The following is a 57671-nucleotide window of genomic DNA, read 5'->3' on the forward strand; positions in this document are numbered from 1 at the left end:
GCTGCGGCCACGATAGTTTAGGGGTAGCCCTACGCAAAAATAGCTCGATGCCAGGGATTTTAATACAAACAAAACCCGCTAGCTCACATCACTGCTAGCGGGTTTTCGTTTATGCTGAATTTAGTATTGTATAAATCGCTATAACTTATGACCCAAGAACTTTGGGATTTAAGAAAGTCCATTCTTGATGGACGTTATGACGACGCTTTAGTAATTGTTGATGAGCTAGAGTTGATGAGTCGAAAGAGTTATATCCGAAATATTAGGAGTTTCCTCATCAGGCTCATTATTCCTTTGATTAAAAATCAAGTTGAACAGACATTAACTAATTCCTGGGTAGCTTCTATTAAAGGCTGGATTTTATAAATTCAAGATTTAAATTTACAGGATAATAAGACTTCTCATTATGTGAAGCAATGTGAATGGGAGGATTTGCTCGATGCTGCTTATGATGCGGCAATCGATCCTGCATCTGCTGAAATTTTTGATGGTTTGTATACACCTAAGCGATTGCAAGGAATGCTAGAAAAACTACTGATTATGTCCGTAGCAAAAGATTTTTTAAATTTGACTTATACGAATTCTCAAAAGTCTTTGCCTGGTGCTATTGATGAGATATTGATTGATTTACCTGGTGGGAAAGAGTGGGAAGAAGGTAAGTAAAATTGATTATGTGAGGGATTTATAGTAAATTTATGACATTACCCACTATCACCCAGGACATAAAAAACTATCAACTCACATCTTGCACCTAACCGAATAAACCCGTAAAAGGTAAATAAAGAGCGCAAAATATAACAATACAAGGAGAATGTTATCCAAGGAAAGTATAGTTAATAATATAGCTTAAATAAACGGTAATACTACGTACATAGCTTCAAACACGAGAAAATGCTCAGATGACGCAGAAAGCGTCATCTAAGAGTGCGATCATAAATGTTGGATTTGCCTAATGTTTTGTGCAATTAACCAATCGCTGTCTGGACGACAAACCAACCGAGCTTAGATCAGTATATTCACTCAATAAATGAGAAAGTTTTAAGTGCCCTGTTGATTTTAAGTCAAATCCCAAAATACGAAGGACACCACCAAAGTCTGCTAGATAAAACCACCTATCTTTATTTACACACTTGCTAGCAGATTCAATAATGATGTTGCGAATTTAGGGTTGACTCATATACTATTGTGTGCCGAACGCTACCAAATTAAAGCACTGTTGATGCTTATAGTGTGTCCATGAGTCTGCACACCCTAACCCCGGATTTCTCACTATATTTCTCAAAGCCTTATAAAATCTAGATTTAGGCGTTTCACAGCGGATCAAAACTCTTACCCATCAAAAAAGTCCGAAATATACTCTGGGCAAAGGTTCTGGTGAATGTGATCGCGACCTTCGGTTTTGAAGCCAACTATGGCAGATGACTCCCATGCTTAGGTTATAGGGTTATTGCCCTCTCCCTGTCGTCCCGTGCCCCCCTCTCCTCGTGGTGCAGACATGATTTGCTTTTGCTGTTCTTGTAGCCAGATTTCAAAGAGTTCATTTAGCAAACGCACTTTCATGAATTCATCTAGTTGTGCGGGGATAAATTTTTCCAGCCGTAAAATCACGAACCAGTCAGCGATGCGCGTAGGGGGCAATATCTGACCTGGTTGACTGCTAGAAAGCATTTGCACCATTACCGGATGTAGTGCATTCAGTTCAATCGGACCCACTAAGCCACCAGTTTGGGCTTCTGGTCCAAGTGAGTATTCCCGCGCCAAATCAGCAAAAGAGTTTTCTTTTGCCTGAATCCGAAAATAAAGTTCTTGGGCAATTCCCACATCTTGGGTTCTGAGTAGAGAATAAATTACTTTATCCAGTTTTGCCTTGGACTGAAAAAAGTAGGATTCCAGTTTATTACCCCAAGTGGCTTGCTTGAATTTTTCAATTTTAAGCTTACGAGTGATAATAACTTCTAGTTGTTCAGGAGTCACACCTTGATGTGCCATCCAAGCCTGAATGTCTTCTTCATTTTTGAATTGTTTTTCGGCGTAAAACTGCTGTTTAGCTTGGGCTACTTCCTCAGGTGTACATATTGCTAGGTTCGCGGAGCGTGAGCTTTGATTTATCGCTTCATCAAGGATCAATTCCCGCTGCAACTGTGGCAGCATTTGGTAACTTGCCAGTAAGGAAATCAGTTCACTAGCTGTGATTGTACGATTACCGATTTGGATCGCTTCAGTCATTAGCTTTCAGGCATCTTAAGAATATCTGGTTTGTCAAACAAGCTGTAACATAGCCCATTCACTGGGAGCTTTTGTCTTAGTCCCACCGAGTCAGGTATGTTAACCTTACTTTTGCAATAATTAAATAGTGATTTGCTAACATACTTTAAAATATACAGTTTATATAAGTTTTTATCAAAGATTCTACGTACATACGACCAGATGTGAAGACGTTCAACTTGCATGACAACGCCTGAATGACGGTTTTGTAGATACTTTAAAGAATGCTCAAAGACGATGTCTGGTGACAAGCCACGCTTGCCTTGCACATCTAGAAATTCTCGTCGTCTGTTAACAGTTATCAGAGATAGAAAAAGGCAGCATTGGGTGTGCTGCCTTTTTCCATGAGAGATTTATGTATCCTTTAACCAAAAATTCTAACCTCTACAACAACTTTAAATAGTTCAAAAGATCCGCCATTTCTTGGGCACTAGGCTGGAATTTGGGCATTGGCGGTGTTTCACCACTGATTACTTGGTGAATCAGTCCATATTGAGATTTGTGCTTTGAAACAGCTTGCAAACTGGGGCCTACTCGGCCGTCTGCTTCCAAGCCATGACAACCAGCACAGTTAATTTGAAAAATAGCGTGTCCTTGAACTGGGTTTCCTGTTAGGGACAGAACACTCTTGACGTATGGATCGGAGGCTTGAACCAACTGAACACCAAAAAAGCCCAAAGGGACTGCTAGCAGTATGGCCAGCGTCAATAAAACGATGCGCTGAATCAAAATTTCAGGTTTGGTAATCTGGTTATCCAAAAGGTTTGCGGTGAAAGTTTAGGTGTGCTAAAAAGTTTTTATTTCCTACACATAGCTTAAAAGTTCTTGATTGTGTCTGCAACCACAGAAGATAATTTTCTTGTGGGCAGTCATCCTCCAAAAAGGCTGTAGAGCGCAGGATTCATACCAAATTTGGTAAAATCAAAAACAGGAAACGAATATTTAATAATTACGAAGAGGAGATTTACGGTGGTTGAACCCCTGCTATCAGGTATTGTCCTTGGTCTAGTTTTCGTCACTCTCGCCGGACTGTTTTACGCTGCCTATAAGCAATACAAGCGACCCAACCGGTTGGGGGGGTGAGAACGTGTTGAGTTATGAGTGCTGAGTTATGAGTGCTGAGTTATGAGTGGGGGAGATAAGGGGGACAAAGAGGACAAGATACAATTTTCTCCCCCTGCTTCCCCACTCACCCTCTTGTCTCATTCCAAAATTCTGTAGAAAGTAAGTGATGTGTTGCCATAAACTTTGTTGCGACAAATTTCCCAAGCGGAAATCTCTGGCGGTGTCCAACCTTGTGAGCCGTGTTCAACTGCGATTTCGCCGCTAGAATCTAAAAGCTGATAGTGAGCGATCGCTTCTAAAACTGGCTGATACAATCCACTGGCATAAGGTGGATCAAAGTAGATTCTGTCAAATTGCTTGCCTGATAAAGTCTTTAACTGCTGAATAATATCTCCCCACAATACCCGAAATTCTTGCTCGGCATCAGCTACTTGCTGCCAATTTTGTTGAATAGTGGCACAGGCTCGGCTTGATTGTTCAATTCCTACTACTAAGCTGGCTCCTCTACACAAAGCCTCTGCACCCATTGAACCAGTACCGGCGCACAAATCCAGCCAGCGACAACCTACTATTTCTCCCTGCCAAATATTAAAAACTGCTTGTCTGACTCGCGCACTGGTGGGTCTAGTTTCTTTTCCTGGTAAAGTTTTTAGCTGGCGATTGCCGTAAATTCTCAGACTCATAATCGATTAGTCGTTAGTTATTGGTCATTAGCCATTTTCATTTATTAACAAATGAAAAAAGACAAATAACAAAAGACAAATGACGAAAATAGTATTAGGCAGGAATTTTTTCGCGGACTTGAGCAACAAAATTAGACAGGATTTGCAATCCGATATTAGAGGATTTTTCGGGGTGAAATTGGACTGCAATCAGGTTTTCGTGGGCGATCGCAGCTGTGACGGTTTGAGTCCCGTGGGTGACAGTTGCTGCACGGATTTGCTCTTCTATGGGGTCAACATAGTAGGAATGGACAAAATATACCCAAGGATCGGACGGTAAATGCTCCCACAAAATACTTTTTGGCTGAGTCACTTCCAGTTGATTCCAACCCATGTGAGGAATAGTGATGTCAGGTTCTGGACGAAACCGCCGCACTTTTCCTTTAATAATTCCTAGTCCTGGTTGGGTACCTTCTGCACTTGATTCAAAGAGAATTTGCAATCCTAAACAAATTCCCAAAAAAGGTTTACCAGATGCGATCGCTTCTTTAATAGGTTGTTCCAAACCACGCGATCGCAAGTGTTGCACTGCTGGATCAAATGCTCCCACTCCCGGTAGGACTATTGCATCTGCCTGCTCTAATTCCTTTGGAGAATAAGTAACATTAGGAGTTGCCCCAGCTTTTTCTAAGCCTTTGCAGACTGAGTGCAAATTTCCCATCTCATAGTCTACGACCGCAATAACTGGCATTTACCTGCTCCTTGTAAATTTATTATGGAGGGTTTTTCTATTCTAAATAATATTTCTATTCTAAATAATATTTGTTATGAATAAAAGAATTCTATTAACTTCCTTTGACACTTGCTAAACGATAAACTGTCGAATTCTTCTGATGAATTTATTACTAGAAGCTACAAAACTTGAGTTGATACCCCATGACTTAACTTTTTTGCGCCAGTTACCGGTAGATGTGCAACTTGCCAGTCATCAGGTAATTGAAAAAATCAATGCAATCCAACCTGATTAGATCATCTGTTGTGGCATGGCTGCAAGCCGTACATGATTAAGTGTGCAAGCAGGTGCAAGCTGTAAAGAAATTATTTTGCAGACAGAAGTCGATTTAGAGAAATTAGTGGTGGGAGCATTGGCAATTCAGATTAGCCATGATTGCGGTAAATTTGTTTGTGAACACGAGTGGGGATGCACTAGAAGGTAGTTTACTATTCAGTATTGGACTACTTAAGTCAATCAATTTTGGATAATGGAATTGACGGTAGCGTAGTGTAAAAGCTGCGGCATGGCAACTCTTAGAGAGGCTGCGCCAACGCTTAGAGCGAGTCCACGAGCGGATGATTGGATTTGTTTTGCCTACGCTTAGACGGGACATGAACCAAAAAAATCTAAAATCTAAGATTGGCACGAACAAAGCCAACTCACGGCACGTTGTATCTTTGTCCACGTTCCGGTTCTCAATCAAGAAAATTTGATGGAAATTCTTGCAGATTTCTTATTAATTATTAACAAATTGGCACTTTTATAAACTTATTAATGTCTGTGATATTGGAAAAAATATCTAAGTGTATGTTGCCATTGCTACTGATTTTGCCAATTGCTCAATCAATTCCTGCTACACCACCACTTGAAGAAGTCCTGCAACCACAAGAAGTGCGTCCTTTACCAGGCAAGTTGGATACAGTACCAACGTTTAACAGCAATAGTCCAGAATTGGTGTTGAAAGAAGGAATTTTACTCTCCACTTTTCCACCAGATGGCAAAAAAGTGCCAACAGCGCATCTGAATTTTCCCTTTCGGGGACGATTTGATATTTTTGCCCATCATGTTACTAAGGCTGAACCACCAGAGAATTTGCGTTCGCTGTATCTGGGAATAATTTTGCATAACCCTGGTTCTGAACTAGTGAAGATAAATATTTGGCAGGCGGCGAGTTATTTGAGTCAACCGGATGCACCATTTATTCAGTTACCATCCTTTACCCAAAATCTTTTAGGTACAATTTTTGCGGGGCCAGGCGATCGCGTCATGTCTGATGTTTTAAGGGGACGGCGACAAGAGATTTTTCCTGCCCAAATTGAGATTCCACCAGGGCAAAGTCGAATGTTACTCAATCTGCCAATTCCTGTGCAGGGACTGACACCACCCGTGAATGGTCGGTCTACATTGATCCGATTGCAAAGTAATGGCACTGTCTATGCAGCTAGCCTAGCCATGTTTGCACGGGTGAATCCCGATGGCAGTGAGCGATCGCCTACTTTAAAAGAGTGGCAGAATTTACTAGATAATGGTGATTTGGCTGGGCCACGGGATAAAACTGCTACTCCCTTAGAGGAAACTGACAAACCAAGAATTTATGGGCGTGTTGCTGGAGTGGCTGGTGGTTCACGATGGAGAGCCTTATTAGTAGATAATCCTAAAGCTGGGTATCTGACTATTCCCCAGCCTGGTCAAGTGTTTTCCTACGCTCTGAGTACCCTGCATGGTGGTACGTTAGGAACTGGTCAAATTCAAAGTGCACCCATGCTGGTGCGTTATCCTGACACCGCATATCGCGCTCATGGCAACTATGGAATTCAATATAATCTAAAGTTGCCGTTATATAACAATACTCAAAGTTCTCAAACTGTTAGTGTGTCGATGCAAACGCCACTAAAAGAAGAACAGTTAGGAAAACCAGGGTTACGCTTTTTGAATACACCAGCCCGTGAAGTATTCTTCCGAGGCACAGTTCGGGTACGTTACAAAAATGACCTTGGTCAGCTGCAAACGGAGTATGTACATTTGGTGCAAAAGAGAGGTCAACCAGGAGAACCGTTAGTTTTATTAAATATGAAAGCTGGCGATCGCTCCTTAGTAGAAGTAGATTTTCTCTATCCACCGGATGCGACACCACCGCAAGTATTAACAGTGTCAACTCAAGCTGCACCTCGGTAATGATTCATAAGTAATGGGTAAGAGCTTTTCTCCAATTACCTATTACCAAAAAATATTAGTCAGATCATTCACAAAGTCTTACTGTTTACCAACTTGGCGCGGCTCGAAGGCACAACAAGGCGGTCAATGTTGCTCCATGAATTAACATTCTTCATATTGATAAGACTTTTCATCCAAAGTTTGTGTATTTAGGGTGAATACTTATTCCGCTCCATGCGTTGCAATATAAATAGCAGACTATAGCAGGCAATAAAAGGACAGCATGGCAAGCGATCAAAAAATCAATCAAGAAACTGAGTTAAATTCGCTCCAGCTCCTTATTGGAACCCTGATTTTACTGGTAGAGGATGAGCCAGATATTGCAGATTTGCTCATCTTCATTTTAGAAGCAGCTGGTGCAGAGGTGATGGCTTTAACCGATGCAGAAGAAGCCCTTGCCTTGGTAGAATCGCTTCATCCCGATATTCTGGTGTGCAATGTGAAGTTGCCTGATCATGATGGAAATTGGTTAATTGAGCAAATTCGAGTGCATTCTTGCCTATCCCTAAGACAGTTGCCTGCGATCGCCATCACTTCTTATACACGGGAAGTCTCAAGTCATAAGGCTTTGAATGCTGGTTTTAATCGATTTCTAGTCAAGCTTGAGAGTCCAGAGTCAATCGTAGGTGAGATTGTTCACCTGCTATCTACCGATCTTTAGATATAAATACTCGGTCTTGATCCATTCGTGAGAGGTTAAGACAAGATTACTTTTGTCAATTAGTAACTCTAAGTAGGTGGGCGTTAAAAAATACAACTAGATTAAGAAATGTAAATTGCTTCAAAGGTTATATTCAAAGCGTTTATGGTGCTTTATATAAGTTTACGTAGTTTGGTTTAATTGTGCCTATCTACTTATTTAAAATGTGTTGATAAATGGGATATTAAATTAACGTGAGCTCGACGGGTTGAAGAAGGTACAAAAAATATCTCAAAGTAAAAACCTGCAAAAATACTACTGAGTAAAGCTAGCTTTTCTCTATATAAGGAAACCCTATGATTTTTCGCAGTACAGAACCGAATATCTCCATCCCTGAACAGCCCTTAACGGAAATTGTCTTGCAACGAGTGATAGAATTCACTGACAAACCAGCGATGATTGACGGGCTAACTGGTCGAACGATAACTTATAGAGAACTAGCAGACTCAATTAGCAAAGTAGCTGCTGGTTTTGCTGCGAGGGGTTTTTCTAAGGGGGATGTAGTTGCTATTTATAGTCCTAACTGTCTAGAATATCCCATCGCATTTGGGGCGATCGCTAGTTTAGGTGGAGTTAGCACCACGGCAAATCCATCTTTTACAGCTAGCGAACTTGCATATCAATTAAATGATGCTGGTGCTAAATATTTGCTGACAGTACCAGAACTGCTAGAACGCGGATTAGAGGCCGCTAGTCAGTCAAAAGTTGAATCAGTATTTGTGTTTGGTAACGCTGCGGGTGCAATCCCATTTTCTGTACTTTTAGAACATTGTGACTCAGTACCAAAAGTACAAATTAATCCAAAAGAAGACGCGGTTGCTTTGCCCTATTCTAGTGGCACAACTGGTTTGCCTAAAGGAGTCACACTGACACACTATAATCTAGCAGCCAACGTGTACCAACTTTCAAACCGCGAGTTGATAAGTTCAGCAGACACAATTATTGGCATTCTGCCATTCTTTCATAGCTACGGACTGCAAATTTTCTTAAACTATAGCCTTTATTGTGGTGCTACCGTAGTTGTGATGCCGCAATTTGATTTAGAGACTTTTTTGAGACTAGTGCAGAAGTATAAAATTACTCGCGCTCATTTAGTACCTCCGATAGTCTTAGCCTTAGCAAAACAACCAATAGTAGATAAATACGACCTTTCTAGCTTAAAGATAATTACCAGTGGAGCAGCTCCACTGGGTAATGAAGTGACTTTGGAATGCGAACAGCGTTTAAATTGTGTCGTCAAGCAAGCCTACGGTTTGACAGAAACCAGCCCAATAACGCATATCAACCCTGACGAACGTGAAAAAATCAAATCCGGTTCTGTTGGTCCCTGCATGAGAAATACTGAATGTCAAATTGTAGATATTGAAACAGAGAAACCCTTGGGTTTCCACGAGCAAGGGGAGCTATGGATTCGCGGTCCGCAAGTGATGAAAGGGTATTTAAATAACCCTGAAGCGACTGCAAAAGTAATTGATGCCGATGGTTGGTTTCGCACTGGTGATATAGCTTATGTAGATGAAGATGGTTATTTTTACATAGTTAACCGGATTAAAGAGTTAATTAAATACAACGGATATCCAATTGCGCCAGCAGAACTAGAGGCTGTATTGTTATCCCATCCAGCGATCGCTAATGCTGCTGTAATCCCCAGTCCCCATCCAAGTACGGGTGAAGTTCCCAAGGGTTTTGTTGTCCTCAAAAGCGAAGCTACTCTTGGGGAAATTATGGAATTTGTAGCAGGACTTGTCGCACCACATAAAAGAATTCGTCGGTTGGAAATTGTCGATAAAATCCCCAAATCAGCTTCTGGTAAAATTTTGCGTCGGCTTTTAGTGCAACGAGAAATAGCAAATATAGCAGAAAACTTACCAGAACCTCTTCTCAAAGTAAATGGGTTGCAGAAAAATTAGCTACTATTGCACGCTCGCGTGCTATTCCCGTTTCTATTTACAGACCACCCTTTATTTCCGGTCATAGTCAAACAGGTGCTTGGTATACAGATGATGTTATTTGTCGAATGATTAAAGGTTGCATCCAAATGGGAAGCATGGCTGGTATAACTGATATATTGGATTTATCTCCTGTTGATTATGTCAGCAAAAGCATTGTCTATTTATCAAGACAACGCGAAGCTCTTGGTAAATCTTTTCATTTAAACAATCCTCAACCTATTTCTTGGAATCAGCTAACTGATTTTATTCGTTCTTTAGGCTATCCCATTAAGCATATTTCTTATCAAAATTGGCAGTCACAGCTTAGTAACCAAGCTCGTTCGCAATCAAATCCTTTATATCCTCTTTTACCTTTCTTTCTCAAAAATTCTCCAGAGCATCAACAAGCTAGAGAACCAAAAATTAGCTGTCAAGCAACGCAGACCGCACTGGCAGAAAGTTCGATTATCTGTCCTCCAGTAGATACTAAATTGCTGAATACCTATTTTGACTACTTTATTAGTAGCGGTTTTTTGGATGCGAAATGATGAACATTACTAAAACACTTCTTTGTGCCTTTGGAATTTATCCTGTTGTGTTTAATGACAACGGCGATAATTCTTGAGTCTTGGCATTGGACAAAGTGCAGAGTAGCAGAAGGAATTAAGCGTTTCGGCGATCTTCCACTCTTCTAATCTCATCCAAAAACTTTAGCTGCTGGTATATACAGCTAATCTGCGGTAAATCCACACCTTTAGAATGCACTTTCCGTAATGGGTTCCCAAAAATTGCTTCTACTTCCAAAGGCCGTCTTTCGTCGTAGTCAATTTTCATGCTGGTACGATAAGGCTTCATCTTCACGGTGTAATCTAGCATTGTTTGAATGAAGCTATCAGGAATGATGCGTCCGCAACTAAAGGAACCTGCTGCAACTTCATACATCAACTGTTCAACTAATTTGCGGGTGTGGACATAGGACATTAATTCATCTGTTCTAGCGTTGAGAATTACAGACAGTCCATTATAGGGAATATTCCACACCAATTTTTTCCATCGCCCTAGTAGTAAGTCTTCAGTTAATTCCATTGAGATACCAGCACTCTTGAAGTCATCGGCAATTTGCCGCATCTTATCTGTAATCCCAGTAGGATCATAGCCAGAAGCATATCCTCCTAGTGTAATTTGTCCATAGTCGAGGTGGCGGATATGTCCTGCTTCGACTTTATTGGAACAGAGAAAACACAACCCACCAATAATGCTGACATTGCCAACTATTTTGGCAACTTCTTCTTCCACCGCCAATCCATTTTGCAATACCAACACTACCCCATCATCCCTGACGAGTGGCGGTAACATCTGCGGCAATAAATGGTTTTGTGTCGTCTTTAATGCTACCACCACCACATCGCATTGTGGCATTTTTTCTACATCATTGTAGGCATTAACTTGAGTCAGGGTGAAATCACCATCTTTTGACTCAATAACCAAACCAGATTTACTGACATATTCATAATCACTCTTCAGCAGAAAGTGGACATCTAAACCAGCTTTTTGCAGTTTGGCACCATAAAAGCCACCTAATGCACCAGTTCCTAGAATGGCGTAACTACGCTCGGACATTTTGGTAACAATGAGATTTTTCTATGATGATCATAAGGCGAATACGTCGCACACATACAGCCGAGGGTAATCTGGTCAAAAATTATTTGAAGAATTATATGAACCAGGGTTGCAGTTAGTTACCAAATCAAAAAAGAACATGTTGACTAATAGTTGATGTTCTTAATCTGTCAAGAATGGTCTTCATCTGGTTTTTGATACTGATATTTACCCAATAGGCGTTGGGAGCAAATAGCTAGCTGTACCCTCCTACAAACGACTCTGCCTTGGAAACCATATAACCCTAAGTGACTAGGGTGAGATGTTAGATATATTTGTTAACTTTATTGAAAACCCTTTGCTGGCTTTTTTTGCCCCTTACCCTTAGGCTTAGATTTATTAACTTCTCCTAAAGCTTCTTGAAATAAGTTGTGTAGATGTATAGGAACGCTAGCAATTTCTGGTAACTCTGGCTCAATAGGTTTGTTGAATTCTTGCAAAAGTGGGTCTAAGTCACTTTCAAGGCTAAATGGACGTTGCAGATATTTCTGCAACACCCTTTCTAACTGAGTTGGATACTGTTGCGCTAACCGATGCCAGATAAAGGCGTTAATACTTTTATCTTCGAGGTAATACCGAATTAATTTTTCAGCCCCTTCAATACTTTCCCAGTCCTCTGCTGATAAAATTGCTTGTATTTTACTATATGTTGGTAAAAATATTTGTCCCCAACGAGGATCAGAAAGAGCCGTTACCTGTTCTGCTTTTTTGAGTTCCGCAGGTAAATCAACTTTGGGCATAACCATTTTGCTATTGCCACTTTTGCTGTTAAACATCTGAGAAACTGCGTTTGAGTCAGCACCAAATTCTTGTGCTGCTGCTTTGATTTCCTCATCTGTGATGCCAGCTGCTTCTGCCACTTCAGCCAAGGACTTGGAAGTATCAATTCCTGCTGCTGCAAAGCTTTTTTCAGTGATTAATTCTTGGAATTGGGCTATTTTTTTATTAAGCTGGTATCCCGGCAGTGTGATTTCATCAGTGCCAAAAAAGTCTACAAACTGCTGATGATATTGTGCTACTGACTCCCAAGCCTCTTCTAGCAAGTCTGGAGCATCGCTGTAAAGATTACTTTTATAGTTTTCTTTGAAATTACCAATTGCTACAGCAAGTTTTGGTTTACCCAATTTACCCATCATTGTGTAGGGGCCAGAAAACATCCAGTAGCTGTCGGTAACGGGAGAAATGCGAGTTAGTAAGATTTCTCCTACTTTCAACCGAGATATTGCCTGTAGTGTTTGGGTATTGTTTGGCTTGACGATATAGCGTTTATCTGTCAACCAGTTCGTCAGCTCAAAGCCATCAGGTAGGATGTTAGTAATGGCAAATAAGCCAATAAAACTATGATGCCAGCTTTTGATCAGGTCGCGATCGCTCCCTTCTAAATCTGGATGGCTTTCGATAAACAACTCTAATGGTGACTTCTCACCGACTTTCCCTACTGTCAGAAAGCTATCGATGATTAAGTCCTGCTGCGTACTATCCCCACTTCCACGACGCAACTGTGCTGCTGCATAGGTTTCGAGTGCTTGTGCCAGTTCGCCTTCTGCATCAAGAACAAAATCAACTAAGGCTTGTTTTAATTGGTGCGATCGTTCTAATATGACATCCACAAGTTCATCTCTCGGTGCAACAGATGTAAATTATAGCTTTTGAGAGAATTGCTTGTTTGATAATTTAGCAACTTCCCTATGGAAACTGCCATATCTCCTCTAAAAGTTTTCAATAAGCACATTTTATCCCAAATTAGATGATCTGACGCTGCTGACTGCTACCCTGCAAAGTTTCTTTAGGAGATGTCTACTGTGTCAAGTTTAAATTGATCAGTAGACAAGACTTTAGTCCTGAGAAAATAAGGACTAATACCATTTCACTTTAATAATGATACAAATACGTTGGTAAGGGCATGGCAATGCCATGCCCCTACAAGAAATCTATCTGTATCAGGGTTTTCGTGAATTGGTATAAAATCCTGACTACAAACCATCAATCAAAACTAGTTTGACAAATCACTACTAGGTAGAAAGCCAAAAACCAGAATCTTGAGGATTCAAAAATGTGTTTTTAGAGAGCAAAATAAAAAGGCAAAAGAAAATCTTCTTTTGCCTTTTTACTTTTTACCTTTTAATAGAGACGCAAAATTTCAAGTCTCTATTCCTCGTCGAAATCATCTTCCTCGTCTTCTTCTTCTTCCTCGAAATCGTCCTCGTCTGCTACTTCATCGGCGATTAATTCATCGTCGTCATCTAAAATTGACCTTTCTGCACGTCTGCTACCAAAACCAGATTCTCCAAGAGTAGGAGAATCTAAATTATAGGTGCGAGCAGTACGGTCATCTAAAACCATATCCAGGGGATCATCAACTTCATCCAAGACACCATTGCTAATCTCAGCAGCATAATCATCGATCGCACCGGGTTCATCATAGGTATTGTACCCAGTACCAGCCGGAATCAATCGCCCGATAATCACGTTTTCCTTTAATCCACGTAGCCAGTCAGATTTACCTTCGATGGCTGCTTCGGTAAGTACACGTGTTGTCTCTTGGAAGGATGCAGCAGAAATAAAGCTGTCAGTGTTCAACGATGCTTTGGTGATACCCAATAATACTGGGGTATACTGTGCCCTAGCACCGCCTGTAATTGCCATAGCTTCGTTCACCTGCTCAACTTGGCGCAGTTCCACCAATTCGCCAGGAAGCATTGTAGTGTCACCACCATCATCAATCCGGACTTTGTTGGTCATCTGGCGAACAATCACTTCAATGTGCTTATCGGAAATATCAATCCCCTGAGACTGATACACCATTTGCACTTCATTCACCAAGAATGTCTGTACCTTCTGCAAAGCATAGCTAGCACAAGCATAAACTCCGTCTTCGGAACCCAGGCTAAAGAAGATTTCCAAAATTTCGTGCGGGTTGGATGGACCATCTGTCAACGGTTGTCCCGCTAACACAGTTGCTCCATCTGGCACAATCAAATTTTGTCCTGGTCCTAGAGGATAATCAGTGACCACGCCATTTGATTCTACGACCTTGATGGCGATCGCTTCATCACCATCGCCGTAAACTACCTTAACTTCACCCGCCCGCCGACATAAAATGCACGCTTCTTTCGGTTTACGAGCTTCAAGCAGTTCCTCAATCCGGGGCAAACCTTGAATGATATCTCCGGTTTTGGCGCGTTCAAACACCAACAACACCAAGTTATCACCCCGTTGTACCAAATCGCCGTCTTCTATCTGCAACACAGCACCAGGGCTGACTCGATAAGGGCGACCGATGCGGGTAGTAATAACGTAGTTTTTAGTACTCAGAGCTGATTCCCCACCAGATGCAGCAGCGGCACTTTTAATATCCACTACTTGCCCTGATTCTGGGGCAAAAGCTCCCGCAGCAACTTCTGTACCTTCTACTAGCAAGTCACCCACTTTTACCTTGGGCTGAGTACTAGTATTGGTTGTGAGCATATCGGTGTGGCGCAACACTAAACAGCGACGCACGTTTTCGCTTCCTTTTTGCACGCCCCGCACTATCCCCCCTTCTTTACACAAGATTTGGGTCCGTGCTACCACAGATCCAGGGGCGATGGTAAGCCCATCTTCTACTTCAAGTGTTGTCTCAGTGCTACCTTGGGTGGCATCAGCGGTAATATCTCGACGAATTACCAAGGACTCCAAAATCACCAGTTGTAAGCGCTGAACTTCTGGGTCTTCAGTATCCTGTACCAATTCAATATCTGCTGCTAGGGGCGAAGCATTGTGGTCTTGTTCCCCTTCTTGCTCAATTTCCAGCACTAACTGGGTTCGCAGCAGTTCCACACCTTCAACAGACTTGACGCGTTCCGAATCTTTGTAAGGTAGTCGCTGCACAGCCCGCAACTGAATCGAACGCCCAGTTTTTTGACTTACTGATGTAGTTGATGGCACGTCTGGATTATCCGGTACGGCAAACTCAACTACCGGACGACTTAACAGGGCAGGGCCTTCTGGTGTCTCCACATACTGGATATAGCGTAATTCTGTAGCGACACTGCCTTGAAATTCCTCGCCAGGTTGGATGAAGGTATTATCTCGCCCGATGACTGCTTCTGGATCATCCACCATTAGCAGTTCTCCTGGCTTAACCACCACTTCCCGCAGGATGTCGTTTTTCTGGGTGACTTCTACCACACCGCTGTTTTGGCAGAAAATATCTTTTACTACCTCGGTGCCAGCTTCCACAAATTGACCGTCTTCTACCAACAGCAAGGAGATGTCTTTATTAACTTCGTGACTTTCTTCGGGAATCCACAAAAGGGTACCGCCCTGCACAACTTCATAACCCAGCTTGGCTTTGCCTTTTTTCTGGACTTCTACACCGGCGAATTTCAGGAATCCACCAGTGGTTGTGCGATAGCGGTCATCAATTAACTCAGCTACCACTTGACCATTTTGTACTTTTGTGCTAGGTGTAGCCCGGAGGTTAAATATCTGGTTGTTGCCAGTGGAGACTAAGTAATTATTACGACCTTGGGAACTTTGGACTGTTACCGTTGCCTGGTCTAAGACTACAGAAGCGGTAATAATCTCAATTTCCCTAGTACTTTTACCTGGGGTAGCTTCCGGCAAGCGCACCACACCACCGTGTAAAGTGGTTAACTTGGTTTCTGCTAAAACTCCATTCGAGGCGATCGCATCACCATTTTTCACCACCAATTCTGCCCCAGGTGGCAAGTTGTAAACTTCCCCAGACAAAATCCAAATCAAACCACCCCGTGCGGCTGTGGTTGTGGTATTACCCTGACGGTCGGTTTTTTGTTCTGGAACTACTTCGGCAAATTGCACTTCCCCTGCCAAGTCAGAGGCTACATCTTTAACTGCTTTTTCTGTATTAGTCCTAGTTGTGCGTCCACCGAGAGCAACCTCTGCCAACAACTGTCCTTGTTTTACCTTATTTCCATCAAATACATATAGTGTTGAACCTTGAGTAAGATGAACCTCTTGGTTGTCTGGGGTAACATCACCTACTTTTGTTGGCTCCAAAAGCAGGATGCCATTAGCCTCAACATACAGGGCATCTTCCCCGTGGCGGGTACGATATGTTCTGGTTTTCAGTTTGCGGGGAAGCTTGACAGTCCCATCGATTTTAGAACGAACTTGTTGCGCCACTTCCCCAGTAAACACACCACCTGTGTGGAATGTCCGCATGGTTAACTGGGTACCAGGTTCGCCGATACTTTGGGCGGCAATAATCCCCACTGCTTCGCCCAAATCCACCATTTTGGCGTGGGCTAAACTCCAACCGTAGCAGTGTTGACACACTGAACGTGCAGCTTCACAAGTTAGGGGCGATCGCACCACAACTTCTCCCACCCCAGATTTTTCAATTTTCTTTGCCAAGTCCTCAGAAATTGGAGAATTGCGTGGTGCAATCACTTCTTTTGTGACTGGATGCACCACATCTTCGCCAATTACCCGTCCCATCAAACGAGTTGCTAGAGGAATCAAGGTTTTGGCACCTTCTGTCATTGGTCGAATGTTAAGTCCTCTGGTGGTGCCGCAGTCAAATTCCCGAATAATTACATCCTGCGATACATCCACCAATCGGCGGGTGAGATAACCAGAGTCAGCCGTCCGTAAGGCGGTATCCACTAATCCTTTTCTGGCACCGTAAGACGAAATAATGTATTCCGTCACAGTTAGTCCTTCACGGAAATTAGTTTTGATGGGCAAATCGATAATTTCCCCTTGAGGATCTGCCATCAGTCCCCGCATCCCCACCAATTGCCGGACTTGGGAAATGTTACCCCGTGCCCCGGAGAATGCCATCATGTATACGGAGTTTAGGGGATCAGTTTTCTTGAAGTGAACGACAACTTCATCTTTCAAGGCTTCACTGGTACCGTTCCAGGTATCGATTACCTTTTGGAAGCGTTCTACTTCGGTGATTTCTCCCCGTTGGTAACGGGTTTCTGTGGCGCGAATTTCTTCTTCGGCTGCTTCTAGCAGCAATCGCTTAGTTGGTGGCACCATCAAGTCATCTACACTGATGGAAACCCCTGCTTTGGTAGCGTAGCGAAATCCCAAATCTTTTAGTTTGTCCGCCATTACTGCGGTTCGCGCCGTACCATAATGCGTAAAGGCCCAAGAAATTAAATTTCTCAGTTGACCTTTGTCAACCACCCGATTGCGAAAAATCATTTTTTCGTTAGTCATTAGTCATTAGTCCTGAGTCATCAATAATTAATAATTCGTAATACTCGCCAGAGGCGAGAAGCAAGCTACGTAATTCGTAATTGAAGAATTAATTACGAATTACGAATTACGTTTAATGTGAATTAGGCGTTGAAATCCTTATGTTGCCGTCGATTTGGTTCAAGCTATGTTTTGGTTAGACCCAGAAATCCTTATGGAACATAGGGCGTTTCTAATTCACATCAGGCGTGAATTAGAAATTACGAATTAACTTGCTAGTGCTTCCTGAATGGCATTATTGTAAATAACGCGACCAGGAGTTGTGTATATATACTGCGAAAGTACATTGCCTTTAGCGTCTTGTCTGACTCGGCGGAACTTATAGAGTAATGTCCGGCTACCATCCTCATTTTCCGTCACTTTCAGGGGTTCTGTATCCGGTTGGTCTGATTCTATTTCACCGTCAAACCGCACATAGATATAGGCGTGCAAGTCAATTTGCTCTTGCTGGAAAGCCATAATCACATCCTCTAGCGAAGAAAAGTACTTTCCTACACCTTTTGTCGCACCGGGATTTTCTGCTGTTAAGTAATACGCTCCCAACACCATATCTTGGCTAGGCGTAATGATGGGTTTACCCGTGGCTGGTGACAAAATATTGTTAGAAGCCAACATCAACAACCGCGCTTCAGCCTGACTTTCTAACGACAGCGGGACGTGTACCGCCATTTGGTCGCCGTCAAAGTCGGCGTTAAATGCCGGACACACCAGAGGATGCAGTTGAATCGCTCTACCTTCTACCAAAATCGGTTCAAAAGACTGAATACCCAAGCGGTGCAACGTTGGTGCCCGATTTAGCATCACCGGGTGTCCTTCAATCACCTCTTCCAGCACATCCCAAACACTGGGGTCATTACGCGATATCAGCTTTTTCGCAGCTTTGATGTTATTCACCATACCGCTACGAATAAGGCGGTTAATCACAAATGGTTGAAATAGCTCAATTGCCATTTCTCTAGGCAAACCACACTGGTGAATTTTCAGCTTTGGCCCGACCACAATTACAGAACGTCCAGAGTAGTCAACCCGTTTACCTAACAAATTTTGTCGGAAACGTCCTTGCTTACCCTCAATAATGTCGGACAAAGATTTTAGGGGTCGGTTATTTGCCCCTACCACAGTGCGTCCCCGACGACCATTGTCAATCAAAGCATCCACTGCTTCTTGCAGCATCCGCTTTTCGTTTCGCACAATAATTTCTGGTGCCAAAATTTCTTGCAAGCGTGCTAAACGATTGTTGCGGTTAATTACCCGCCGATACAAATCATTTAAATCGCTGGTAGCAAACCGTCCACCATCTAGTTGCACCATTGGGCGCAAGTCGGGGGGAATCACGGGAATAACTGCCATTACCATCCACTCTGGTTTGGAACCAGTGGCGATGAAGTTGTCAATCACCCGCAATCGCTTAATTAGCTTGGCTCTCTTTTGTCCCTTGGCGTTGCCAATTTCCTCGCGTAGGCTTTCCGCTTCTTGCTCTAAATTGATATCGGCAAGCAAGCGCAACAGTGCTTCAGCACCAATACCTACCTCTACGCCTTGCAACTGAGAATCTTCGCTATAAATTTGGTCTTCTATTTCCAACCACTGGTCTTCACTCAGTAGTTGTTTGTAAGTTAAAGTTTCGGCATTACCTGGACTCAGGACAACATAAGAGTTGAAATAGACAATCTGCTCGACATCCCGCAAAGGCATATCCAATAGGATGGAAATATAGCTAGGAATGCCTTTGAGATACCAGACGTGAGCTACTGGTGCGGCGAGTTTAATATAGCCCATGCGGTGGCGACGCACCCGTGACTCGGTGACTTCTACCCCACAGCGCTCACAGACAATACCTCTGTGACGAACTCTTTTATACTTGCCACAATGGCATTCCCAATCTTTCGCGGGGCCAAAGATGCGCTCACAAAATAAGCCATCCATCTCTGGCTTGAGAGTTCGGTAGTTAATGGTCTCAGGCTTGGTAACTTCACCGACTACCTGACCATTGGGCAATGTTCTTTCGCCCCACTGCCGAATGCGTTCAGGGGAAGCCAAGCCGATTTTTACGTAGTCAAACTGATTAGTTTGGGCAGGTCTCATACTTAAATACTGAGTTCCGAGTTATGAGTATATTTAGTTTTTAGTTTGGAGTTAAGAGTTAGAAGTTAGGAATTGTTAACTCCTAACTTCTCACTCCTCACTCTCTATTCGTCATCTTCCAGCGATTCGCGGGAAAGAGATTCATAAGTGGGTCGAGGAGGTGTGCGACGGGCTGATTGGTCTGCCATCAAATCGACTTCCACATCTAGGGAACTGCCATCTGCTTGGGTTTCTACTTTGTGTACTGCAATGTCTAACCCCAATGATTGCAACTCGCGCATTAGCACCTTAAAGGATTCTGGGGTTCCAGGTCGAGGAATTGCCTTACCTTTAACGATCGCATTTAACGCTTCATTCCGTCCTTGCATATCGTCAGATTTAACTGTGAGCAATTCCTGTAAGGTGTAAGCTGCACCAAAGGCTTCCAATGCCCACACTTCCATTTCCCCAAACCGTTGACCACCTTGTTGGGCTTTACCACCCAAGGGTTGCTGAGTCACCAGTGAGTATGGGCCTGTGGAACGGGCGTGGATCTTATCATCCACCAAATGCACCAGCTTCAGCATGTAAGCCACACCGATAGTGATTGCTCGGTCAAAGGGTTCGCCTGTACGACCGTCATACACCATGATTTTGCCTGGATTATCTGGGTTATATACCCAGTCTTTGCCTGTTTCGTCTCGTGCTTCTTGCAATTTGCCATGCACAATTCGGCGGGATGACTCTTCACCGTACATTTCGTCAAAGGGAGTAATCTTAAATCGCACTCCCAAGGTCTGACCAGCCCAACCCAAGAGGCACTCAAATACTTGTCCGACGTTCATCCGACTGGGTACACCCAAGGGGTTAAGTACAATGTCTACTGGTGAACCATCGGGCAAATAAGGCATATCTTCCGCTGGCAATATCCGAGAAATAATCCCTTTATTCCCGTGGCGTCCTGCCATTTTGTCACCAACTTGGATCTTGCGCTTTTGGGCGACATATACCCGGACTACCATATTGGCTCCCGGTGGCAGTTCATCGCCTTGTTCACGGGTAAATAAACGCACATCAACTACGCGCCCTTTTTCACCGTTTGGGACTCGCAGGGAATTGTCCCGCACATCTCGCGCTTTTTCACCGAAAATGGCCCGCAACAGTTTTTCTTCTGGCGGTTGGTCAGATTCACCTTTAGGTGTGACTTTTCCTACCAAGATATCTCCTGCTTCTACCCATGCCCCAATGCGAATGATTCCCTGTTCATCCAACTGACGTAAGGCATCTTCGCCGACGTTGGGAATTTCTCTGGTGATTTCTTCTGGCCCCAGTTTCGTCTGTCTAGCTTCAATTTCATATTTTTCAATGTGAATTGAGGTGTAGACATCATCCTGCACTAGTCTTTCAGAAATTAAAATTGCGTCTTCGTAGTTGTAGCCTTCCCAAGGCATATAGGCAACTACAATATTTTGTCCTAGCGCCAATTCACCACCTTCGGTGGAGGAGCCATCAGCCAGCACCTGACCAGCAACAACCCGTTCACCAATGCGGACGAGAGGTTTCTGATTTAAACAGGTGTCTTGGTTGGAACGTTGGTACTTGGAAAGGGTGTACTTAATTTCGGAGGTTGCTGGTTTCGGACGCACACGAATTTCTGTGGCATCCACATAGGTGACATCGCCATCGGTGCGCGATACAACCACCATTCCGGAGTCTCTTGCTCCTTGCGCTTCCAAACCTGTACCTACCAGAGGGCGTTCTGGCTTGAGCAGGGGTACTGCTTGCCGTTGCATGTTCGACCCCATCAGCGCTCGGTTAGCGTCATCATGCTCCAAGAAGGGAATCATGCTAGTCGCTACCGACACAATCTGTACTGGAGATACTGCTACGTAGTCCACCTGTTCTGGTGTCGTGGTGGAAAATTCTTGGCGATAGCGGACTGGCACTTGCGGTCCAATAATGTGCCCGGTTTCATCTACAGGAATATCTCCCGGAGCAACCCGCAAGTCATCTTCTTCATCGGCTGTCATATAGGCTGGAGGCAGGTCAAATCTGACTCGCCCGTTTTCCACAGGTCTAAATGGCGTTTCTAAGAAGCCGTACAGGTTTACCCGCGCATGGGTTGCTAAGGAGCCAATCAATCCGGCGTTGGGACCTTCTGGTGTCTCAATCGGGCAAATACGTCCATAGTGACTAGGATGAATATCCCGCACAGCAAAACCAGCCCGTTCGCGGGTTAAACCACCAGGACCAAGGGCACTCAAACGGCGTTTATGGGTCAGTTCTGCTAAAGGATTGGTTTGATCCATGAACTGACTTAACTGGCTGGAACCAAAGAATTCTTTAATTGCTGCTACCAGTGGTTTCGGGTTCACCAAGGAAGCGGGGGTTAGCACTTCGGCATCCGATACGGTCATCCGTTCCCGAATGATTCTCTCTAGGCGGTTTAAGCCCACCCGCACTTGGTTTTGCAGCAATTCACCGACGCTTCTTACCCGCCGATTCCCTAAGTGGTCAATATCATCGATGTTACCAATATCGTATTCTAGGTTGATCAGGTAATCTACGGCTGCCAAGATATCGCCAGCAGTTAACACCCGCATTGTGTCTGGGACAGAAAGGCGCAATTTCTTGTTGAGCTTGTACCGTCCGACGCGACCAAGGTCATAACGTTTCGGGTCAAAGAATCGGGAGTCTAAGAGCTGTTGTCCACCTAAGACTGTGGGTGGTTCACCAGGACGCAGTTTCCGATATAACTCCATCAGGGCTTCTTCTTCAGAGAATTGCCCTTCTTTTTCGATGGTTTTTTGGAAATATTCTGGATGGCGTAAGGCGTCAAAGATTTCGTTGTCTGATAACCCTAAAGCTTTTAGGAGTACCTGCGCTGATAGTTTGCGGGTTTTGTCAATGCGTACCCACACCAAATCGTTACGGTCTGTTTCAAATTTTAGCCATGCTCCCCGGTTGGGAATTAAGCTAGCTGAATAAGTGCGTCGCCCGTTTTTGTCTATTTCTGATTTGTAATAAACCCCTGGCGATCGCACTATTTGGTTGACAATTACCCGCTCGGCTCCGTTAATAATAAACGTGCCGCGATCGGTCATCAAAGGCAAATCCCCAATAAATACCTCTTGCTCTTTGATTTCCCCTGTTTCTTTGTTAATCAGGCGTGTAGGGACATACATTTGAACGGCATAGGTACTGTCCCGCCGTTTGGCTTCTTCGACGCTGTACTTTGGCTCCTTGAGTTTGTAGTTATGACCCAAAAAGTGCAGTTCTAATTTGCCCGTATAATCTGTAATAGGACTAAAGGAGTTAAGTTCTTCTATCAGCCCTTCTTCCAAAAACCAGCGAAAGCTTGACCGCTGGATTTCAATCAAGTCGGGCAACAGAAAAGCGGGTTCCATATATGTTTCTTTAGTCATGCCTCTTCCTTTGTCAACCTGGTAACATTTTCCCTTGGACACTGCTGTTTGACGCTTCCCATTGCTAGCCAGTGTCCTTAGCTAGTTTGGGAACTTCTTTTTACACAGTTGCTATTTACAGGTGTGGGCAAACGCAGCGATTAAAGCTGGAATGAGCAATTTGCACAAGGTGTACCCTAATCGGGTACTCAGACGGCAAAAACTCACTATAGTCTTGATTTAAGAAGAATATACAGTTGAGATATTCCTGAGTTTTATCTACTTTCTTCATTTCCCCTCCAAAAAGCGCGTTAATTTGCTGACGCAGCTCTAAACGGTGTGTCTTAAATCACTCCGCTATTTATACTCTCAGTAATATCCTAGATATCCTAAGACTGAGGGAATGATCCGTACCTTGTCGGCTTTGAATCAGAATCACTTCATTTTGCTGAATTGTACTCACAAGGCAATTTTGTTTAACGATTTTGAATATGTTCAATACACACCAAGCTGATGTTGTGCAAAAGTTTAGCTCAACCTGGGTTGGCACGGTTAGTCATGTGTGGAGAGCATCCGCTTGTAGAGATTTGGAGCATGGCCAAGCCGATAACAGCACGGAAAATTAGGATCAGAAATTTTAGCTTCCTTCCTTTATCATTATGGCGCAAGCAAAATGTTTTTGAGGCAATAATATTATCATATTTTTGTCCCCCTAGAGTTTTATTTTTTTTAGCACAACTGAATAAAAGAGATTAAAGCCCACTTTCTATTGACAGACCGAATAATTTACAGGCATTCTGGGTGGTTTGATGGGCGATTGCCTCTACCGTTTCCTGACGCAGTTTAGCTACTTGCTCGGCTACATAAAGCACGTAGGCAGGCTCGTTGCGCCTCTCGCCCCGTTTAGGAACTGGGGCTAGAAATGGGCAGTCTGTTTCAATCAGTAGGCGATCGCTACTCACCATCGCAGCTGAGGATTGGATCGCTTTGGCGTTTTTGAACGTTACCGTCCCGCTAAAGCTGATGTAAAAGCCTAAATCGAGAAACCATTGAGTTTCTTCTGGCGTTCCTCCCCAGCAATGCATGACGCCCCGCACTCTTTCTCCCTTAAGTTTCTGCCACTTTTGTAGCACTTCTCTGGTTTGGGCCGCAGCGTCACGGCAGTGGATAATCACTGGTAAGTTGAGTTCAGATGCGATCGCTAACTGCGACTCAAACACCATGAGCTGATGCTCATAGTTATCAGCTTTGTAGAAATCCAGCCCCATTTCCCCAATTGCTACCACATTCGAGTCAGAACTCGCTAAAGTTTTGATTTTATCGGCTGTCTTGCTATTCCATTTATCAGCATCTAAAGGATGTAATCCCACGGCAAAGCTGATTTCGGGAAACTCTTGGACTATAGATTGAATACTGGAAAACTCCTCCGGGTGAACACAGGAATGTACTAAACGCACTACACCTGCTTCTTGCCACCGCGATCGCACTGTTGCTAAATCTGGCTGAAAACTATCAAAGTTAAGATGAACGTGCGTGTCTATCAGTTGCATTCTTTGTCCTTTATTGTTTGTCCTTGGTCATTTGTAAGAGAAGTTTTGTACCCTTCAGGATGCCAAAGCCATATGCTCGCGGATTCATTGACGCCGCCTTTGGTAGAGAACAGGCGGCACTATCCTCGTCAGCCGACGCTTAGACTTTTCTCTTTGTTTTCTGACCAATGACTAAGGACAAATGACCAATGACTACTCAACTATTTGTGTGAGGGGTTTTAGTCTGTGAGCCAATCTTGACTTTTTCCTTGCCCCATTGTTAGGGTGAAGGACACCCCGTTTGATCGCTTTATCGATTTTACCGTAAGCCTCCGATAACCGATCCTGTGCTTCTTGTTTTAATTCTGGGGTAGGATTAGCTGTATAGGCAGCTACAGCATTCAAGTATTTCTTCATCAGTGTCTTTACTGCTGATTTGTAAGCTTTATTACGCAGTCGGTTACGTTCTGCGATTTCGGCACGCTTGAGAGCAGACTTTGTATTCGCCACAGTCAATTCCAAAAATACTATTATTTATGTACACATACTACTAGACTTACTAATATAGCATCCAAATTGCCAATGTTATAATTTCCTAAAAAAATTATGCTATTGGGCATGGGGCATGGATGAATAATCAATAGTTCTTTCCCTGCTTCCTGATCTCCCCAGTCCCCAATTCAGTATGTCGTCAATTTAGGAAATGCGTTAAAATAAGGTACATAAAATTAAATAGTCACCCTAACTCACCACAACCTGGTTAAGCAATGTGATTGCCAATGAATATAATAATCTGTCCATAAAGCGGATGTATTGTTAGAGGCAAAGAATTGTAAAGAGCTAAATTCCAGGGATTTCCAGGTATAGAACCGACATATGGTGTCTGTACACACGTTGACTACTAAAAAGTTAGGAAAATAAGTAAAAATTATACTCAGACCCTACCCCCTGTAAATCCGGGGGCTTTGATGTGCAAACACACCACCTGCACCCCGCAAGGAGTGAGGGGAAGGGCATAAAGGTAACGGGAAATGGCACGCCTGCTTCCTGCCGCAAGCCTGCCAAGGTTTGTCGGACTGAGCAATTGAATTGCCTTCTCAAGCAAACCAAGTGCTGGCAGCCTTGAGAGTATCAAAAAAATCCAGGTTAAGCTAGAGAAGAGAATTAGAGTCAGCTTGCACACCCCAGTGGGTCAAGAGCAATACTAAATCTCAGGTGGCAATATTATAATTTTGGCATTGTCCTTACTCCATGCTGCGAATCATTACTCAGCAGGCAGACGTCAGAGCAGAACTACAACGGATCTGCGATCGCACCCATGACGAACAGGTGCTTCACAAAGAAGCAACGGTGCGGGAAGTTTTGCAAGCAGTGAAGCGCCAAGGCGACAAAGCTGTATTGCATTACACAGCCGAATTCGACAAACAAACCCTGAAAGCAGAAGAACTCCGAGTTACAGGCTCAGAACTAGATGCAGCCTATCAGCAGGTGTCAAAGGAGTTGCTTGATGCAATTCGGCTAGCTTACCGCCAAATTGAAGCGTTTCATCGTCAGCGAGTACCCAAAAGCTGGGTACACTTCGGCGAGGATGAAATAGTGCTGGGCAAACGCTACACCCCCGTAGACCGAGCCGGGTTGTATGTGCCTGGTGGTCGCGCCGCCTATCCCAGTACAGTGCTGATGAATGCAATTCCGGCTCATGTTGCTGCTGTACCCCACGTGGTGATGGTAACACCACCAGGTTCAGGGGGTGCTATTAACCCAGCAGTCTTAGTAGCTGCCCAAGAAGCAGGAGTACAAGAAATTTATCGTATTGGAGGCGCACAAGCGATCGCTGCTTTAGCCTATGGCACAGAAACGATTCCGAAAGTGAATGTAATTACTGGGCCTGGTAACATTTATGTCACCTTAGCGAAAAAACTTGTCTACGGCATCGTCGGCATTGATTCCTTGGCAGGTCCTAGCGAAGTGCTGATAATTGCCGATGAAACTGCAAATCCGGTGCATGTAGCTGCTGACTTGCTGGCCCAAGCCGAACACGATCCAATGGCGGCAGCAATTTTGCTAACCACAGATGCTGCTTTGGCAAAAAACGTGCAATTAGCCTTAGAAAGACAGCTAGTGGATCACCCACGGCGAATAGACACAGAAAAGGCGATCGCTCATTATGGGTTGATTGTTCTTGTGGAATCGCTCCAAGCAGCAGCAGAACTCTCAAATGAATTTGCCCCCGAACATCTAGAATTAGAAGTTAAAGACCCTTGGGCACTATTACCACAGATTCGCCACGCTGGGGCAATCTTTTTAGGTTACTCCACACCAGAAGCTGTAGGAGACTATTTGGCAGGCCCTAATCACACCTTGCCAACTTCTGGCGCTGCCCGCTATGCCTCGGCATTAGGGGTTGAAACTTTCCTGAAACATTCCAGTATTATTCAATACTCCCAAGCCGCGCTGCAAAATGTGGCTAGTGCCATTAATGTGCTAGCAACGGCAGAGGGTTTACCTTCCCATGCTGATTCAGTCCGACGCCGAATTCAGCAAGAATAGTGATTAGGAATGGTTAATTTTTTCCTAATCCTGTTGGCAAAAGTCACTCGATAGGTTCCAAATAAAAGTTTGGACAGCAATGTCTGACGACAAGCCCTCCGGGTGACGCTTGTTCCGACGCTCGTTCCGACGCTGCGCTATCGCTACCGCTGCGCTAACGGCAGTCGCTCATGGGGGAAACCCCCTGTTCCCGCGCTGGCTCATCGCTACGCGTCTACGCACGCCACTTGCTACCTTGCTTTAAGCCTTTTGGCGGGGGCGTCTACAAGTTGGGCATTGCCCACCTAATCCAGTGGCTTATTAAGGAAGGAGTTACCTGCATAGTAAGCCAGTGAATAGTTCAGAGGAGAGTTACCCTCCCCAAAGAACTAGCGAAAATATTCTCTACGCTAGTTGCTACAATGCACTAACGTCAAAGTGGGTTAAACCAACCTATGACGCAGCCTCGAATATATAAACTAAGTAGGCAGATGGGAAATTAATTTAGTGTAGCTGGCAACAAGTTTTGCTAGATACTTATGTAAGGGGTCTACTTTTTAGGAGACGAGAGCGGTGCTAAAGAATATTTTGGTAGCTCTGGACGGTTCGGAAATTGCAGAACGAGTAATTCAAACTTTAGATAATTTGGCGTTGTCAAAAGATGCCAAGGTTATTCTGTGTCATGTGTTTCCCACGCCAGAGTCAGAGATGGAACTACCCGCTGATCGTCCTCAGCCAGAGTCCCCAACATTTTCTTATTTTCATATTGAAAAACAATTGCAATCGTATCAGGAAAAGTTATCAGTCACTTGTGAGTTAGAACTGGTAACTGGTGATCCTGCCGAAGAGATTATTCGCCTTGCTAATATTCACAAAACTGACTTGATTATAATTGGCAGTCGTGGGTTGATTGGGATGAAGCGAATTGTCCAAGGTTCTGTTAGCAGTCAAGTTGTGGAAGAGGCTAATTGTTCTGTGTTGGTGGTAAAGCCAAGGTAAAAATTTGCAAGGGGAAGCAATGACTATAACCACCCCAAAACTAACCTTTGAAGAATACCTGAAATATGATGATGGCACTAATACCCGTTACGAATTGGTGAATGGAGAACTAATTCCCATGAGTCTAGGAAGTGGACAACATGGAGCGGTAACAGAATTTATTAATGTTTGCTTTCGAGCAGAAATTCTCTGGCTTGCTATCTGCCGAAGATTAAAAATAATTTAAGGGTTGAGAAAATATAAATGGTCGCCGGGTTGTGATCGCAAATCTTCCACAGTCCCCTGAATTTGTAACTTGCCTTGATTTAGTACCACGATCCAATCAGCACGGTTGATTACTCTAGGACGGTGGCTAATCAAGATCGTGGTTTTACCTTGGCGCTGTAACAACAGTTGATCTAAAACTTGAGCTTCACTAACTGGATCGAGTCCAGCAGTTGATTCATCTAAAATCAGGATTGGTGGATCGTTAACGATGGCTCTTGCTAGAGCCAGTCTTTGCCGTTGTCCTCCAGAAATATTTGACCCAAATTCACCTAATACAGTTTGATATTTTTCAGGTAGTTTACTAATAAAATCGTCTGCCTCAGCAATTTGGCAAGCGGCGACAATTTGCTCGAAGGTGAGGTGAGGAGAACCTAAGCGGAAGTTTTCAATAATTGAGCGACTCCAAAAATGAGCATCTTGAGGAACGAGAGCAACTTGTTGCCGCAAACAATCAAGGGCTAAGTCCTCCAGATTATAAATCCCAATGCGAATATTGCCAGAATTAGGTGTATATAATCCAGCAATCAGTTTAGCGAGAGAACTTTTTCCACAGCCGGATGTACCAATTAGGGCAACAACTTTACCGCCAGGAATCAGAAGGGAAAAATCTTCCAGTAGCTCTAGCCTGCCGGCGTAGTGAAAGTTTAGATTTGTGCAAATAATATTTGCATCGCTAGGAATTTTAGCAAAGGGTTTGTTAGCATCGCTTTGAGTTTCTGATGTGGAATCGATAACTTCTGTTAAGCGTTGGGTGGCAGTTTTGGCACGCATGAATTCATCTATAAATCCAAGCACAGCACCGATGAATGCCAAAAAATTTCCATTCATCCCGTTAAATGCCAGCAGTTGACCAATACTGAGTTCCTTACTAATAACTAGGATGCTGCCGAAACCAATTAAACTAACGCTGCCAATAGCATAAACTAACCCAGAAAAGATGTTGTTAATAATTCCAATCTGAATTGTGCTAAATGTTTTGTTTGCTAACCGACCAAATCTGTTCTGAAATTCTTCCCAAAATTGAGGAGCAGCAGTAGTAGTTTTGAGTGTCAGCGCCCCTTTAAAGCTTTCAACAAGAATGCCCTGGTTTTCTGCGTCTAAGACCAATATACTTCTGATTTTTTGTTGAAGTGTGGGTAGGAAGACAACCGTAGATGAACTCATGACAATCGCAATAACGAAGGCAAGCAAGGTGAGTTTCCAGCTATAGAACACCATGAAACACAAAGAAATCGTTCCGATAAACAATTGGGTAGGCAGACTGATAACTGTTTGAGAAATTAGCTGATTAATTTGTTCAATATCTTGCAATCTGCTAACAATCTCGCCACTGCGACGTGATTCATAATAAGCCAGAGGTAACCGCAGAATTTTCCTAGCAAATTCTAGAACTAGCCCTAACTCAATCCGTTGGGCAAAATGGGCAATCAGGTTAGATTGAACTAGTTGCAGACTACTTGACACCAAATTCATTACTATAACCGCAATAATCACACCACCAAGAAGCTTGGTATCACCTCGAACTAGTACATCATCCGTTAGAATTTGAAGCAGGAAAGGAGACGTTAATGAAAGCAGACCGATAACTATAGAGCAGAGAAAAGCCTCGAATATTATGTCTCCATAAGGCAATGCACGCTGCATAAAGCGCCAAAGACCCTTGACTTTATCATCCGGTTGAGCATAAAAGCGAACCGAATCTGGCTCTAGTAAAAGCATTACTTGATCTGACCAAGCCTCCGTTAATTCTTTTCTAGAGACATAACGGATGTTATAGGCTGGGTCGGCAATTATATATTTTTTGCCTTTCTGACCATACAAAACAACCCAGTGGTAGCCTTTCCAGTGAATGATTGCTGGCAGTGGTGCTTGGTTCATTCGGTCTAATATTTCTTTTGATGCCCTGACCGAACGCGCATTGAAACCAAGTGCCTCGGCTCCCCGCCTCAATCCCAACAATGTTGTTCCAAGTTGCCCGGTGCCTACCGCTTCCCGGATGCGATTTAGTGTAAAGTTACGCCGATAATGTTTGGCAATGGAAGCAAGACAAGCAGCTCCACAATCTTCTTCACTATGTTGTGTAACAACTTGGTATTTCATTTTATACTCCAGTACCCAATAACATTGTGAAAAAACTCAAAAAAAAATAGCAGGGTTTCGTCCCTGCGTGATTAAAAATTTGACCAACAGTTTGGTTTTACTATCACTACTAATCAAAACAAATCAAAATTTAGTAGGGAGAATAGGAAGTCAAATGATATTCCCTTTGGAATTTCTACTTTACTGGTAGTTTTCACAACTTTTGTATTTGATGTTGATTGAACTGTTTGTTTCTTTACTCCTGGTTTCCCAGTTGCTTTCTTAACTTGAATAACATTATAATTATGAGAAACCTGCTTAAAAACTATCGAGGTTTTACCACCACACAGGCTTGCTTCTTCAGTTTTAGTCAGGGACATAAACATTGGGGAGATTTGAGTACTCTTCATAATTTTAGTTAACCTAAGCTGCTAATATTGATAGAAACCCTAAAACGAAGCCAAATAGCCAAAACCCTGAATATAAAAGTGTTTTAGATTTTACTGTGCCGAGAGTGATTAAACATGGATCTGGTCAATTTCTCAAGTAGTAATGTTTGTTTCCCTACTTGACTACTCGATGTGAGCAGTATTTTTAGCAAAGCGCATCAACAGTTGTTAGTAGGCAACTGTTGATAGACTTTGTTAACTTTGTTCAGCAAAAGGATCTGGTAAGAATAAACGTAATGCTAGAATAACTGCGAGCCGCAACAAAGCTAATAGCTTGCCAAAAATGAAACTAGCCTGTTGAAGCAGGTTAGTTTCTTTAAGACACTTTACCTCAGTAAAAACGCGATTAATCGTGTCTTTACGTTTATTCTTTTCCTTCTATGACTTTGCTGGTAATACGAGTTGGTTCACAGCTGTTTGGGTGAGGTCGCCCTTAACGTCACCAGTATTAATATTAACAGCGGTTTGAATTATTGTTTCGATCGGCGCAAACTTAATAATAGAAACAGGTGTGGTGGTTTTGGGAGGGGTGGTTTTTGGGGGTGTCTTAACAGGATGAGGCTTCTTATTACCACCAGACAAACTCGCTTCTTCTTGGGCCGTTAATGTAGTGAACAACATGCTTTCCATAATCTTAACTTCTCGCTTGATTGTTGGGATTAACGCCACTTCAAAGTAACAAATATAAAGACAAAAAGTATATTTAGTTACTGTTTGGTGTCGTTAGAAGTATCTTATACGACTCTTGCTCAAAAGGTCAAGCGACTAATTTTGTAATAAATATCTATTACACCTCTTCAAAAAAAGAATACATAGATATTTTTATACATATATGGATAATGATAAAAAGCTTTTAATTATCTATCAAAAAATCGCAGACGTAAATAACCTACCTACCATATATATGTTCATAATATAGCGCTCTTAAAACTTAATTTTTTCATAAATATTATAAGTTAATTTTATTACGTATTACTACTTAGAAAAATACGAAAATGCCCAGAATAAGGATGTAAAAAAGCAGATAAACAATAATGTTATACAAGCTATACTTAAACAAAATTCTCAAACTAAAAAATTGGGATTCTGCGCTTCTGAGATAAGTATTTTTACATAAAAAATTTATTAGTAAATAATTTTATACATAAAATAATTGAATAAATATAATTTCTTTTAATATAAATACGCTTCAGTTTGCTTAATTATTGATTAATGAAAAAAGCTTTAAAAAAGCTTGATCTAATATAACTTGTTAATAAATAAATAAAGAAATGATAAATTTTTAGAGAAAATTTATAAAGATTTGGTGTTTTAACTAAAATGCGCTAATTATTATTTAGACTTAACTGTATAGAAACCTTGTATTTACATACTAACTATATCCAAGTAAGGCACTTATCAGTAATAAAAGTAAAAGCCGTTGCTTTCGCCCTCCAGCGCGAAAACGCCAAAATTATGGGAGTTTTGCCAAAAATATGATTGAAACGGAAGAGAGCTTTTATTTTTTGGATATCCCTAAATCTTGGTCGTCACGCTAAGGCTAGGTAGATTTTTTTGCTAGATTATTTACACAAGCAAAATGTTTTTTAGCATCTATGTTTATTGACCCCCAACCAGACTTTATCCGCCTAGTCGAAAACGACGAATATCTTCCGCCAATCAGCATATGGACAAGGTTGGGAGGGATATTTTTAATTGGAAGTATTGGCGCTGCCTTCAGCCTTGCTAGTGTTTTTAAATACAACATAATAGTGAAAGCTGACGCTACCGTCCGCCCAACCGGAGAAATACGGGTAGTGCAAGCATCAGCTGAGGGAACAATCAGAAGCATCAAGGTGAAGGAAAATCAGGTTGTAAAAAAAGGAGATGCGATCGCAGTGATCGATAACTTCCAATTAGAAAGTAAAAAAGACGAAATACTCGGAAATATCCAGCAAAATCAGTTACAGCGATCGCAGATCAATGGACAACTAAAAGCCCTAGAAACTCAAGTCACTGCTGAGTCGAATGCAATGCAACAGGCGATCACATCTGCAAAAGCAGACCTGAGTCGCAACCAACGGGACTATCGAGACAGGGGAATTACAAGTCAGACAGAAGTGGACGAAGCAGAAGCCTCTGTGGCGTTAGCTAGGGATAAACTGAACCGATATAAGGGGCTAGCTAACACTGGAGCGATCCCTGCTGCCGAAATTAAGGAAAAAGAACAAGATTTTAAAGCTGCACTTGCTAGATTGGAACGTAGCAAAATTGGACTCAATCCCAGTGATGCGACTGTGGCGATCGCCCAAGAACGCATTGCCCAAGAGTTGACAAAGGGTAAATCTACCCTAGCGGCATTGAACAAAGACAGACAAGAAATCATCAGGCGTCAAATAGAAATCCAAAACCAAACTAGCAACGCTCAACAAGAACTTAAACGAGTCTTCACGGAACTGCAAAAAACTGTAATTCGAACCTCAGAGGCAGGTACTATTCTGAGACTGGAATTAAGAAATACTGGGCAAGTTGTGAAGGCTGGGGATGTGATCGCTCAAATTGCCCCTAGTAATGCTCCTCTGGTGATCAAAGCCCGTGTTGCCGCTTCTGATATTACCAAGGTAAAAGTATGTAAAGTTGTACAAGTCACAAAATGTACCCAAGGGAAAGTCCAAATGCGGCTTTCTGCCTATCCGTACCCCGATTATGGCATACTGAATGGTGCTGTTAGAGGTATTACTGCCGATGCGATTATACCTCAATCTAACAGTAATATTCCTGCTGCACCTTACTACGAGATCACAATCCAGCCTGATAGATTTGATCTGATTAAGGGCAATCAATCTTATGCTATTCAACCTGGTATGGAAGTTACAGCCGACATTATTTCTAAAGAAGAGACTGTTCTGACATTTATTTTGAGAAAAGCAAGGCTGCTGACAGATTTGTAGGCTGATTGAGAATAGGCATAGAGACACATACAAGGAAAATCCTCTTTGTCTCCACGTTGAATCGATTCAACGTCTTTGAGTTGCCAAAAACTGACACAAGCTTAACAAACTCAGGGTTTGACCCAAATTCAAGGGTAAAATTGAAATTATTTTTAAGCGGGACTGAATCCCAGCGATGCTAATGTGGCGATCGCCCAAGAACGCATTGCCCAAGAATTTTTCTCTAGAATAACCTAGAGTAAGGCTTTGCCTACGCTTATTTAACATGAGTTAGACGACTCATGTAATAACCGCCTAATTAACTTAATAAAGAAACCTTTTAATTAGTCCAATTCTGTTTGAAGTATGCGGTTTAACTAATCAGAAACTCAATATAGAATATTCTATTGCTGTCAACGACTATCTGAAAGGGACTCTCGACTACTATATTGCAGCACCTCAAAATTTATTAGTCATCGAAGCCAAACAATCAGATTTAGTTAGAGGATTTACTCAACTCGCTGTTGAATTAATAGCACTTGACCGATAGACTAAATCCACATCTGAACTTCTATATGGAGCCGTTACGACTGGTGAAGACTGGCGTTTTGGACTTTATCATCGTGCGAATCGTTAGGTGACTCAAGACCAAAAACGCTATCAAGTTCCAAAAGATTTATCGGTGCTTATAAAAATTATTGCAGGTATTATTTCTGGTTCTTGAGAAAACTGGGGATTGGGGACTGGGGAGTAAGAATTTTAGATTTTAGACTTCGCCTACGCTCAGTCGAACGATTTTGGATTAAAGAATTGAAGTTTAATCTAAAAGACGCTCTCTACGAGACGCTCTTGCTAGCAAGATCCCCGAACGCAAGAGCGTCCCTACGGGAAGGGGTAGGCGGACTCTCTAAGAGTTGCCATGCCGCAGGCTTTACGCTGCGCTATCATCAATTCCATTATCCAAAATTGAATTGCCCCATACCCAATCCCTTCACGTCCAGTCAATTCAACGCCCTTGAGTTGCCAAAAACTGACGCAAGCTTAACAAACTCAGGGTTTGACCCAAATTCAAGGGCAAAATTGAAATTCCTTCCAAGCGGGATTGTACCCAACCTTCTCCCCAGTACCATTCGTGAAACCCGTCAATGCCCCCACTCAGTAGCAAACGGAGACAGTTAGATTTTACAACGTCTACTTGATGATGAATCGAGACTGGCCCAGTCCAGGTAGTAAACTGGAATCCGGGAAGCAGTTCCTCTGGCATTCCTGGCGCAAAGCGTTGCCCTAAGAGCCATTTTTCTAGTTGCACCGGATGCAGCAGACTGTCACGAATTGTATCTGTTGGTGCTTCTATTTCGATCCGCAGTTGGCTTTGTTGAAAATTACCCAGCATTTTTATAGGATTACCTAAAGGTGAGACATCGCTATTTCTAATATTGCAAATACAATCACTAATTATTATGGTGTCACTTTTCTACGAGCAGAGAACTTAGAATAGAAAAAGTGAACTGTTAAGAAATGTAAGGTTTTTCATGGCGGATCAGTTAATTCGTGCAACAGCAGCCGAAGGTGGGATTCGTGCCGTAGGTGTGATTACCACACGTTTAACAGAAGAAGCACGGGGGCGACATAAGCTTTCCTATGTGGCAACGGCAGCACTGGGTCGGACTATGGCGGCGGGCTTGTTGATGGCTTCTAGCATGAAGCGAACTGGGTCGAGGGTCAATGTTCGGGTGAAGGGCGATGGGCCTTTGGGTGGCATATTGGTAGATGCACGTTTAGATGGAACAGTACGCGGGTATGTGGGAAATCCATCTGTGGAATTACCTCCTAATGCTAAAGGTAAGCTAGACGTTGGTGGTGCGGTGGGTGGCGGCTACCTCTACGTTGTCCGGGATATCGGTTATGGTTACCCTTACTCTAGTACTGTAGAACTAGTTTCTGGCGAAATTGGCGATGATGTGGCTCATTATCTGGTGAATTCCGAACAAACACCTTCAGCTTTAGTTTTAGGTGTCTTCGTGGGAGCAAGTGGAGTAACGGCTGCTGGAGGATTACTGCTACAAGTGTTACCCAAAGCCGCCAGAGACGAAGCCTTAGTAAAAACCTTGGAATCACGGGTAGCTAGTCTAGCAGGATTTACACCATTGTTGCAAGCTGGGAAGACTTTGACTGAAATCCTCAGCGACCTGCTAGGAGACATGGGGCTGGCAATCTTTCCTGAAAGACAAATGCTGCGCTTCCACTGTGGTTGTTCTTTTGATCGTGTTTTGGGGGCACTAAAGATTTTGGGAGAAGCTGAACTGCAAGATATGATTATTAAAGATAATGGTGCTGAAGCAACTTGCGACTTTTGCGGCAACGTTTACCAGGCAAATAGTGATCAGTTAGCTCAACTAATTGCCGATTTGCAAGCTGAATCTACTGTTTCAGGATAAAGTATAAAACAGCACTAATTTTTCAGGTTGTTAATGGTATTCTGTGGAGAGAGATAATCAAAAAGTAGCTTTTTAATCGCGAGAAAGTTACTATGGCAACAATGGAATTATCGACCTAAAACAGAGCGCTATTCAATTATTTTGGTGTGAGAAATGACAGAGCGGGATATTCCAGACAGTTGGTCAACAGGCAAAGCAAGAGAGCCAGATCAAAACACAAGATTATCCCGAACAGAACAATTCGGTGAAACTCAACCATTTGATGCCCCAGCTACTGATTCTAGCTCCAAGTCAGTGAAGCGGCGAAAAAGTGCCCAACTCAGTAGAAGTCCTGGGAAATGGCCACGCTGGATGAAAAGCTGGGTGTGGTGGCCAGTACTACTAATGTTAATTACCGGCGGTGTAGGATTCTTGGCAATGGCAATGCTGCTGAAGTTGCCAGCTGCTCCTAATTGCCCATCGATTTTTTGGCCCCTAGCTAGTGCTTCTGTGCGGATACACTGCGCTCAGTTAGCGGCTTCTAAACAGACAGTGAATGACCTACTGCAAGCGATCGCTCTGGTGAAGCAACTACCACAAAATCACCCGTTGCATGGAGAAATTGATCGTTTCATCCAAGAATGGTCGCGGGATATTTTGAAGCTAGCTGATCAAAGTTTCCAAACAGGGAATTTAGAGGAAGCGATCACTACTGCTGAGAAAATACCCGAAGACGTAGCAGCTTATAAATTAGTCGATGAGCAAATTGGCAAATGGCAATCAATTTGGTCAAAAGCAGAAGCCACATACAACGGTGCGATCACCGAAGTCCGGGAACGACGCTGGCAATCAGCATTCATGCTGTCCGCCAAAATGCTGCGCGTAGATAATCAATATTGGGCAACTACTAAATACGACCAATTGAATCGCCTGATTGCCAGAGCACGGGAAGATGGCGATAAGTTAGGAAAAGCTGAAAACTTAGCTTCTAGTAAAGTAGTTGATAATTTATTAGAAGCGATCAAGATAGCTGAGTCGATTGGGCAGGAAAGTTACCTTTACCAAAAAGCTCAGGAAGCGATTCCGGCATTTGGACGCAAAATGCTGGAGTTGGCACAGGCAAAACTAGACAAGCAGGATGCGGATGAAGCACTGAATATTGCCAGACAAATTCCAGAGAGTGCGAAACTACAGGGCGAAACAGATGACTTTATTGCCTTGGCTGATGCGAAAAGGAGTGCTTGGATCGGTAATGTTTCTGGTTTAGAGGCTGCGATCGCCCAAGCACAACAAATTGATCCTTCCAGACCAGTATATAACCAAGCACAGCAACTGATTGCTCGTTGGCAGTTGGAAATTGAAGATGTTGCCCATCTAGAAAAAGCGAGAATATTAGCTAGCCAGGGAACAGTCCCTAATTTAACAGCAGCGATCGCCCAAGTGCAGCTGATCCCTGGTAGTAACCCCCGCGCCACAGAAGCTAGGCAAGAGATAGGTCGCTGGAGTGCCCAAGTTGAGACAATTGAAGACCAACCTTACTTAGAACGGGCCGAACAGATAGCAATATTCGACGATATCAACTCCTTGCAAGCTGCGATCGCCCAAGCCAGCGAAATTCGTAGAGGTCGTGCATTATATCCAGAAGCACAGAAAAAAATTCGTACTTGGGTAGGAAAGATTCAGCGAATTCAAGACCAACCCTACTTGGATCAAGCACAAGAACTAGCTCAGAGTGGAAATCTCACTGCTGCCATTAGCGCCGCTCAACAAATTGCCTCGTCAGGAAGGGCGCTTTCTAGGGAAGCACAAGCTGCGATAAATGACTGGGAAGGGCAAATCCGCACCAGAGAAAATTGGAAAAAAGCCCAGGAAGTGGGGGCGGCTGGCACGCCAGAAGCCTTGGTTGAAGCAATACGGTTGGCAGATCGGGTTTCAAACAATAGCATCTTACGCATGGATGCAAATCTGGCTATTGATCAGTGGAGTCAGCAATTGTTAGAAATAGCACGCTCTCAAGGTCAGTCTGATATTGCCAAAGGCATTGAGATTGCCAAATCCATTCCCCGTGGTAGTGCTGCTTACAGTGCAGCGCAAGAGCAAATTAAGACTTGGCAGGAATTTCTCAATCCTCAACCTTCACCTCAGCCTCAGCCTGAGTCTCTACCATTTCCTCCATCAACTACTACTAATGGGCAATAATATCCTTATTAACGATTCAGTTAAAACCTTTTAATTCAGCATTTTCAAAGTACATATCAGGGATGCTAGGGTATAGGGAGAAACTTCTCTCAATGTGTCTCAACTTACAACTTTTTCAAGTATATAAACCACGGGTTAAGGTAGCATAGCTAGCTGTGCTACCCTACAAAAATTTATTCCCCGATCGCTTCTCCCCATTCCTTAATTACAGAAAATAGTGATGAGTAATCATCATCAGCAAATGACATTTTCACGGCTGTTTGCAAGATTTGCCGCACACCTTTAATACTGCTGAGATCCAAACTCTGAGATTTCGCTTCAGAGATAAACAATTCTGTATCTTTGAGCAAGTGTTTTGTGGGGAAATTCGGATCAGCATAATTGCCATCCAACATCCGTTGTAGCTTTTTGTCAAAAGTAGGTGCGTAGAGTGAACTGTCGCGCAATATTTGCATAAACACATCCACATCGACACCCTGACGCTGGACAAAAGCTAGACTCAGAGCAAAGCTAGTTGTTAGGGAAGCTATTAATTGATTTAGTGCCAATTTGAGCGCCGCCGCAGATCCCACAGGGCCTATAAGTAAAGGTTCTGTCCCAAAATTTTGGAGTAACTTTAAATGGCGTTGATATTGTTCTGCCTCTGCCCCTACCATAACACTCAACTTGCCAGCTTTTGCTTCCGGGATACTCCCTAATACGGGTGCTTCTAAATATTCACCACCACCCGCAACAACTGCATCTCTAATTTCCTGGCTTTCTGTGGGAGTAATTGTTCCCATTTGGATGATAGTGCGCCCTTCCAGAGTTTGCCAAGCAGTGTCAGAAAGCAGCACATTATAAATCGCTGGGGCATTAGTAAGCATGAGGATTATGCACTCAGCAGCACGAATGGCGTGGCGGGGATGTGTGACAATTTCAGCCCCAGCTGCTTGTAGTGGCGCTAATTTTTCTGGGGTACGATTGTAGGCAACTAGCTGTATATCTGCGGCTAATAATCTTTGAGCCATTGGTAGTCCCATCAGTCCAGTTCCCAGAAATGCCACCTTCATTTTTCACGTTCCTTTAATACAGCGTCATAGCCCATCGTGGACATCGCGTTTGCATTGTTTGATTCAAATTAGTTGGGAAGTAGTTACTTGAGACTTAAGATACAATCCCAAATCCCAGTTTCCTACTTCCCACTCACTATTCTCTAACTCTGGCAATCAACCACCAGCGGCAAAAGTCACCATAATTATCACTGAAAGTAAAATACCAGGGGTAAGTAGTGTTGCTAACATTAGCAGGTCATGAGTGGACATAATTATTACTTTGTTAGTGTGTTTAACTTTACAGTAATCACTGTTATGCTAGTCTAAATCAGACTGATAATGCATTCTTAAATAGATTTTTACTTTTCTTTCTTTACGTTTACTGTGGCAAGGTCAATCCTTTTAGTGGTTGAGAAATTTCTGTGTTGTCTAGACCTTTGCTCTGAACTAGGACTCCAAAGCCGCCTAGTCCTGTGGGATCTATAAGCTGGTGTAGTGCGTCCCGCCGCTGTAGTAACTGTGAGAGGGGTTGCTGTTGATCACAAAGGGTAGCAATGCGATCGCCTAACCCCAACGCCATCAAAAATAATCCTTGCTGGATAAAACCAACATTCTTTAAATTGCACTTCTCACCCCAGCGTTCCAAAGCAGTAAAGTCAACGTGGGCAGTGATATCTTGTCGCCCAATATTAATATAGGGGTTGTCATGGAAACGGTGATGATAATAACACTGTAGCGTTCCTTGCGATCGCCTGGGATTGTAGTAACGACTGGCGGGGTAGCCATAATCAATTGTTAACACATAGCCACGCTGCAAGCGGTCTGCTACTATACTCAACCAGTCTAGAGCAGCTAAATTAATTTCACTGCGGTAACCATCTGGATATACACTTTGGGCAAAGTCGATTTCCACTAAGTCTAAATATTCAGCCAGTTGGGGCGTTGAAAGTTCTCCTGTGACTTCTACAAATGATGGGTATGGGGCATTGGTTTGTTTCTCATTCTTGTCTGTTGTCACATAAATTTCTTGCAGTTCTCCTGTCTTCAGGATGAATTGATGCACGGGGAACGCATCTACTAACTCATTAGAAAAAAAGCAGCCAGCGATCGCCTCAGATGGTATATCCTCTAAATTGCACCAACGCACGGGCAAATCTTGCAAGCGTTGCTGCTGTTCTTGTCTTAAAGTTGGGGACTTCTCAATAATGATGTATTCCAGTGCAGTAAAAAAATCTGGGTAGCGTAGCTGATAATATTTGAGGATATGCAATGCTAGCAGTCCTTGCCCTGCTCCCATTTCTACCAGAGAAAACGGTACAGGTTTTCCTAAAATCTCCCACATCTGCAAAAATTGTTCTGCTAGTAACTCGCCAAAGTCAGCACAGAGGTTAGGAGAGGTGAAAAAATCACCACCCTCAAAGCCAATTTTGACTGCATCACTAGAATAGTAGCCATGTTCAGGATGGTATAATACTATGTCCATGAATTGGGCAAAAGTAATTCGTTGCTGGGGACTAGTGGTAATGTGATTTGCGATCGCTGCACACAGCAAAGGATTGGAATTCATAAAATTTGAGGTTTGAGATTAGGGTGTTGAGAAAATAAATGCTTGCTAGCAGCACAATCAATTTAACCGAAGTGTCAAAATTGAAACGTGTCGTTTAGTGCAGCGATTTGTTAGTGAGGAAGTTTACTTTTATATAAAATAAATACGCTATTATGCTCGCTATCTTGACTTTCGGTAATTTCAAATAAGCCAGACGTCTTCAAAACACCTTTTAGTGTCTTAATTCCGTACTTCTTAGGCGTACACTCAAAGTCTTGACTCTTAATAAATTCTCCTGCTCTTGCCAGCAAAGTCATATCACCTATTTTGTCTGTGTTTGTTTCGGCTAAACGCAGTAGTTTTACAATTTTTGTATTCTCCCATGTTGTCTCAGAGGGATTGTTCAGATTTATATACTCAACGCCAGAAGAAATAATATCTGCCTTTAATTGCTTGTATAAAAATTCGATTTTTGGGTTAGATTCGGCGTAATTTTCTCGAAGGAAAACAAGCACACTAAATACAAAAAGTGTTATTTGCTTATAAAATAAAATTGCCTCTTGATACTGCGATTCTAGGTAAGTAATGCAAGTTCTACATCCTTCTTCAGTGCTTAATATATTCAAACCTTCCGACTCACCAAAGTGATGAACGAGTTTGTTCCGCTCGGCAACCATCTCTCTTAATCTCTCGACAAAGTAATCAGTGTTATAATCCGCGGACTCAATAAAGGCCTTTATTAGATTCCCTAGAGTCTTTGACTTAGTTGCTTTTCTGAACTTCCAAAAGTTATCGATACCCTTCGTACTAGCATCTGAGTGTATAAAAGGAAGAAGTACTTTCAAGCCTTTCTCGATTTGCTGAAACATCAATATATTTCGTCCTATTTTTATTAGGACTTCATCGACTAACTCACGATACTCACTTTTCATTATCAAGGAGAAACTAACGAGTAATCATTAAGTAATTGTCCCCTACTTGCGGGATAAGATACTTATGTTAATTACAAGCTACTAGAGAAAAAGTTTATATCTCAAGTTCTCTAGATTAATTTTTGAGAAAAAGCTTTACTCGGTAATAAAATCAGAGGTTATTTATAAAGTAAAAATAAAATTACTGTAGGTTGTGCTGGGCGCATATTTCAATATGATTTGTCACGAAAAACATAATTAAAGCGTCTAACACACCGCTAGATAACATGGTGCGTTAGGCTAAAGCCGTAACACACCCTAACTTTTGATTTACTTTATAAATAGTTATCTTAGGTGTTGATTTTCATTCCTGCGATCGCAATCCACAGCCCAATTAATCGCATCCAAGGTAATTTACTACCTAGACACTCACTAACGATACCAGCACGCCATTAGGATCGCGGACACGAGCAATAGTTTGTCCCCCAGGCTGGGTTTTAGGAGCATCTAGTGTTTTTGCACCTGCCCCGATTGCTCTCATATAAGCGCTGCCAACATCAGGTGTGATAAATGATATCTGGATTAATGCCGATGGTTGTGTGGCGTCGTTGGGATGGAAGCCGTTAGGAAATAATTTATGTGCCTCGCTACTGGAGGAGAAAGCTAGTGTGGTGTTTCCGGTTTCGATTTCAGCCCAGATAGATTGCCCCTTATCCTGGAGAGTGCGACGAATTAGACCAAAGGCTTTTTCGTAAAACTCAACGGTTTTAACTACATCGTCTACCCAGATGAGCGTGTAACCAAATTTCACAGTTTTTTCTCCTTCTTAGAAAAATTAGTGCTGGCGAGGATCTTGCTACTTCACTGTATGCGATTTGAATACACAGTAGCTTAATCCAGAATGTTACGATCTGTTGCTATTTGTGCCCTTGTTTGCATCATTTCCATATCTGATGGCGACTTAATAATCAGGCCCTTAACAGTGATGTGCTACTAGCAATCCCCATAGTTCTCTAAGTATCAAAATTGGTACAACCAAGTTGGCGCGAATCTGCAAATTGCGGAGAAAATCTTGATGATAAGGCTCGATTGACTTTAATTCAATATCAGCGATCGCCTTTACCCATTCTACCAATCAGCTAATATGGTTAAAAACCTTCATGCTTGCGCCATTAGTATTCAAAAAGGCAGCAATGGTTTTTACGATTTCATGTTCCATTGCTCTATCTTGTTTGTTTTACTGCAAATTTCCAGGTGCAGTAGATATCAATTTGAGTTTATCACTCTCGCCTTACTGAATTAATGCTAATTTTTCTGAGTCTGCAAACATTAGGGAAAAGGTACGGTAAGCTGACAATCTCCTACTGCCACGAAATAAGCTATTAATAAAGCGTTGTTCGGTGTCTGTAGGCAGTTGTTTGTGTTTAGCAATAACGTAATTTCCTAACCCATAACGAGGTAAATTCAGTTGATTGATTACTTCTACTACCGATTCCGAGTAAAGACGAGAATAAAAGTCAGTGTCAGTACCTTCTAGAGGAAACTTGAGACTCTGAGGGATGGGCTGGGGAAAATAAGAACGTCTCTTATCAGAAAATTCTAAATATTTACGCCCTGTTTCATCTGTGTGGGCATAATTATCTTTAATAAAAGAGCGAGTGCGTCGCACCATGTAGCGCTTCATCAATTCTCGCCAGTCATCAGGGTGTTCGCTTTTCTCAAAGGCAGCTAAAGAACGTACTGAACATTGATGCTTTCTAATAAACTCTAATTCTCCTACAGAACTGCCACCAAGTTCATTAATTAAAGCTTCTGGTCTTAATCCCAAATCTTCGTCTTCTGGCACAAATAGCCGCAGTTGGGCAGAAAGGTCAAGATAACTCTTATTGTAAGGAGTAGCAGATAATAAAATACATTTACTTTTGTTAGCTGCAATATATTCTGTAATTGCTCGATAACGTTTACCTTCGCGGTTACGTAAGTTATGACTTTCATCAATTAACACAACTCGGTAACGTCGGAGTTTTGGTAATTTATTTTCTACTTGACTAATTGGCATAACTTCGGCAAGTAAGCGATAGTTATTTACATATTATTGCCACATTGGCACCAAGTTTTTCGGGCAAATAATCAGTGTTTCTAAAAAACAATCTTCTTGTAATATCTTGGCAAGGGCGGTTCCAACTAAAGTTTTGCCCAAACCAACCACATCGCCCACTAACACGCCACCACGCCTAGTTACATGACGTGCTGCTAGCTGTACAGCGGCTTTTTGGAAATCAAATAAGTTATTAAATTCGCGGGGGATGCGAAATTCTGAAAGTCCAGCGATCGCTTCATGGGATAAGTGGTAGGCTATCTTTAAATAGATGTAGTAAGGTGAAATTAAATCTTGCCTCGCCCAACTCTGATCAATAATTTCTGCCATTTCTTGGGAAATATCTACACAACCGTAATCTTGCCAGCGATCGCTAAACCACTTTTGCAGCTTATTGCAAGCATCATGATCTAAAATATCAACATTCAACTCCCCTTGTTTCGCCAGTCCTGGAAGGGTTAAATTACTGCTACCCAAGAATCCCATTGTGGGAGTATTGGGATCATGGCGATGCACAAGATATAACTTGGCGTGGAGAGGATGACGGAGAAACAGTTTAATTATTAGTTTCTGAGTTTTTAGCTGATGACTTAACCGCCGCAACCCCGCTTCATCCTGATTAGTCGGCGCACCGATAGTCAACTGCTTGCGAAATTCCGCCGCCATGCGTTTTTTCAACCGCACGATCGCACTATTATCAATCCGTCCATCACCACTACTAAGGGTAAATGCCGCATGAACTTCATCACTAGGCAAACTTTGCATCCCTATTAGCAAACGGCAACAAGCATTTTCACTACCAACATACTGTTCAATTAAATCATCAATTCTTCGCCAACCTCTGAGGTTGAAGTAGCCAACGCAAAAATCTGCCCGATAAGAGACTTTAAGAGTTTCTCGCAAAATCGGTAGCAGTTGTAAGTCGATGTTGTCAAATATCCGGGGCATTACTCAAAACTGTATAAATATTTCGTACTTATGTTATATGAGTAAAAAATTTTTCCAGCCAGATTAGTGAAGAGTGCAAGACAAGAGACGCGATAAATCGCCGTCTGTACAAAAATCAGTCCTTTGTAGAGACGGCGATTTATCGCGTCTTCAAAAATTACGATTTATCGCGTCTTCAAAAATTATAAAAAAAAGAGCAGTTGCACTGTAATACAACTGCTCTAAAAAACTACTTGGATAGATATTTTCTACCTATCTACAGACCCCATGATTATGTCAACACTGCCGAGAATCACCACGATATCTGCAACCTTCATTCCGCGCAGTAAATGTGGGACAATCTGGAGGTTGTTGAAGTCTGCTGCGCGAATCTTCCATCGTGCAGGGAAGACATTATCCTCCCCAACTAAATAAATTCCCAATTCACCTTTGCCACTTTCTACACGAGAGTAGATTTCGCCCTTAGGAATCTTGAAAGTGGGGGAAACTTTTTTGCCGATGAATTGGTAATCAAATGCATCCCACTCTGATTTTTTACCTGCGGCTAAACGCTTGGCTTCCAGATTTTCATAAGGGCCGCCAGGAAGTCCTTTAATTGCTTGGCGAATAATCTTCACAGATTCGCGCATTTCCCGCATCCGCACCACGTAACGGGCAAAGCAATCACCGGCGGTTTCCCACTGTACGTCCCAGTCAAAATCGTCGTAGCATTCGTAATGGTCAACTTTCCGCAAATCCCATTTCACGCCAGAAGCGCGTAACATTGGGCCAGAAAGTCCCCAGTTAATTGCTTCTTCACGGGTGACAGTACCAAGACCCTCAACACGTCGGCGGAAGATCGGGTTATCGGTTACTAAGCGTTCGTACTCATCAACTTTGGGTATTAAGTAGTCGCAGAATTCCACACACTTATCTACCCAACCATAGGGCAAATCGGCTGCTACTCCACCAACGCGGAAGTAGTTGTTATTCACCATCCGATAGCCTGTGGCGGCTTCCCACAAATCATAAATCATCTCCCGTTCCCGAAACTGGTAGAAAAAGGGAGTTTGAGCGCCTACGTCAGCTAGGAAGGGGCCAAACCACAGCAAGTGGTTAGCGATGCGGTTCAACTCCAGCATGATGACGCGGATGTAGCTAGCACGTTTGGGGACAGCGACACCTGCAAGCTTTTCTGGGGCGTTGACGGTGACGGCTTCGTTGAACATTCCCGCAGCGTAGTCCCACCGACTAACGTAAGGGACGTACATTACATTAGTGCGGTTCTCAGCAATTTTTTCCATTCCCCGGTGCAGGTAGCCGATGACCGGTTCACAGTCAACGACATCCTCGCCATCCAGAGTCATGATTAGCCGCAGAACCCCGTGCATTGAGGGGTGGTGTGGCCCCATGTTTAGCACCATTGGTTCAGTGCGGGTTTCTAGTCTGGTCATAGATTTCGTGTTCTCCCGTTGTGTTCGTGTAGCGTGCGCGAAGCCAAAATTTTGAATTGAACCGCCAAAATGCCAACCAGACCCGATTTATCTAGTCTGCCAAGCCAAAATCAAGCTTGCAGGAGCAATACTCTCAGGAAAACTGCCTTTGGGGCGTCTAGATGTATTGCCCATACAGGGGTATGTTGGAGAAGGGGTGACAGAGGAGGGATTTTACTTGATGTTTAATTTTGTTGCACTTCTTCAATTATTATATGGAAGCTCGATTTCAGGGAGTTGAGGCGCAGGAATTTTTTCATGTGCCAGTTTTGGGTGGGCAGGTAATTGAGGGTTTGGCGGTGCGTCCGGGCGGGCATTATTTAGATGTGACGGTAGGCGGTGGTGGTCACAGTCGCCTGATCTTAGAGTCTGCTGCGGATGTGCGGGTAACGGCAGTTGACCAAGATGAAGATGCTTTAGCAGCCGCGCAGAAGAATTTAGCTGAATATGGCGATCGCATACAATTTATTTATAGCAATTTTGCAAACTACGAGTTTACCCCTAATACTTTCGATGGTATTTTAGCCGATTTGGGAGTGAGTTCTTACCATTTAGATCAGCCGGAAAGGGGTTTCAGCTTTCGCCACGCCGCGAATTTGGATATGCGAATGGATCGAGGGCGATCGCTAACTGCTGCTGATGTGATTAATAATTGGGATGAAACAGATTTAGCAGATATTTTCTTTAAGTACGGTGAGGAAAGATTATCGCGGCGCATTGCTAGACGCATTGTCGAACGGCGACCATTGCATACGACTGTTGAATTGGCTGAGGCGATCGCTACTTCTGTTCCCCCGAAATACCGTTATGGGAGAATTCACCCCGCTACCCGTGTTTTTCAAGCTCTGCGAATTGTCGTCAACGATGAGTTAAAATCTTTAGAAACCTTTTTGGATAAAGCACCAAATGCGCTTGTCCCTGGTGGCAGAATTGCAATTATCAGTTTTCACAGTCTGGAAGACCGTCCGGTGAAACATGGTTTAAGAAATTCACCTTTATTAAAGGTCTTGACAAAAAAGCCGATTATTGCATTAGAAGAGGAAATTGAGAGGAATATGCGATCGCGATCGGCCAAACTGAGAATAGCCCAAAAGCTGCTGTAACTGCAATACAGCGTTAAACTGCTCCATCTCCTGGCTCATAACTGCTGCGAATACGCTCAATGAACTTAGGATAATTTTCTAAATCCTGTTCTGACTGTAACGGTGGCATTTCAATCCACTTACCTTCGACATGTAGCTTATCCACATAAACGTAGAAGGCTTCCTCACCTTCTCGATGAGCAAGAACGTAATCATGTAACTCTTTCTGACTCATTGCATGAAAATTAGGCTTGCTCATCCTATATATAGGACTCATATCTGATTTTTGAATAAGATTTCAGATCAAACCGCGATCAAACGGGCTTTTCAGTCTCAGTATGTTTTCAGAAATAAAATCGGAGTCCTATATCTCCATTTACCATTAGGGTATATCTCTATAATATTTTCCTCATCTGCCAAGAAGTTTTATCAATTAATTTTACAAATCCAGCAATACTCTAGGGAAAAATACGATTTAAAAAATATTTTTTCTCTCCAGATAAATTAAGTTTGTTAAATTTTATTTTTATAATTAATTCGACTTAATGTAATATTTAAGCAATTTCTAGCTGCTAATTATCACTAAAGAACTGTTTTCGTCTTCATAACAAGATATTCAAATATATGTCAAATCCAGAATCAGCATATACCATTGAGGTTCTTGAAAAAGGTAGTTATTCTAAAGTACCTGGCTATTATGTAAAAAGTACTGCAACTATTAATGTTGAAGATCCACCTGAACCTCAACAGCATAATGATAGTGTAGATATAAAGGAAATTGCTGAGTATCTCATTAATAGCAATCAATCGGAATTGTTCTTCCATATACATGGCTATGCTAATTCGGAAGAAGATGCAAAAAACCGCTATAAGAAAGCTTGCAAATATGCCAATTCACGAGATTCAGGACTTACACATGACAATCGCAATTGTGTATTTATTGGCTATCGCTGGCCTGCTGAAAGTCCTTTAGTTCAAACTGGAAATTCTTTAGAATCACTACCAAGTTTAATTGTGGGAATATTAATTACTTCCCTTGTATTTGGTTTAATAGCTATTATATTAACACTTTGGACAAATACTGCATCGAATTTTATTTTAACATCTCTGTTAATTATTCTCCTTGCATCTGGGCTTGGACTTTGGATAACATACATAGCAAAAGCAACAAATTCTTTACGCATTATACCGAATGGATTATTATTGGTTTTTTTTGCTTGGTTGTTTGGTGCAATTTTCAGTCTATTTGTCAAAAATCCTCATCCGTGGCTAATATTTTTCATCCTTCTCTTCGTATTCTTGATCGGTATGATTTTAGCACTAATCATCCTTCGTGTAACATCTTACCCTCGCGATCGCTTTCGGGCTAGTAATTATGGTGTGCTAGATTTAGTAAAATTTTTCCAATATTTACAAAATGAAATAGAAATATTAGCTAAAGATCGCAATAAAAATATGGAAAACGCTAGAATAAAAGTATCATTTGTTGCTCATAGCTTAGGTTGTGAAGTAGCAATTCAGACGATTCGTATTCTGTCTGATGTATTTGACCCTGACGCACTTAATGATAAAGCTTCTTCTAATATTGGTAATGTATTTAAACTAGGAAGATTGGTGCTTGTTGCACCAGATATTCCTGTGGAATCGATTTTAACTTCTAGGGCTAATTTTCTTAAATCTTCGTTGAAGCGTTGTGAAGAAGCCTATATATTTTCTAACGAAGCTGATTTAGCATTACGCTTGGCTTCACCTGCTGCTAATTATTTTAGTTTTCCAACTAAAACTAGGGATAGAGGATATAAATTAGGTAACGTAACTGTTGATAATAAAAAATCGTTACCAAAAGATTATGGTATAGTCAATTGTCAGAATGCCGATTTTACTAACCCTACTCCTCCTTCTGAATATCTGGAAATCCGAGCATCCTCAAACGAGCGTAAGAGTTTACATTGCCTGAATAATAACGTTCCACTTCACGAGAAGGCTATTGCAGACTCTTTTACATATTTTGATTGCACTGATTATACTGATTGCACTGATACAGAAAGATCAAAGAGAGGAATTCTCAGTTTCTCCAAGAAACAATCTGCTCTCAATTTTTGGGACTATGTTCAATTGTGTGGAGCGTACTTTTTGAAATTTCCTCGGCATATCAACGTACATGGAGGATACTTTGAGGGCGAATTTTGTCAACTCCTAATTAATGAACTTGCTTTTCTTGGTTATAAGGGACTACTTAAGAGATATTCCGGTTGTATACAGCAACAGACAGGCTCAAATCAGTCTGATGAATTGTTACTTTTTCCGAAATTTTCTGAAGATTGTAAAAGCAAATATATCCAAGTTCTGCTTGCAACTCGTAAAACTCCGTTTGCTCAAGGCGAATCCCCAAAAGGACAAATCCAAACAATTCGCATAACTTGAAAATGTATAACTTTGGCTTTCCTCCAGATGGAACCCATGAGAGAATTTATCATCAGGTCTATTGCAGTCCAGCCGCATCAGATATCAGCCCTGCTGTCATACTGTTACATAACTAACACTAAAACCCAATCACCGAAACAGCTTTCGCTTCTGCGTCTAGTGTGACCTCTAGATAACGTTGCATAAATAAATTTAGGCGATGCACTGAGCTTGCCCGCTCGCTAGCCGAAGTGGGCTTGTACCTTTTTCTTTATAGTCAGAGGTGCTACAGCTTTATCGCCTTGATAATGTAATTAGTGCTGTGCCTAGCAGATGAAGCGAAACTGGGTAATGTAAATTAGTAATCGGTAATTGGGATTAGTTCACTACTTATTACCGATTTTGCTCTACAATTTTGACTCTAATAGTGTTCTAAAATGACGAATAGCCTTTTTCGCTAAAATTTTTGAGGGAATATTCCATGACTATTTGGGTAAATGAGCAAATTGATCCGTCTGGGATGATTCATGCCTGTATTGCCACTTGTAATGAATCTCAAGCCAAAGATTGTCATGATTCCTTTGAGAATAATTTGACCGAGACGCAAAAAGCAGCAGGTTGGGTAGCGCAATTGCGGACAGTCGATTCTTGGGATGAAGTGCCGGTGAATTCTTTAAAACTTAATTAATTGAGTGCTATGAAAAGTAGGCTGCATAGCTTAAGCATCTCCTGGCAGACACGATTACCTTTGTTTTTTCTGCTTGCCTTTGGCGAAACTCCGACGCGCTTTGCCTCACCAGATGCCTGTTTAGTCCTGCTTTGCTGACAGTTATACCATTTTGGTTTTGACTGCAAATCATCTGAGATGGAGGTCATTTTTTGGGATTTTGAGCGAACATATTTCAGGAGCGTAGGCGTAGCCCGCCATAGGCATCGCTTATCTACCACACGCTGCACCTATGCCAATGGCTACAGCGATCGCAGCAAATCCCGTTAGAAAAGATTAATGAAGGATAAAATTTGGATTAAAATTCTCAAATTATTAACAACTACTTCCAAAAAAAGTAATATATTAAAGAAAATTGATGATTTTTTGGAACTTTTAAGAGTTATCATCTATACCGTAGATTAAATTAAAAAATTTGCCAAAACCGAACCAATTTAGTGAACTATCCCAGAGTTTACACTTCGGAGCAAGCCTGTCCCATTAATTTAGTTGACGAAAGGGGACAAGCGGTTCAAATTTCAATTCATGCTCCCAGTCAATATATCTGTGCCAACTGCGAACGGATATTACCAGATTGGAAACGACAGCCATTTTTACGAGTAGTGATTGTCTTACAGCAATCGCGTTATCAACTAGTCGAAAGGACGGCAGAAGTAGAGACCGAGAAAGAACGCTTGCGAGAAAAGTTTATGAGATTTGGCTGCGATTTAGCATTTAATCTGCGCGATCGCGGCTATTTAACAGACCTAATCGACCCTCGTACAGGCTATCCTTTACTGTCTCATCCCGGAGCAATTCCCCATGATGACACAGCAGTTGTCAAAGCTTTGCTCAACTATCCAGTGATTAAAAATCAATGCCGTGTGCTAGTGCATCCCGACTGGGGTGCAGCAGTTTATCCTAGCATTTTGATATCAGAAGCTCCCCCAATTGCGATCGAATGGGTTACAAAAGGTATAGCAGCTATGCATGGGTGGAAAGAAATTGATTATTAGTCATTAGTCATTAGTCAATTGGTCATTGGTTATTTTTTCCTAATCTCCCTCATCCCTTCATATATATTGGAAATGAGGAGAAAATTGGTAAAGACTTTGCTACTATACATGCACCTGTGGCAGGTATGGAAAAAATTAATCGGCGAGGGGATGCGATCGCTCATACAATGATTACCCAAAAACCGATGGTGCGCTTTGCTTGAGGTTTGAGTAGTGACACCCGTCTTAACCACCATCCCGAACCACTGCCTGGTGTCTCAGTTAGCCAATGGCAAGGTAGAAGCTAGGATTCACAGCATTCCCAGCTTTATCTGCGAATTGACCGCCAAGTAATTTGGGGACTACCGGAGTATGAAGCAGCGCTGTTTACTATTCGTACTTATTTTAAAGATTGTGGCGTAGTCAAACAAGATCCAGTGTTACGATCTAAGCTCAATCAGGCAATTGAATCCATAACACCTGAGTTTCTAGTTTATAAAGGCTTCGCAGAGAGTAAAGCTAATATTTTGCAGTGGCTGAGTTAAGCGTAATGTATCAAAAGATGTGCTAAAAACTATAATGATATTATCAAAATCAGAAACCTGAGACAATGCGAACTCTTTTTTCAAGCATAGTTTCTTTTAAATGCTGATACAAAGTATCATCGCAAACTAGCAAAGCGTGCTTAGTTTTCGTGTTCACAATTAAATATCTTGGTTCTTTTTCTGAAGGTGAGGCATTGAATTGTAACAGTGCCCAATCCGATTCTGGACTATTCCATAGATATGAGAATTCTTCTAAATTTGTATTCATATCAATACTTATTTTTTCAATACTAAATCTTATTACTTTTTGTCTACAGGAATTATCTGAGAGCTACGCAGCGGTGAACCTATTGGCTGAAGAAAGGCTATCCCTCTTCTATCACAGTAGAATAACGCAATCGCTGAAAGGATTTTGGAACTATACTTTTCAGCTTTTGGCTATAAATTTTAATTACTATTAGAAAATAAAGGTTTAAAGCTTGATTAAATCAAAGTCTCAAAATATTGCTTTGATTATTGTTTTCTGAGAGTTACATAAAAGGGGTAATTTCACAACCATCGCGTATTGCCGAAAGACTGAGGAAGATATGATTCTTGTTCATTTGTGGGGTAGATTCTGACTTTAACTGCTGTGTACATGTTATATTTCACCTTTTGCATTTATACCTTTATTTGGGAGAATTGGTATAGCATCAACTATTTTTCGGTTTACGCAATTTCTGAGAACCAATTGGGCCGAGAATTTGGTTAAGGTCACGCAACTGTTCGGCTGTACCCATCCCAATTAGCCGATCTCCTGACATTAAAACTGTATCACCAGTAGGGCCACCAATTAAAGTCCCATCAAGGCGGCGAATTGCCAGAACTAATGCCCCAGTTTGCGATCGCAATCTCGCTTTTTGTAAAGTTTGACCAACAAAAGGACAAAAAACCGGGTCGAGTAAAAATTCTTCCATATACAATTGGCGGTCTGCACCTGTCAAAATCCCGTCTACAAAGTCCAATACTTGCGGTCTGAGAGCCGCAGCAGCCATGCGCTTCCCACCAGTAATATAGGGGGATATCACTTCATCTGCACCACCGCGTTGTAACTTCTGCAAAGCTTCTTCTGTACTTGCGCGGGCGATCGCTCGAATTCCTGTATTCAGTGTTTTTGCTGATAAAACAACATATAAATTTTCGGCATCTGAAGGAAGTGCTGCAACGATACAAGTTGCTCTTTCAATACCAACTTTCAGGAGTGTGTCATCTAGGGTAGCGTCACCTTGGTATGCCGTGTAACCTTCCATCTGCGCCCTTTGTATAGATTCCATTTCCGAATCAATCACCACAAAAAGTACACCTTCTGCCCGAAATTCCTTGGCAATTTGACGACCAGTCCGACTAAATCCACAGATGATGTAATGTTCTGATAGGGATTCCATTAACCGCCTCTGCTGTTGTAGCCGAATTCCTTCTTGAAAGTAGCCTTGAATGATCGCTTCTGTAAATCTGTTGACAATGTAACCGATATTCATTACACCCAACAAAATCAGGGCAATTGTAAACAATCGTCCTCGGCTACCCATTGGGTGGATCTCTCCATATCCCACAGTCGCTAAAGTGATGACTGTCATGTAAGCCGCATCTTCCCATGACCAGCCCTCCACTAACCAGTACCACAAAGTGCCAATGACGAAAACACCGCCGAGAGCGATCGCCCCAGCCATTAACTCCTTTTGGATACGTTGATATTTTTGCTCAAGTGTTGAGAATGACGTAACAATAGTACTTTTAGCCTACTTTTTTTAGTTTTCTACTAACTTTATAGCATTGGTCCTATTTAGTACATTTAAACTACAAGTTATCCAAACTCAATACCTGAAGTTTAGACTAGTCAGGAGTGCGAAACCCAAAAGCCTTACAGTGATTAATGTACTTTGAAAACATCGTCTATTCCTTAAGAGTCAAAACGCCTTTGATATAATTGCGATCGCGATATTCGCCGTTAAACAGAGCACTCAGAGATTCTAGTGATGGATAACGATGAGTAATCCAAGATGCTACTTCAATTTGCTTAGTTGTTATTAACTCCAAAGCTTTACGATAAGTTGTTGGACGTAAATCAGCATCAAATCCTCCTGATGCTCCTGTTGAACAAACCAATGTTGCTTCCAGAAATTGCAAGTTGTTTAAAATACTCAAATCCACACCTGCATGACCATAACCGTACAGCAGCACAGTAGCTTGTTTGCGAATTAATCTCGATAATGATGCCATTACTGTCCCTGCACCGCACGCATCAATTACATACTCTATTAATCGTCCTTTGGTTTTTTCTTGTACAATTTCTACTAAATCATTTCCGATAGCATCAGTAACTTCTGCTCCAAACTCCACTGCTAATTTTTGCTTAATTGGATTTGGTTCACTTACTAATAATAGACCTTCGTATTTCTGGACATTTCGTAAGTACTGAATGAATAACAATCCTGCTGGCCCTGCACCAAAAATTAGTACTGATTGTGCTTGTCGCCAATTATCCAAGCTACTTAAACCATATCGTGTTCGCGTCTTTGCAACTCGTGCTTCAGCATGTATGATACATCCTAATGGCTCAGTTAATGCTGCCTGTACATCATCATCTAAACCAGATTTAATGCAAATCGCATTCACGGCGGGAATCGATATATACTCGGCAAACCCTCCAGCTAGTCCTGTAATCCCATGTTCACGATAATATTGGCATTGATGAGAGTCCTCACTTGTACAATATTCACACAAGGCCTGCTGTTGGCTCCAACAATTCAAACCTTGATCTATCACTACACGATCTCCAATCCTTAAATCCCGAACTTCCTTGCCTATCTCTACTACTACTCCCACAATTTCGTGCCCCAAGACTTGAGGTTGCTGTGTCAGTGCAATCGGATGACCTTGTTTATTTGTATTGTAATTAGCTATCCCAGAGAAAATGTGAAAATCTGTTCCACAAATTCCTACCGCAGAAACTTTAATCAAGACTGAATGGTTTCCAGTCTTTGGGTAAGGAATTTGGCATAGTCTGAGTTTATTAATATCACTTAAAACCAGCGCTTGCATTGTGGCAATATTTTGGCTCATTTATTTTTTGTTGAGAAATTAATATTACTAATCATTCTGATTATGGCTCAATTTGGCACAGTCGAAGCACAAACCCAAAGTAGAGCAAACAGGCTATTAAGTTGATTCGTTAACTCCTACAACTAGGGTTATTTACGAGTCACGACGACCTTTGGAGTCGGGCAAGCGGGTTAGGTATTATCGGCTGAATACTGAGGATGTCGCGTTTGCCTGAATACTAGCTTTACTAATGATACAAGCCCAAGGAAATTATCAAAAAACTGTATTAAGCAATACGGTTTTTTGGGTAAAAATCAGCTGTTAAAGGTCACTACACCAGAGCGATGGTGCGGAGCGCCCACCGTAGGCGATACCTTCTCTACGAGAGGCTACACCAACGGTGAGCTTCTCTACGAGACGCTCCAGCAAGATCCCCGAAGGGTACGCTAACGCAGAATTTTTCGGGCTACTGACATTGTTCTAGTACTGATACAATCACCATACTGTACTGTGTAGATAGTAGCTGCATGGTAAATAACTAGAGATGATTGCTGCTGTTGTTCGACCTCTAAATTTGATAATTGGTTTGCTGCTATCTTGTTGTTTCTTGCTCACAAGCTGTCACCCGACACAGATGAAAAGCAAAGCATCTCAGGTAGCTCAATTAGTTCTAGTTTCGCTAAATGACCCGACTACTTTTAACTATGCGATTAATGATTCTCCATATAGTGTTTTTTCTTTAATTTATAAGGGATTGCTCGATGAGAATGTTATAACTACCAAGTTGGAGCCGGCACTGGCAGAATCTTGGTCAATATCTGCTGATCAAAAGCGAATTATTTTTACTTTAAAAACAGGGTTGAAATGGTCAGATGGTGAACCTCTCACAGCAGATGATGTAGTTTTTACCTATCGAGACATTTATCTGAACAAAAAAATTCCCACTTTATATAGAGATTTTTTGCGTATTGGCAACACAGAAACTTTCCCGTCAGTGCAGAAACTAGATGATCTGCGAGTTGAGTTTAATTTTGTGGAACCTTTTGCCCCTTTTTTGAGATACGCTGAAAAACTAGCAATTTTGCCAGCTCATGCCTTGCGTGCTTCTGTACTATCCAATGATGCCAATGGTAATCCTCAGTTTCTCTCAATGTGGGGAACCAATACTGATCCGCAAAAAATTATCTGCAATGGGCCTTACCAAATAGAAAGCTATACTCCTGCTGAACGGGTAATTTTACGACGCAACCCCTATTACTGGCGCAAAGATGTTCAAAGACATCCTCAGCCTTATATTCAACGGATTGTCTGGCAAATTATTTCTTCTACAGAAAATCAGTTAGTGAGATTTCGCTCAGGGGAACTGGATACTTTGAATGTGACACCAGCAGTATTTGGGTTACTCAAGAAAGAGGAAAAGCGAGGAAAATTCATTATTTACAATGGTGGGCCGACTGAGGGTTTTAGCCTTATGGGTTTCAATCTCAACCGAGCTATTAATTCCAAAGGTAAGCCTTTTATAGACCCGATCAAATCTCGGTGGTTTAATAACTTAGTTTTTAGGCAAGCAGTTGCCTATGCCATTGACCGCAACCGAATTAAAACTAATATCTATCGCGGTTTAGGTGAAATACAACATTCGCCAATTGCTGTTCAAAGTCCCTATTACTTGTCCCCAGCAGCAGGGTTAAAAGTTTATGATTATAATCCCCAGAGAGCTAGGCAGATGTTGTTAGAGGCTGGTTTTAGGTATAACTCTCAAAAAGAACTGTTAGACCAAGATGGAAATCGGGTGCAATTCAATCTCTTGGTGAAATCGGAAGATCAATCAAGAATCGATGCCGCAGTTCAAATCCAACAAGACCTCAGTCAAATTGGTATCAAAGCAGATATGCAGGTAGTCAGTTTTAACATAGTATTGCAAAAGCTACTCTCTCGTCGAGATTGGGATTGTTATGTCGGTGCGTTTGGTGTTGACGGTGCAGATGTTGAACCTAATCTTCTATCTTTATTTTGGACTAGTCAAGGCTCATTTCATCAGTTCAACCAAGGTGCTCTACCAGGAAAACCCCCATTGCAAGGATGGGTAGTTTCTGAATGGGAGAAAGAAATTGATAGTCTTTTTTACGCCGGATTCAAAGAACTAGACCAGAGCAAGCGTAAGGCGATTTATGACAAATTTCAGCAAATCGTTGCGGAACAGTTGCCGATATTCTGCCTTGTAAATCCAATCTCGTTTGAGGCGGTGCGTGAACGTGTCAATCCCATCAAGTTTTCTGCTTTGGGGGAAACTTTTTGGAATATTGATGAACTGAAAATCACAGAAAAATAATTTCAACCAGAGATTTAAGGTATTATAACTAATATCATGTCCGCTTGATTACTTATTTAACCCGAAGAACCCCAAAGAGCCAAAGCGTAGCTTTGTCTCCTTTAAGAGCAGGCTCTTAGGGGATTAAGGAGAGCCAGCGCTGACTAAAGGTTTCCCCAAGTGAAGCAT

At 42.3% G+C, this 57671-nt stretch carries 48 protein-coding genes and 3 pseudogenes; 23 read left to right on the plus strand and 28 right to left on the minus strand.

The annotated features are described in order from the left end of the window. Positions 1-147 precede the first annotated feature (147 nt). Both Q0541_RS34525 and Q0541_RS34530 read left to right on the plus strand, forming a co-directional pair. Complete coding sequence (locus tag Q0541_RS34525; RefSeq protein ID WP_366941900.1) at positions 148-366, plus strand: hypothetical protein; 219 nt, start codon at positions 148-150, stop codon at positions 364-366. 42 nt (positions 367-408) lie between these two features. After that, a complete protein-coding gene (locus Q0541_RS34530) occupies positions 409-663 on the plus strand; it encodes a hypothetical protein (protein ID WP_366941901.1) in 255 nt (84 codons plus the stop codon). A 768-nt stretch (positions 664-1431) separates the two neighbouring features. Here the strand turns inward: Q0541_RS34530 and Q0541_RS19625 are convergent. Together Q0541_RS19625 and Q0541_RS19630 are read right to left on the minus strand one after the other, a co-directional pair. After that, positions 1432-2226: a peptidylprolyl isomerase gene (locus tag Q0541_RS19625; RefSeq protein ID WP_298913912.1), complete on the minus strand. Its 795-nt coding sequence runs from the start codon at positions 2224-2226 to the stop codon at positions 1432-1434. 423 nt (positions 2227-2649) lie between these two features. After that, positions 2650-3024, minus strand: a complete 375-nt coding sequence (locus tag Q0541_RS19630) for a cytochrome c (protein WP_273762279.1) — start codon at positions 3022-3024, stop codon at positions 2650-2652. A gap of 210 nt (positions 3025-3234) precedes the next feature. Here Q0541_RS19630 and petG point away from each other — a divergent pair, with 210 nt between their 5' ends. Then, entirely contained in the window at positions 3235-3348 is a 114-nt protein-coding gene (petG, locus tag Q0541_RS19635; RefSeq protein WP_273762277.1) for a cytochrome b6-f complex subunit V, read from the plus strand. Positions 3349-3467: 119 nt separating this feature from the next. Here petG and rsmD read toward each other — a convergent pair whose 3' ends face one another. Both rsmD and hisH read right to left on the minus strand, forming a co-directional pair. Next, positions 3468-4013, minus strand: coding sequence for a 16S rRNA (guanine(966)-N(2))-methyltransferase RsmD (gene rsmD, locus Q0541_RS19640; RefSeq protein WP_298913917.1), 546 nt, complete (start codon positions 4011-4013; stop codon positions 3468-3470). Positions 4014-4107: 94 nt separating this feature from the next. After that, positions 4108-4743, minus strand: coding sequence for an imidazole glycerol phosphate synthase subunit HisH (gene hisH, locus Q0541_RS19645; RefSeq protein ID WP_298913920.1), 636 nt, complete (start codon positions 4741-4743; stop codon positions 4108-4110). 142 nt (positions 4744-4885) lie between these two features. On the opposite strand from hisH, the gene Q0541_RS34535 reads away from it, so the two are divergent. The 7 genes and pseudogenes from Q0541_RS34535 (at position 4886) to Q0541_RS19680 (ending at position 10160) form a co-directional block, all read left to right on the plus strand. Next, positions 4886-5020, plus strand: a complete 135-nt coding sequence (locus Q0541_RS34535; RefSeq protein WP_366941902.1) for a hypothetical protein — start codon at positions 4886-4888, stop codon at positions 5018-5020. 378 nt (positions 5021-5398) lie between these two features. After that, positions 5399-5533 (plus strand): annotated as a pseudogene (locus Q0541_RS19655) (peptidase C15); the annotation flags it as partial. 41 nt (positions 5534-5574) lie between these two features. After that, entirely contained in the window at positions 5575-6942 is a 1368-nt protein-coding gene (locus Q0541_RS19660; protein WP_298913922.1) for a DUF3370 domain-containing protein, read from the plus strand. 262 nt (positions 6943-7204) lie between these two features. Further along, on the plus strand, positions 7205-7642 hold the full coding sequence (locus Q0541_RS19665) for a response regulator (RefSeq protein WP_298913925.1): 438 nt from the start codon (positions 7205-7207) through the stop codon (positions 7640-7642). Between the two features lie 434 nt (positions 7643-8076). Then, positions 8077-9591 (plus strand): 4-coumarate--CoA ligase family protein, encoded by a 1515-nt coding sequence (locus Q0541_RS19670; RefSeq protein ID WP_298914020.1) that lies wholly within the window; start codon positions 8077-8079, stop codon positions 9589-9591. Continuing rightward, positions 9585-9728: pseudogene (locus Q0541_RS19675) on the plus strand (SDR family oxidoreductase); the annotation flags it as partial. The gene Q0541_RS19670 and the pseudogene Q0541_RS19675, both read left to right, overlap by 7 nt. Further along, entirely contained in the window at positions 9729-10160 is a 432-nt protein-coding gene (locus Q0541_RS19680) for a hypothetical protein (protein WP_298913928.1), read from the plus strand. A gap of 115 nt (positions 10161-10275) precedes the next feature. Here Q0541_RS19680 and Q0541_RS19685 read toward each other — a convergent pair whose 3' ends face one another. The 7 genes from Q0541_RS19685 to rpsT form a co-directional block, all read right to left on the minus strand. After that, complete coding sequence (locus Q0541_RS19685; protein ID WP_298913931.1) at positions 10276-11232, minus strand: putative 2-dehydropantoate 2-reductase; 957 nt, start codon at positions 11230-11232, stop codon at positions 10276-10278. Between the two features lie 323 nt (positions 11233-11555). After that, positions 11556-12881 (minus strand): hypothetical protein, encoded by a 1326-nt coding sequence (locus Q0541_RS19690; RefSeq protein WP_298913934.1) that lies wholly within the window; start codon positions 12879-12881, stop codon positions 11556-11558. Between the two features lie 538 nt (positions 12882-13419). After that, positions 13420-17466, minus strand: coding sequence for a DNA-directed RNA polymerase subunit beta'' (locus Q0541_RS19695; RefSeq protein ID WP_298913937.1), 4047 nt, complete (start codon positions 17464-17466; stop codon positions 13420-13422). Between the two features lie 246 nt (positions 17467-17712). Next, on the minus strand, positions 17713-19590 hold the full coding sequence (locus Q0541_RS19700; protein WP_298913940.1) for a DNA-directed RNA polymerase subunit gamma: 1878 nt from the start codon (positions 19588-19590) through the stop codon (positions 17713-17715). A 104-nt stretch (positions 19591-19694) separates the two neighbouring features. After that, positions 19695-22994: a DNA-directed RNA polymerase subunit beta gene (gene rpoB, locus Q0541_RS19705; protein WP_298913943.1), complete on the minus strand. Its 3300-nt coding sequence runs from the start codon at positions 22992-22994 to the stop codon at positions 19695-19697. Between the two features lie 731 nt (positions 22995-23725). Beyond that, positions 23726-24523 (minus strand): TatD family hydrolase, encoded by a 798-nt coding sequence (locus Q0541_RS19710; RefSeq protein ID WP_298913946.1) that lies wholly within the window; start codon positions 24521-24523, stop codon positions 23726-23728. 192 nt (positions 24524-24715) lie between these two features. Then, positions 24716-25012, minus strand: a complete 297-nt coding sequence (rpsT, locus tag Q0541_RS19715) for a 30S ribosomal protein S20 (RefSeq protein ID WP_273762258.1) — start codon at positions 25010-25012, stop codon at positions 24716-24718. A 741-nt stretch (positions 25013-25753) separates the two neighbouring features. Here rpsT and hisD point away from each other — a divergent pair. The 3 genes from hisD (at position 25754) to Q0541_RS19730 (ending at position 28256) form a co-directional block, all read left to right on the plus strand. Continuing rightward, positions 25754-27052: a histidinol dehydrogenase gene (gene hisD, locus Q0541_RS19720; RefSeq protein WP_298913948.1), complete on the plus strand. Its 1299-nt coding sequence runs from the start codon at positions 25754-25756 to the stop codon at positions 27050-27052. 552 nt (positions 27053-27604) lie between these two features. Next, a complete protein-coding gene (locus tag Q0541_RS19725) occupies positions 27605-28030 on the plus strand; it encodes a universal stress protein (RefSeq protein ID WP_298913949.1) in 426 nt (141 codons plus the stop codon). Positions 28031-28049: 19 nt separating this feature from the next. Continuing rightward, positions 28050-28256, plus strand: a complete 207-nt coding sequence (locus tag Q0541_RS19730; protein WP_298913951.1) for a Uma2 family endonuclease — start codon at positions 28050-28052, stop codon at positions 28254-28256. Here the strand turns inward: Q0541_RS19730 and Q0541_RS19735 are convergent. The 3 genes from Q0541_RS19735 to Q0541_RS19745 all read right to left on the minus strand — a co-directional run bounded on the left by Q0541_RS19735 (position 28253) and on the right by Q0541_RS19745 (position 31446). Then, a complete protein-coding gene (locus Q0541_RS19735; RefSeq protein WP_298913953.1) occupies positions 28253-30397 on the minus strand; it encodes a peptidase domain-containing ABC transporter in 2145 nt (714 codons plus the stop codon). The two genes, Q0541_RS19730 and Q0541_RS19735, sit on opposite strands and share 4 nt — an antisense overlap. Positions 30398-30510: 113 nt before the next feature. Next, the gene (locus Q0541_RS19740; protein WP_298913955.1) at positions 30511-30756 is read right to left on the minus strand and encodes a hypothetical protein; all 246 of its coding nucleotides are present in this window, start codon (positions 30754-30756) and stop codon (positions 30511-30513) included. Between the two features lie 447 nt (positions 30757-31203). After that, entirely contained in the window at positions 31204-31446 is a 243-nt protein-coding gene (locus Q0541_RS19745; protein WP_298913958.1) for a hypothetical protein, read from the minus strand. A 974-nt stretch (positions 31447-32420) separates the two neighbouring features. Here Q0541_RS19745 and Q0541_RS19750 point away from each other — a divergent pair. After that, positions 32421-33755 carry an HlyD family efflux transporter periplasmic adaptor subunit gene (locus Q0541_RS19750; RefSeq protein ID WP_298913960.1) on the plus strand — a complete coding sequence of 445 codons (1335 nt, stop codon included), beginning with the start codon at positions 32421-32423 and terminating at the stop codon, positions 33753-33755. A 66-nt stretch (positions 33756-33821) separates the two neighbouring features. Here the strand turns inward: Q0541_RS19750 and Q0541_RS19755 are convergent, their stop codons facing one another. Together Q0541_RS19755 and Q0541_RS19760 are read right to left on the minus strand one after the other, a co-directional pair. Next, on the minus strand, positions 33822-34022 hold the full coding sequence (locus Q0541_RS19755; RefSeq protein WP_298914023.1) for a hypothetical protein: 201 nt from the start codon (positions 34020-34022) through the stop codon (positions 33822-33824). A gap of 718 nt (positions 34023-34740) precedes the next feature. Next, the gene (locus tag Q0541_RS19760) at positions 34741-35127 is read right to left on the minus strand and encodes a hypothetical protein (protein WP_298913962.1); all 387 of its coding nucleotides are present in this window, start codon (positions 35125-35127) and stop codon (positions 34741-34743) included. 139 nt (positions 35128-35266) lie between these two features. Here Q0541_RS19760 and hslO point away from each other — a divergent pair, with 139 nt between their 5' ends. Further along, positions 35267-36172 carry an Hsp33 family molecular chaperone HslO gene (hslO, locus tag Q0541_RS19765; RefSeq protein WP_298913964.1) on the plus strand — a complete coding sequence of 302 codons (906 nt, stop codon included), beginning with the start codon at positions 35267-35269 and terminating at the stop codon, positions 36170-36172. A gap of 153 nt (positions 36173-36325) precedes the next feature. Beyond that, positions 36326-38350: a chromosome segregation ATPase gene (locus tag Q0541_RS19770; protein ID WP_298913966.1), complete on the plus strand. Its 2025-nt coding sequence runs from the start codon at positions 36326-36328 to the stop codon at positions 38348-38350. A gap of 173 nt (positions 38351-38523) precedes the next feature. Here Q0541_RS19770 and Q0541_RS19775 read toward each other — a convergent pair whose 3' ends face one another. The 8 genes from Q0541_RS19775 to Q0541_RS19810 all read right to left on the minus strand — a co-directional run bounded on the left by Q0541_RS19775 (position 38524) and on the right by Q0541_RS19810 (position 46320). Further along, a complete protein-coding gene (locus tag Q0541_RS19775; RefSeq protein ID WP_298913968.1) occupies positions 38524-39402 on the minus strand; it encodes an NAD(P)-dependent oxidoreductase in 879 nt (292 codons plus the stop codon). 361 nt (positions 39403-39763) lie between these two features. Beyond that, entirely contained in the window at positions 39764-40951 is a 1188-nt protein-coding gene (locus tag Q0541_RS19780) for a class I SAM-dependent methyltransferase (RefSeq protein WP_298913972.1), read from the minus strand. A 110-nt stretch (positions 40952-41061) separates the two neighbouring features. Beyond that, entirely contained in the window at positions 41062-41799 is a 738-nt protein-coding gene (locus tag Q0541_RS19785; protein WP_298913975.1) for a hypothetical protein, read from the minus strand. Positions 41800-42262: 463 nt separating this feature from the next. Then, positions 42263-42652, minus strand: coding sequence for a VOC family protein (locus tag Q0541_RS19790; protein WP_298913978.1), 390 nt, complete (start codon positions 42650-42652; stop codon positions 42263-42265). 165 nt (positions 42653-42817) lie between these two features. Continuing rightward, positions 42818-42976, minus strand: coding sequence for a GAF domain-containing protein (locus Q0541_RS34540; RefSeq protein WP_366941903.1), 159 nt, complete (start codon positions 42974-42976; stop codon positions 42818-42820). Between the two features lie 156 nt (positions 42977-43132). Next, positions 43133-43900: a hypothetical protein gene (locus tag Q0541_RS19800; protein WP_298913981.1), complete on the minus strand. Its 768-nt coding sequence runs from the start codon at positions 43898-43900 to the stop codon at positions 43133-43135. 33 nt (positions 43901-43933) lie between these two features. Then, positions 43934-44887 carry a phospholipase D-like domain-containing protein gene (locus tag Q0541_RS19805; RefSeq protein WP_298913984.1) on the minus strand — a complete coding sequence of 318 codons (954 nt, stop codon included), beginning with the start codon at positions 44885-44887 and terminating at the stop codon, positions 43934-43936. A 248-nt stretch (positions 44888-45135) separates the two neighbouring features. Beyond that, positions 45136-46320 carry an NAD(P)H-quinone oxidoreductase subunit H gene (locus Q0541_RS19810; RefSeq protein ID WP_298913987.1) on the minus strand — a complete coding sequence of 395 codons (1185 nt, stop codon included), beginning with the start codon at positions 46318-46320 and terminating at the stop codon, positions 45136-45138. 254 nt (positions 46321-46574) lie between these two features. On the opposite strand from Q0541_RS19810, the gene rsmH reads away from it, so the two are divergent. After that, positions 46575-47462 carry a 16S rRNA (cytosine(1402)-N(4))-methyltransferase RsmH gene (gene rsmH, locus Q0541_RS19815; protein ID WP_298913990.1) on the plus strand — a complete coding sequence of 296 codons (888 nt, stop codon included), beginning with the start codon at positions 46575-46577 and terminating at the stop codon, positions 47460-47462. A gap of 13 nt (positions 47463-47475) precedes the next feature. Here rsmH and Q0541_RS19820 read toward each other — a convergent pair whose 3' ends face one another. Next, positions 47476-47700: a hypothetical protein gene (locus Q0541_RS19820; RefSeq protein ID WP_298913993.1), complete on the minus strand. Its 225-nt coding sequence runs from the start codon at positions 47698-47700 to the stop codon at positions 47476-47478. Positions 47701-48065: 365 nt separating this feature from the next. Between Q0541_RS19820 and Q0541_RS19825 the strand changes: the two genes are divergently transcribed. The 5 genes and pseudogenes from Q0541_RS19825 to Q0541_RS19845 all read left to right on the plus strand — a co-directional run bounded on the left by Q0541_RS19825 (position 48066) and on the right by Q0541_RS19845 (position 52090). Continuing rightward, positions 48066-49865 (plus strand): alpha/beta hydrolase, encoded by a 1800-nt coding sequence (locus Q0541_RS19825; RefSeq protein ID WP_298913995.1) that lies wholly within the window; start codon positions 48066-48068, stop codon positions 49863-49865. A 460-nt stretch (positions 49866-50325) separates the two neighbouring features. Continuing rightward, positions 50326-50532 (plus strand): glycogen debranching protein, encoded by a 207-nt coding sequence (locus tag Q0541_RS19830; protein WP_229498956.1) that lies wholly within the window; start codon positions 50326-50328, stop codon positions 50530-50532. A gap of 177 nt (positions 50533-50709) precedes the next feature. Beyond that, complete coding sequence (locus tag Q0541_RS19835; protein WP_298914001.1) at positions 50710-50841, plus strand: hypothetical protein; 132 nt, start codon at positions 50710-50712, stop codon at positions 50839-50841. Between the two features lie 167 nt (positions 50842-51008). Beyond that, positions 51009-51566, plus strand: coding sequence for a methylmalonic aciduria and homocystinuria type D protein (locus Q0541_RS19840; protein WP_298914004.1), 558 nt, complete (start codon positions 51009-51011; stop codon positions 51564-51566). 83 nt (positions 51567-51649) lie between these two features. Then, positions 51650-52090, plus strand: a pseudogene (locus Q0541_RS19845) (heme-dependent oxidative N-demethylase subunit alpha family protein). Positions 52091-52639: 549 nt separating this feature from the next. Here the strand turns inward: Q0541_RS19845 and Q0541_RS19850 are convergent. From Q0541_RS19850 to Q0541_RS19860, 3 genes are all read right to left on the minus strand, one after another. After that, positions 52640-52750: a helix-turn-helix domain-containing protein gene (locus Q0541_RS19850; protein WP_335070574.1), complete on the minus strand. Its 111-nt coding sequence runs from the start codon at positions 52748-52750 to the stop codon at positions 52640-52642. A 32-nt stretch (positions 52751-52782) separates the two neighbouring features. After that, positions 52783-53799, minus strand: coding sequence for a TrkA family potassium uptake protein (locus Q0541_RS19855; RefSeq protein WP_298914010.1), 1017 nt, complete (start codon positions 53797-53799; stop codon positions 52783-52785). A gap of 223 nt (positions 53800-54022) precedes the next feature. Continuing rightward, positions 54023-55192 carry an alcohol dehydrogenase catalytic domain-containing protein gene (locus tag Q0541_RS19860; protein WP_298914013.1) on the minus strand — a complete coding sequence of 390 codons (1170 nt, stop codon included), beginning with the start codon at positions 55190-55192 and terminating at the stop codon, positions 54023-54025. A 613-nt stretch (positions 55193-55805) separates the two neighbouring features. Here Q0541_RS19860 and Q0541_RS19865 point away from each other — a divergent pair. Next, the gene (locus tag Q0541_RS19865) at positions 55806-57503 is read left to right on the plus strand and encodes an ABC transporter substrate-binding protein (RefSeq protein ID WP_298914015.1); all 1698 of its coding nucleotides are present in this window, start codon (positions 55806-55808) and stop codon (positions 57501-57503) included. The last annotated feature ends 168 nt before the right edge of the window (positions 57504-57671 follow it).

It is taken from the genome of uncultured Nostoc sp., from assembly GCF_937863485.1.
Classification (GTDB): Bacteria; Cyanobacteriota; Cyanobacteriia; order Cyanobacteriales; family Nostocaceae; genus Nostoc.

Excerpts from the sequence above, each read along its gene's own strand:
- Q0541_RS34525 (WP_366941900.1), top strand. The coding sequence starts at position 148 with ATGACCCAAGAACTTTGGGATTTAAGAAAGTCCATTCTTGATGGACGT.
- Q0541_RS19625 (WP_298913912.1), bottom strand. The coding sequence starts at position 2,226 with ATGACTGAAGCGATCCAAATCGGTAATCGTACAATCACAGCTAGTGAA.
- rsmD (WP_298913917.1), bottom strand. The coding sequence starts at position 4,013 with ATGAGTCTGAGAATTTACGGCAATCGCCAGCTAAAAACTTTACCAGGA.
- hisH (WP_298913920.1), bottom strand. The coding sequence starts at position 4,743 with ATGCCAGTTATTGCGGTCGTAGACTATGAGATGGGAAATTTGCACTCA.
- Q0541_RS34535 (WP_366941902.1), top strand. The coding sequence starts at position 4,886 with ATGAATTTATTACTAGAAGCTACAAAACTTGAGTTGATACCCCATGAC.
- Q0541_RS19660 (WP_298913922.1), top strand. The coding sequence starts at position 5,575 with ATGTTGCCATTGCTACTGATTTTGCCAATTGCTCAATCAATTCCTGCT.
- Q0541_RS19665 (WP_298913925.1), top strand. The coding sequence starts at position 7,205 with ATGGCAAGCGATCAAAAAATCAATCAAGAAACTGAGTTAAATTCGCTC.
- Q0541_RS19670 (WP_298914020.1), top strand. The coding sequence starts at position 8,077 with ATGATTGACGGGCTAACTGGTCGAACGATAACTTATAGAGAACTAGCA.
- Q0541_RS19680 (WP_298913928.1), top strand. The coding sequence starts at position 9,729 with ATGGCTGGTATAACTGATATATTGGATTTATCTCCTGTTGATTATGTC.
- Q0541_RS19685 (WP_298913931.1), bottom strand. The coding sequence starts at position 11,232 with ATGTCCGAGCGTAGTTACGCCATTCTAGGAACTGGTGCATTAGGTGGC.
- Q0541_RS19695 (WP_298913937.1), bottom strand. The coding sequence starts at position 17,466 with ATGACTAACGAAAAAATGATTTTTCGCAATCGGGTGGTTGACAAAGGT.
- Q0541_RS19700 (WP_298913940.1), bottom strand. The coding sequence starts at position 19,590 with ATGAGACCTGCCCAAACTAATCAGTTTGACTACGTAAAAATCGGCTTG.
- rpoB (WP_298913943.1), bottom strand. The coding sequence starts at position 22,994 with ATGACTAAAGAAACATATATGGAACCCGCTTTTCTGTTGCCCGACTTG.
- Q0541_RS19710 (WP_298913946.1), bottom strand. The coding sequence starts at position 24,523 with ATGCAACTGATAGACACGCACGTTCATCTTAACTTTGATAGTTTTCAG.
- hisD (WP_298913948.1), top strand. The coding sequence starts at position 25,754 with ATGCTGCGAATCATTACTCAGCAGGCAGACGTCAGAGCAGAACTACAA.
- Q0541_RS19730 (WP_298913951.1), top strand. The coding sequence starts at position 28,050 with ATGACTATAACCACCCCAAAACTAACCTTTGAAGAATACCTGAAATAT.
- Q0541_RS19735 (WP_298913953.1), bottom strand. The coding sequence starts at position 30,397 with ATGAAATACCAAGTTGTTACACAACATAGTGAAGAAGATTGTGGAGCT.
- Q0541_RS19740 (WP_298913955.1), bottom strand. The coding sequence starts at position 30,756 with ATGTCCCTGACTAAAACTGAAGAAGCAAGCCTGTGTGGTGGTAAAACC.
- Q0541_RS19745 (WP_298913958.1), bottom strand. The coding sequence starts at position 31,446 with ATGTTGTTCACTACATTAACGGCCCAAGAAGAAGCGAGTTTGTCTGGT.
- Q0541_RS19750 (WP_298913960.1), top strand. The coding sequence starts at position 32,421 with ATGTTTATTGACCCCCAACCAGACTTTATCCGCCTAGTCGAAAACGAC.
- Q0541_RS19755 (WP_298914023.1), bottom strand. The coding sequence starts at position 34,022 with ATGTTAAATAAGCGTAGGCAAAGCCTTACTCTAGGTTATTCTAGAGAA.
- Q0541_RS19760 (WP_298913962.1), bottom strand. The coding sequence starts at position 35,127 with ATGCTGGGTAATTTTCAACAAAGCCAACTGCGGATCGAAATAGAAGCA.
- hslO (WP_298913964.1), top strand. The coding sequence starts at position 35,267 with ATGGCGGATCAGTTAATTCGTGCAACAGCAGCCGAAGGTGGGATTCGT.
- Q0541_RS19770 (WP_298913966.1), top strand. The coding sequence starts at position 36,326 with ATGACAGAGCGGGATATTCCAGACAGTTGGTCAACAGGCAAAGCAAGA.
- Q0541_RS19775 (WP_298913968.1), bottom strand. The coding sequence starts at position 39,402 with ATGAAGGTGGCATTTCTGGGAACTGGACTGATGGGACTACCAATGGCT.
- Q0541_RS19780 (WP_298913972.1), bottom strand. The coding sequence starts at position 40,951 with ATGAATTCCAATCCTTTGCTGTGTGCAGCGATCGCAAATCACATTACC.
- Q0541_RS19785 (WP_298913975.1), bottom strand. The coding sequence starts at position 41,799 with ATGTTTCAGCAAATCGAGAAAGGCTTGAAAGTACTTCTTCCTTTTATA.
- Q0541_RS19800 (WP_298913981.1), bottom strand. The coding sequence starts at position 43,900 with ATGCCAATTAGTCAAGTAGAAAATAAATTACCAAAACTCCGACGTTAC.
- Q0541_RS19805 (WP_298913984.1), bottom strand. The coding sequence starts at position 44,887 with ATGCCCCGGATATTTGACAACATCGACTTACAACTGCTACCGATTTTG.
- Q0541_RS19810 (WP_298913987.1), bottom strand. The coding sequence starts at position 46,320 with ATGACCAGACTAGAAACCCGCACTGAACCAATGGTGCTAAACATGGGG.
- rsmH (WP_298913990.1), top strand. The coding sequence starts at position 46,575 with ATGGAAGCTCGATTTCAGGGAGTTGAGGCGCAGGAATTTTTTCATGTG.
- Q0541_RS19820 (WP_298913993.1), bottom strand. The coding sequence starts at position 47,700 with ATGAGCAAGCCTAATTTTCATGCAATGAGTCAGAAAGAGTTACATGAT.
- Q0541_RS19825 (WP_298913995.1), top strand. The coding sequence starts at position 48,066 with ATGTCAAATCCAGAATCAGCATATACCATTGAGGTTCTTGAAAAAGGT.
- Q0541_RS19830 (WP_229498956.1), top strand. The coding sequence starts at position 50,326 with ATGACTATTTGGGTAAATGAGCAAATTGATCCGTCTGGGATGATTCAT.
- Q0541_RS19835 (WP_298914001.1), top strand. The coding sequence starts at position 50,710 with ATGGAGGTCATTTTTTGGGATTTTGAGCGAACATATTTCAGGAGCGTA.
- Q0541_RS19850 (WP_335070574.1), bottom strand. The coding sequence starts at position 52,750 with ATGCAAAAGGTGAAATATAACATGTACACAGCAGTTAAAGTCAGAATC.
- Q0541_RS19855 (WP_298914010.1), bottom strand. The coding sequence starts at position 53,799 with ATGGCTGGGGCGATCGCTCTCGGCGGTGTTTTCGTCATTGGCACTTTG.
- Q0541_RS19860 (WP_298914013.1), bottom strand. The coding sequence starts at position 55,192 with ATGAGCCAAAATATTGCCACAATGCAAGCGCTGGTTTTAAGTGATATT.
- Q0541_RS19865 (WP_298914015.1), top strand. The coding sequence starts at position 55,806 with ATGAAAAGCAAAGCATCTCAGGTAGCTCAATTAGTTCTAGTTTCGCTA.